Here is a 57,671-nt window from a genome sequence, read left to right on the forward strand (position 1 = left end):
AAAAGGCCCGGAGAAGGGGGTAGTGGCTTTTTGGGCGGGTTTTCTTCTGTCACAGAACCTTCTGAATCCCCCTTGTTGTAAGTAGAACAGGGGTTTCTTCTCCATTCCCCTTGTTCCTTAGGTAGGACTGGACGGGTGTTTCTCTTGCTCATATCACCATAGGCGTCCCATTCTCAGTTCAAGTCTGAGCAGTTCACTACGGCTCACAAAGTCGTTCTTTCAATACACTCCATTCTCCAACCAAGACTTTCGGGTCTTGGCTAGGACGTATAGCTCAGAGGAAGAGCATTGCGTTTACACCGCAAGTGTCAGGGGTTCGATTCCCTTTACGTCTACTTGATGAGTCACCTCCCAACGACACATCACAGCCTCAGTCGCCTAACTGAGGCTTTAGCTTCTTGCATTCACTTTTCGGCCGGGTTATGGATGCAAGGTAATCAACAAACCGGGAAACAGCTAAGGATGATGAAGACAATGGCACGAATCGTTATTAACGGAGAAGATGTAACCCCAAAGGCTAAGGCGCCTAAGTTCACCTTCTCGATGAAGGAAGTAACTGAGATGTTTGATAGGGCAGAAGCCCTACAGAACACAGCTAAGACTCTTAAGGGCCTACAGGCTCTTGATGAGGATGCTCTAGAACTTTTGTACGCAGCAACAAAGGCAGAGCGTAGAGCACGCGAGAAGGCTACTCTTAATAAGAGGGTTGCTGCGGTATTGGCAAAGCGCTTTGGTGATGGGCTTTGGGACAAGCCAACTGATGAGCTTAGCCGGATTGAGAATGAAGTTCGTTCAGAGCTAAAGATTCAGGATGCCGGTAACAGCAGTGTGGTTAAGTGGACCGAAGAGGGTGAAGCTGTTATCCAGCCGGGTATGCAAGCAGTTAGCGTCACTTTTGCCGGTCCTCAGACACCAGAGGATGTTAAGGCCCTAAAGGACCTTGGTCTAACCCTGTCCAAGGAGAAGCCGGACGCTGACATTGAGCACATGCATGTTCTTGAGGATGGAGACATTGAGGTTACGTTTGCTGATGGCTACGTAGTCACGTTCAGGCAGGACTAAGACTTAGGGAGACCAGTAATCAGGCTGGCTTAGAGGTTCAATGCCTCTTCCTCCCACCAAACCGGCGGGTTTTACAACGGGGTTCTCTCGCACGGTTCAATACTGAAACCCCGCAACGTTAAGGATAAGAAAATGACATACAAGGATTATGACTCGGACATCATCTTCTCAAGAGGTGAGGCAACGACTAATGCAGCAAAGATGCTTGCGGGTATTCACGCTCTAGACGATGAGGTTCTAGAGGTTGTGTACTCACGCACTAAGGCGGAGCGTAGAGAGCGTGGAAAGGGCTCAGATGATGACGACTCTATGGTTTGGGCACACACTGGCCCATACTCAGATGAGAATGAGCTTGTTGAGGGATGTCTTTACGTCTATGCAGCAGGACGCATTGCAGTCTTGAATCCTCGCCACTTGGTGAACAGCACTTCTCGAATTGCAGAGATGGTCTTTGAGGGCAATGCAGAGATTACCTATGCGGCGGCTCTCTCGCTCAGAGAGAAGGTCGAGAAGGCCATTGGTGAGGCTCTAGGGCGAGAAGGAACAATCTCTTGACTGAACTAGAGCGAATCATTTGGAACTACTGGCGGAAGTCAGGTACGGATGCCAACTCCCTTGCCAGAAGCCTTGAGCGCATTGCTAAGGACATCCGTAAGGCGGAGAAGGATATTCAGAAGAAGCGTTAGAGAGACCAGCAGACGCCAGGGTGCAAGTCCCTGGCTCTCACTAGGAAGACTCTCACCTTTACACAGGTGTGATTCAAAGCGCACGAGAGTCTTCCCGTAAACCTGCCTCATTAGAGGCGAACGCTGCCTTTAGGTGGCTGAAGTAAGCACTCTTTCCCGGGCCCTTCTTGACCGTGCAAAAACAACGTGGCTCGTTGCGGAAGAGTGCCCTTTTCTATTTGGAGACCTAATGAAGCAATGCAACAAGTGTGAAGGGCTTAAGACTCTTGAGTCGTTCCGTAAGTGCCAGCGTTCTAGTGATGGAGTTGACTGGTGGTGTCGGAACTGTAGAAGCGACTATGAGACAGAACGGCGGGGTTCTCTTAGACGAAACTTCCGTAAGAACCATGACGTAGAACCAGAACCCCCAAGCCTTAGTGACCTCCTTGAAGGGATGAGAGCAGCATGAAGACATTCTTCTTCTGCAAGAGCTGTCTCCTAGGACTCTTCTCAGAGAGTGAGTCTCTGGCCTGTCCAGAGTGCTCTAAGCCAATGGCAGTCTCAGGCTGGTCCTCAGAAGAGCCCCATGAAGGGCCTTGAGTGGCCTTCTAACGGCCTAGCAGGCTGAGCGGGTATCTCTGGACCCCGGAACCCTTAGAAGGGCTTACAGGGCTTCTCTGGAAGTTTGTAGCAAGGATTGTAGCAAGGCATCCAGGCCGGCGGTTAGAGGTTGGTACAAAGAGTGGTACAAAAGTGCCGGCCCGCATGGCATGGTACAAACAGTGATACAAAGCCTGTGTCGGCAAGGAGCCGTAGGAGCGTCCGCCAGGAGGTGACTGACCTTCTGGTGCCCAGACATGCAGAGAGCCCCTGAGAGCGAGTCTCAGAGGCTTCATGGGGGTATCGGGCGGGGTTGGTCAGACGACCCTCACAGACTTCACAGTGAGAGAAAGCCCCTTCTTGGCAATGAGGCTTTCAACCTTCTGCTTAGCAGCAACCTCACTCGTAGCCATCGGGTAAACGATGGTCTCGTTAGAGAGAGTCACCGCGTACTTCTTGAGCCTCATTGGCTTTCCCCTTTCCCGTTAAGAAGAGACTAGCAGTCTCTAAGCTAACGACAAAGCCCCCAACTCCTTTCGGAGTCAGGGGCTAAGTCCTATGCCTTGAGAAGGTCAGTCCTTCTTGTGGGCCTTCTCGTACTCATCGATGAAGGACTGGGGCACTCGGCCCTTCTCGTTGATGGGCTTGCCGTCGACCTTGATGTCATTGGCCACCGCCCACCGCCGGACGGCAGCCGTGTCCACCCCGGCCGGAAGGGTCTGAGGCTGGTAGCCACGGGAGGCAGGAGCGGCAACCTCACGCGCGTTCTTGAGGAACGGAGCAAGAGCCTTCTCAAGCTTCTCGCGGCTGGTGGCACCCATGTCCAGCTCGTAGTGAACCGTCTTGAAGAAGGTCTCAGTCGTGAGCTTGGTGGAGCCATCCTCGTTCTTGACCGGGTCGCCCTCAGCGTCAAGAACCTCCACCTCCTCTTCGTCCTGAACCGGCACGGAGAGCTTGAGGGTCTGCACGTCATCGGTGGTCTTGCCGTCAACGTCATCGGTCATGGAGACCTTGACGTAGATGGTCATGTTGCCGACACCAGGCACGTTGGTGACGACTTCCTTGACACCCTCTTCGTCCTTCTTGGACGCGTCGACCGGAACCGCAGTAGTAGCCACTTGGGTTACCCCCTTGTTGACCAGGGCGTTTGCCCTAGTGCCTGACTGAGTGGGGCGACTCTATCAGTCCCTAAGCCTTCTGTCATCTCTCTTGAACCTTACCCCTAGGCTTTAGGTCTAAAGTCTTGACAAGTCAATGTCACAGATTCGCGCGGGTCCCCCTTGTTGTATGTAGAGAAGCATTTAGAACTTAAGGAGGTAGAGCCGTGAAGGCTGAGTATGAAACAGCTTCCTGTGATTGCGGCTGGTTCTGCCTAGTCCTTAAGGAAGCAAAGACGACGGTTTACCACTGTGGCGAAGAGCTACAGAAAACGGCCGATGGAAAGGAGTAGCAATGAACAAAGAAGAAGCAAAGAAGAACTTCAACGAGTCACAGAAGTTGATGTATGGCCTTGTTGAGTCAACAATTGGTAACTGCTACATCAGTGGTGCCGACAGTTACGACATTCTTGATGTGCTAGCAATCCTTCATGACGAGTGGATTGATGTCATCAATAAGGAGGAAGAAGGGCTTGTTTGAGTACAGCATTGTTCTAATTCCGCGCGGCGGAATGACGATGACAGAAGAAAGGCTTAACGAACTAGGCAAGGAAGGATATGAGCTTGTCTATGTGAACACTCCTGGAACTCAGTGGGTTTTCAAGAAGCCCCTGAAGGCTACTCGCACTACCGCTAAGAAGGCGGTGGCTAAGTGAGCAGGAGCATCACAAACGTAAAGAAGTATCAGCCTCTCAATCAGTACCTCGAAAGAATCCGAGAAGGTGAAACCATCTGGAGGATTCAGGGTGACAGAGGTCTAAGACCAGTCATCGCAGACACAAAGGAAGAGGCTATTGAGAAGTACCTTGCCATCCCAAGGAAGAACTACTAGCACCCTAGATGGCTTGTAGAAAACGGCCCGGCGGTGAAAGAAGGTGTAACCAATGGCAAAAGACAAGAGAAGAGACCTACAGGCATACAGAAGCAAGGTAAAGACAGAGAAGGCTAAGGCTATGAGAAGCATCAAGCCCATCATCTGTTCCCTTTGTGGAGAGCCTATTGATATGACCCTTCCCTATTACGACAAGATGGCATGGACCCTTGAACATGTAACCCCCCTAGGGGCGGGTGGTCATGTGATGGGAAGAACTCTTCCAGCCCATAGAAGCTGTAACTCTAAGAAGGGTGACGGCAAGAACAACAAGAATGACCACCTCAAGGCATCAGTGCCTAAGTGGTGGTAATCGGCGGGGTTTGCATGAACAACAAAAACAAAAGGACAAAGACAATGACATACTACGTAAGGATTGAGTATGGCAACGAGAAGGCTATTGAAGCTGAAGGGGAAACCCTTGAACAGCTCGTTGACTCAGCCAATCTAGGCATCAAGATTCTCTGGGGTTCAAAGAAGTTCGGTCAGAATGCAGTCACTCTAGATGAGATGGACACATGGCTTGGACAATCAATGAGAGCGACCGTAAAGATTCATGAGCCCTCAGAAGACTGAAGTGACCATCATCAAGATTGGTGACGGTAAGGTAACAGTCTTTGAATGGACAGAAGAACTGAACAATGAGTTCGTTGAATACCTAGAAGAAGTGGAACTTAAAGACCTCTGAATGGCTGGCTGGTTCGCTGGCTCAGCCGACCAGGGGGTAGCCCCCACCCCGGGGAGCCTTCCCACACCCATGCGGCATAGAGGCAATCCCCCCGCGCTGCTGAGGGCCCAAGGGCCCCGGGGAGGCACCAGACAACACATAAGGCATGTCAAAGCCCTAGCTGATGATTCAGCCGGGGCTTTTCTTATGCCACAACACAGACTTGAAAGGAGGTCCCTTAGATGGGAGACCTAATCAATGCAGCTCTCTCAGGAGATAAGCGAGCGACGCTCATTGCTCTGAGGGACCGACTTGCTGAAGAGCTTGAGAACGCAAGCGCTAGAGACTTTGCACCACTTTCCCGACAGTTCATGGAGGTTCTAAGGGCTCTAGATGAATCGCCGGATGAGAAGGAGGTGAGCCCTGCTGATGACATTGCTGCTAGAAGAGAAGCTAGAAGAAAGCAGAGGCAGTCAGACACCAAGACTCAGCCTGATTCCTAAGAGTCATTTCAATGACGCTTGGCGAGACGCAACAGAACTTGCCTTCCGATACGGACTATGCCTAGACGAGTGGCAGCAGAACGTCCTTAAGGGATGGCTAGGTGAGACTGTAGAAGACAAGTGGACCTGTTCCCTTTGCGGCCTCTCTGTACCGCGTCAGAACGGCAAGGGTGGCGTTCTGGAGGCACGTGAGCTTTACGGCTTGCTGATGCTGGATGAGCGCATCCTTCACACCGCCCACGAATTGAGGACAGCCAAAGAGCACTTCACCAGAATGAAGGGCTACTTTGAGAACCCTCTTTATCCAGACCTTCAGAAGAAGGTCAAACGAATCGTCAACACCAATGGTGAAGAAGCAATCATTCTTCATAGCGGTGCCTGGATTCGCTTTGGTTCACGCTCCAAGAACTCAGGTAGAGGCTTCACCGCAGACTTGCTTGTCTGTGATGAGGCTCAGCATCTCAGTGATGGCGAGTATGAGGCTCTAAGCCCAACGCTCTCCACTTCTAAGAAGCCTCAGAGGCTTCTTGTAGGAACACCACCTTCAGCGCTTATGAATGGTGAGGTTTTCACGCGGGTTAGAAGGCAAGCCATTGACGATACATCAGAGAAAATCTGCTGGCTCGAATGGTCTGCTGACAAAGATGACCCTATTGACTCTCACGAGACTTGGGCTAAGGCGAATCCTGCATTCGGTTATCGAATGGATGTTGAGAAGACTCAAGACGACTTCTCCTTGATGACTGAGGAAGGCTTCTCAAGAGAGAAGCTAGGTATGTGGGCTAGTGGAACGACCAACTCAGTCTTTGACCTAGATGTATGGGACTCGCTTGAAGTGCCTAGTGACCCTTCAGGCCCATACGCCTTGTCTATTGATGTATCCCCAATGATGGATAGAGCTTCTGTGGCTGTAGCCGCTTACGACGGTTTGAATGTACGGGTTGCTGTCATTGATAACCGGCGGGGTACGGGATGGATTCCCGACCTTGTTGCCGACTGGCAGAAGAACAAGCGTCCTTTCCTAGGTGTGTTCATTGACAAGCAGTCTGCTGCTGCCTCTTTGCTGACTGAACTGAGAGCTAAGCGCGTAAAGGTTGTTTCTATTGGTACTCAAGACATCACGCAAGCCTGCGGAATGTTCATTAACCGAGTGAATAACGGCACTTTGACTCATGCGGGTCAGGCCGCTCTTGATGATGCTGTAGCCAATGCGAGAAAGCGCCCGGTGGGAGATGCGTTCGCTTGGCAGAAGAAGAACATTGAAGTGGATATCACCCCACTCGTTGCCGCTACTAATGCGGCTTACGGACTCACCTTGAAGCGTCGACCAAAGACAGAGACGGAAGAGTCTGAAGCAACAAAGACTAAGCCCAAGAACAGGGCGATATTTTACTAAGGAGGAAAGATGGCAACAGCTATCGACCTCCCTACCCTAACGAATGTTGAAATTGCTCAGGTTGAGTTCATGCTTAAGAAGCTTGACCACTTCCGATTCAAGAACAAGGTAGCGGAGGATTATTACGAGGGCCGTAACAAGCTGAAGAACCTGAACATCACTATTCCAGACACGTTCAGGAACCTTCAGACTGTTGTTGGTTGGGCCGGTACTGCCGTAGACGTTCTAGATGAGCGTCTTGAATGGCAAGGCTGGACAAGCATTGACGGTAATGACTTGGGCCTTACTCAGATTTACAACCAGAACGGACTAGACGTTGATTCTGGTCTAGGTCACCTAGACGCACTCATCTACGGAACGTCTTTCGTGGTTGTTGGTGCAGCCGATGAAGGAGAGCCTTCACCGCTAATCACCATTGAGTCAGCTAAGAACATGACGGGTATTTGGAATGCACGTACCCGCAGACTTGATGCGGCTCTAGGAGTCAACTCCTGGTGTGATGAGGGAGCGGAACAGCTAACTCTGTATCTGCCTTACGCCAACATCACTCTCTTTAAGATGGGCTCTTCTTGGCGGGTTGTCGATAGAGACGACCACAACCTAGGAAGAGTGATGGTTGCCCAGATGTGGAACCGTCCAAGAGGCTCAAGGCTAGGACGTTCTGAAATCACTAAGGCCATTAGGTCTTATGTGGATGAGGGTATGAGAACGATGCTCGGAATGACAGTTAACCGAGAGTTCTACACAGTCCCTCAGAGGTACATCCTTGGTGCCGACCAGAGCATGTTCGTTGATGCCAACGGAAACCCTAACGGTTCATGGTCAATGATTGCCGGTCGAATGACTGCCCTTCCTGACCCTGTGAGAGATGGTGAGGAAGACCCTGACCCAACGGGCCGACCAACCATTGGTCAGTTCTCTGCGGCTTCTCCTGCACCTTATCTAGAACAGCTCAAGGGCTTGTCTGTGATGGTTGCTGGTGAGGCTGCTTTGCCTGCTAGCTACTTTGGCTTTGTGACAGCTAACCCTTCTTCTGCGGACGCTATCCGCCAGGAAGAGGCAAGGCTTATCAAGCGTGCTGAGCGTCGACAGTTGATGTTCGGTAGAGCATGGCTAGAAGTAGGAAGGCTTGCCCTTCTTGTGAGAGATGGTTCTGAGGCTGACCTATCAGCCTTTGAGAACATCTCCGTTAAGTGGCGTGATGCTGCAACTCCTACTCGCTCTGCTGCTGCTGATGAGGCTACAAAGCTCATCTCCTCTGGTGTTCTGACTCCTGATTCAACAGTGACTTACGACCGTATCGGTTTGAGTCCTCAGGAACAGAAGCAGCTAACCAGCGATAAGCGAAAGAACCAGGCAACTCAGCGAATGGCTGACATTGCTGCTGCCATTGCATCCACTAAGACCAACGCTCCTGCTGTTGAAGCGGCGGTAGAGGTTGAAGAGGAGTAACCATGGCGAGCGCGATTGAAGTTACTGAGTTCCGAATTGCTCAAGCAGGAATCGTGCTATTGGCTCAAGAGGAACTTAACGCGTTCCTCTTGAGTCTCGACTATGAGAACCCGACTGCTGTCATCAATGCCCTTCTTCTCTACATGCCTGAACTGGTTTCAGAGTATGGAGAAATCGGGGCGGCGGTAGCAGTGGACTATTACGACGAACTAAGAGAACAAAGCTCAGCAGATACAGACTACGGAGCCACTATGGCGACTCTCCCTCTTGCTGCTGCTGTTCAGGGTTCTGTTAGGTGGGCTGCTGGTCCTCTCTTTCTAGATGAGCCGGACCCTATCCAGCTTGCTAAGAACCTGAATCAGATTAATGACAGGTTCGTCAAGATGGCTGCTAGAGACACCATCTCTCTAAGTGCCGCTAAGGACCCCTCTAAGGCTCGATACGCCAGGGTTCCTAGTGGAGGCACAACCTGTAAGTACTGCTTGATGCTTGCGTCACGCGGTGCTGTCTATGCCGACTCAAAGAAGGCTGCTGAGGCAAACAAGTTCCATGGGAACTGCGATTGCCAAATGGTGCCAATGTGGGACGGAGACGATTACCCAAGGGGTTATAGCCCTGAAGAGCTGTACGACCAGTACAAGGCTCTTGAGGATGCTGAGAAGGCATCCAAGACATAGACCAACGAGAAGGGACCGGAAAGGACCCAATCAAGCGCCGGAAAGGCAGAAAGGAAACGACTATGTCAGACGCAAAGGCAGAAGCCATTGAGGCTCTAGGAACCCTGTTCCCTGATGCTGAAACAAGAACTGAAGAGACTGAGCCAAAGGAAGACACGACTACTGAGGAGAAGGTCACCGACGATTCCGAAAAGGAGAAGGAGACCAACACTGAGAAGTCTGATGCCGACCATTGGAAGGCTGAGGCTCGTAAGTGGGAGGCACGTGCTAAGGACAACGGCACTGCAACCGCTGAACTAACAAAGACCACTGAAAAGCTTGAGAAGGTGAGTAAGGAACTAGCCGAACAGAAGAAGGCTACCGAGACCGCTCAAGCCGCTCTGACGAGATACAAGGTTGCCTCTAAGTACGGTATCTCAGATGAGCTAACGGAACTCTTCCTTACAGGTTCCGATGAAGAGACTTTGGAGAAGCAGGCAAGTGCTCTAGCTGAGCGCTCTGTAAGGACTCCAAAGCCAGACCGTGCCCAGGGCAATCGCAACGGTTCTGGTGCAGTTACCAAGGTTGAGCAGTTTACTGACGTAATGACCTCCTTGGGATTCTGAGCGCTTACGCGCTAACCAAATAAATCAAATAGCCGGTCAGACAAGGGCTACTGCCAATTAAGGCGGTGGCCCTTTTTGTATGCCCTGGCACATATGAAGGGATTCAAAACTAATGGTAGATATTTCACGCGGCTCCTCAGGTGTCGCACTTCCACTAGAGCTTTCTAACGAGATTTGGCAGAAGGCTCGCCAGTCAAGCGCAGTAATGCAGCTTGCACGCAAGATTCCTCTTGCTGGTTCGGGTGTATCCGTTCCGATGATTACGGGTGACCCTGTAGCTCAGTACGTAGGTGAGACCGGTACTAAGCCTGTTTCTCGCTCTACTCTGTCTAACAAGACGGTCACTCCTTACAAGATTGCTGTCATTCAGCCTTTCTCTAACGAGTTTGCGCGTGACATGGAGGCTCTTTACGAGACCATCGTTGAGCGTATGCCTGAGGCTATTGCTACAGCATTCGACAAGGAGGTCTTCCACTCAACAACTGTTCGTACTGGAATGGACCGCCTTTCTACCGCCAATGACCTTGTTCTTGACGGTACTAACACCTACGCAGACCTTGTAGCGGTTGACACTGCTATTGCCTCTGCCAATGGAACTCTTAATGGATGGGTGTTCTCTCCTAAGGGTCGCGGTGTCCTTCTTGGCGCTTCTGACTCTACCGGTCGCCCACTCTTCCTTAACAACCTTCAGACTGAGGGTGGCATTGGTTCACTTCTTGGTTCTCCAGTTGTACTCAACACCAACGTTTACAAGGCTGATGCCGCTTCTGACGATGGTGAGGTTATCGGTTACGCCGGTGACTGGAGTTCTGCTGTTTACGGAACCGTAGAGGGCATCAAGCTCCGTACTTCTACGGAGGCGACTCTTACTGATGGTGGAGGTTCAATCAACCTCTTTGAGCAGAACATGTTCGCTGTTCTTGCTGAGATTGAGATTGGTTTTGCCGTTAAGGACATCAACCACTTCGTCAAGATTACTTCTGGCGTTAACTCAGTAACCTGATGAATGACGTGATTTTGGGGCGGGTTTCTGACCCGCCCCTTTCACAACTAAATACTAAGGAGGTTTCAGAATGACTTACGCCGATTACACAGACGTAGTCAATAGATGGACAGACTCTTCTGACCTTCCAGCAACTCAGCCTCAGGTTGAAACCCTTCTCTCTGATGCTGAAGCAATCCTCTTGCGTGAGTTCCCTAATCTTGTTGCTGATGTGACTGCCGGAACCATTCCAGAAAGCCTAGTCGTGATGGTTGAAGTCAACATGGTTACTAGGCGCCTTAGGAATCCGGCGGGTGTTAGAAGCATTCAGGAAGGTGCTGGACCATACCAGCAGACCATTACTCATGGCGGTGATGACCCTGGAAGCCTTTACCTAACGGATGAAGAGAGAAGGCTTCTGTCAAGCAATACATACAAGAACAAGGCTTTCAGCATTGATACAACTCCAAGCTTTTGGCGTTCTCCATCTGAAAGTTGTGAAGTGTGGTGGACGGTATGACTCTTACGGCCAAGCATCAGGTAGGCATCAAGAGGTACCAAGAAGGGGCTACAGACGCCCATGGGAACCCCGTGGAGTCCTGGTCTGCCCCTGAGGCCATCGACGTGTTCGCGGTGGCTCCTACGTCCTCCTCAGAGCCTTCAGCATCCGGCCGTGAGGCTGTCATTACCGGCCTGTCTGTGCTGGCTCCTGTGTCCGTCCTTGTGGCTCCTAGAGACCGCATTGTGTGGCGCAACGAGGAGTACTCCATTGAAGGAGAGCTAGCCGACTGGACTACAGGTCCTTTTAGCTTTACACCAGGCATTCAGTTCACCTTGAAGAAGGTGGATGGCTAATGGCTCAGGTATCGCGCATCAAATGGCGCATGAAGGGCTTCAAGGAGGTTCGAACCTCTCCAGAGATGGAGGCGGTTCTTCAAGAAGTCGTTGACGAAATGCTTGCTGAACTAGGTGAAGGCTATGAAGGCAACGTTCAAGCAGGTTCTAGACGTTCACGCGGTGGTGTTGTAACCGCTAGCGAAGAAGCAGCTAGAGAGAACAGTAGAGACAACACTCTTCTGAGGGCTCTAGCCAATGCGAAGAGAGGTGACTGATGGCAGGAGAAGTTATTGCTTTTCCGGACGCTGAGGCTTTGGTGATTGCCTATCTAAAGACCAAAATCAGTGGCGTAACCATCGCTACAAAGGTCCCTAATCCTCGCCCGGCAAACGGAAAGCTCATCAAGGTAACAAGAGTAGGTGGCTCAAAGCTCAGGCTTAATGCTGACTCTCCTGTTCTTGCCTTTGAGTGCTGGGGATTGACTTCAATTGAAGCCTCTGACCTATGCAGAACCGCAAGAGCATACGTAAACGCCATGCCCGGAGAAACGGTTAATGGAACGTGGGTCTTCAGAGTGAGAGAAGTTGGCGGACCAGTCTTCTTCCCTGACCTAGACACTGACATTCCGAGATACCAGTTTTCGGCGGCTATCGACATGAAGGGAGTAGTGCTTTGAGACTACAAAACCCAAACGTTCCTGACTGGGTCATTGAACTAGATGACAAAGACAAGGAAGCAATCAAGGCTCACATTGCTGCTGGTTGGCAAGAGCTTAACAAGCGTCGTTCTACCAAGAAGGTAAGCAACGTGACTGCTGAAAAGACAGCAAGCGAAACATCCTCAGTCACCGAAACTGAGGAGATTACTAAAACTTAAGGAGGTCATGTTAAACATGGCAACAAATTCTGCAAACGTTCTGGCTGGTAAGCCTCTAGCGACTGGTGGTGTCCTTGTAGCTCCTGTTGGTTCTACGGCTCCTACCAATGCAACTACGGCCCTAGATGCTGCATTCAAGGCTCTTGGCTACGTAGGTGAGGATGGTCTTACTGAGGCTGCTGAGCGTTCTACTGACAAGATTAAGGCTTGGGGTGGAGACGTCGTTAAGGTCGTTCAGACTGACTACGCGGTTACCTACTCCCTCACTCTTATTGAGACTCTGAATGCAGACGTTCTCAAGACTGTTCACGGTTCAGGAAACGTAACTACAACTGCGGCAACGGTATCTAGCGGTACTCTCCACGCGGTAAAGCTGAACAGTGACACTCTTCCTCGACAGGCATTCGTCTTTGAGGTTAAGGACGGTGACGCACGCATTCGTATTTACGTCCCTCAGGGTCAGATTACAGAGGTTGGTGAAGTCACCTACTCAGATGAGGACGTTGTTTCTTACGAAGTAACCGTTGAAGCATTCCGTGACTCTGCTCTTGGCGCTAACGCAATCAAGTACATTGACGATGGTGTCTTTGACGCCTAAGAGTTAGGCGAACAAGTACATATTGAAACCCCTCTCCACTACCAAAAGGGCCCGGTGGAGAGGGGTTCTTTGCTAAAGGGCCCAATCAACTATCAGAAGAAAGAGGAACAAACAACATGACTACAAAGACTTTTACATTCGAGCACAAGGGTGAGCAGGTCTCCTTTGAGAAGGACTTCTCAGGAGTTGCAACCCCTCGTTGGCTACGTCAGAACCGAAACAGGGATGACCTTGACCAGCTCTTCACCCTTATTGAGGAGTTCGGTGGGGAGGCTGCCGTTACCGCTGTTGATGACATGGATGCTTCTGAGTTCGCTGCCTTCTCTGCTGAGCTTGGTAAGGAACTTCAGAAGGCCATGAAGGACTTTGGCGATAAGGCTGCTGCTGCGGCTAAGTAATTAGCTGACAGGGGAGGAGCCGTGAGACTAGTAAGCAATGCGGACTCCCTTCTCACTGCTGACTTCTTCAGGTCCATTCGTCAAGACAGGATGGACTTCCTTGAATACCTCACTCTCTTTGAGTGCCTTCTAACGCCAGAGTCTCTAGAAGAGCTAGACGTTATGAGCGCTGAGGAATTTGGGCGGGCTATCCGTTGGATTGAGGAAGAAGTCAAAAGATTGAAGGGAGCGACCTATGCAGAGATTCGCTACCTCCTTGACCTTATTGGCAAGTATGAAGAACCACTTGCTTATGACTGCCTTGCTCTAGGTCTCAGACTCCGAAATGTTGGAAGAACAGATGACTTTACATGGGGTGACTTGCTGGCAATCGTTCGGCAGTCACCCCGTTCTTCTGCGTTTTATAGGGCTACAAACCCTGATGAAGCGTCGGGTTGGGGATTGCAAGAGCACTTGCTTGCTTGGGTTGCAGACCTAATCGCAGTTAGCAACTGGCAGAGAGGTCAAGGAAAGAAGAAGGATTATCCAAAGCCAATTCCACGTCCTGGTGTAGAAACGCCAGACAAGAAGTTCGGACAGGAAGCTATCCCAATGGATGACATGAAGGCATGGCTTGGATGGTGACACAACAATAATTTAAGGAGGCGTAAAGCCGTGGCGAACATTGAGCTTGGTACTGCGTATATCTCAGTGCTGCCAAGCACTAACCAATTGGTGCAGGGCATTAGAGATGCCCTAAGGCAAGGAACTAGAGATGCCCAGACTGCTGGTAATCAGATGGGCGACAACCTTGCTAGCGGTATTACCTCTAGTCTTGGTGACGTAGGACAGGAGATTAGAGAAGCCCTTAATGAGGGCGCATCTGCTGCTAGAACGGCCGGTAGCGATGCAGGAGATGACTTCTCAAGTCAGTTTGAGAGTGGTCTCAGAGGAGTAGGACAGCGTTTCAGGTCTCTCTTCAATGGTGCCGTTCAGGATGCCGACAACGCTGGTGCTGAGGCTGGACAGAGATTCCATACAGCCTTCTCTAACGGCATGGAGAGGGTCAAGCAGTCTATGACGACTGCTCTTGCTGCTGGTGGTCTAGCCGCCGGTGGAGCAGCCGCAGCAGGTCTTCTAGAAGGAATGAGCCAGGAAGCGGCTAGTGACAAGCTAGCGGCCTCCATGGGCCTTACTGGAGACCAGCAGAAGAAGTTCGGAAACATCGCCGGAGACCTTTACAAGAAGGGCTTTGGTGAGTCGGTAGGAGATAACCAGCTAACAGTTCAGGCTGTTCTTGCTGGTCTTCCTGACCTCAAGAGCGCTTCAAAGCAGGCAGTAAAGGATGTCGCTACTGATGTTTCGACCATTGCTGACCTAACTGGTGAAGAGGCAACCACTGTAGTCAATGCGGCTAAGCAGATGGTTGTTTCTGGTCTTGCTAAGAATCACCAGGAAGCAATGGACATGATTATGAAGGGTAACCAGCTAGGTCTGAACTCTTCTCAGGACATGCTTGATACCTTCACTGAGTACAGCCCTTACTTCGCTGAGCTTGGCCTAACTGGTCAGCAGACTCTTGGAGTTCTTCAGCAGGGCCTTGCTGGTGGAGCCAGAAACCTTGACGTTCTTGGTGACTCCTTCAAGGAGTTCAGCATCATTTCTAAGGATGGTTCTGATACAGCCAAGGAAGGATTCAAGGCCATTGGCATTAATGCTGAAGAAGCGTCTAAGGCAATGGGTAAGGGTGGTCCTGCTGCTGCGGCTATGACTGGAAAGGTCATTGAGGGTCTTAAGGCAATCAAGGACCCATTGAAGCAGGAGGCTGCTGGTGTAGCCCTCTTTGGAACCATGTGGGAAGACAACAGTCAGGCAATCCTTGCTACTGACTTGTCTGGTGCCGCTAAGCAGATTGGCGACATCTCAGGAACGGTAGATAAGGCCGGTAAGACGGCTCACGATAACGCCAAGGGAAACTTTGAGACGTTCTATCGCACCCTGAAGCAGAACTTTGTTGAGTACATCGGCAACAAGGTCATTCCTATGGTCATGAGTCTAGGTCAGTTCATCAAGGAGAACGCAACAGCGTTCAAGATTCTCGGTGGAGCAATCGCCGGAATTATTGCGACTGCCTACGCTTACCGGGCGGCTCTATGGGCAATCAAGATTGCTCAAGACGCTATGGCACTAGCTAAGTTCATCTCCAACATCCAGATTGCTGCGGCACGACAGAAGATTGTGGCTGCTGCAACTAAGGCTTGGGCTTTCGCTCAGAGAATCCTTAACGCAGTACTGAGAGCCAATCCAATTGGTCTCATCATCACTGGTCTTACCTTGCTTGTCGGTGGACTCATCCTTGCTTATAAGAAGAGTGAGACCTTCCGAAACATCGTCAATGGAGTCTGGAACAGCATCAAGACGGCTATCTCTACAGCTTGGGAAGGCTACATCAAGCCTGCCCTTACAGCCTTCTGGAGCTTCATCAAGGACACTCTATGGCCAATGATTCAGAACTTCTGGACTGGAGTTGTCCAGCCTGTCTTTAAGGCTATTGGTGACTTCATCAAGTCTGTTTGGGATGGCATCAAGCTAGTCTTTGACGGTTGGGTCTATGTTCTGACTCAGGTTCTATGGCCTGCTCTTCAGAGCATCTGGGACTTTGTAAAGCTAGTCTTTGAGGGAATCTGGACCTCTATTCAGTTCTACTGGGGACTCATTAAGGGTGTCTGGGAAGGCATGAAGTGGGTCATTGACAACGTCTTGAGACCTGCTTTCCAGTTCATTTGGGACTTCATCAAGATGGTCTTTGAGGGCATCTGGAGTGCCATCAAGTTTTATTGGGGTCTCATCAAGGGCGTCTTTGATGGAATCAAGTGGGTCATCAATAACGTTGTGGTCCCTGCCTTCAAGTGGGTATGGGAGAAGGTCTCTCAGTACTTCGGAATGATGAAGGACGCCATTGTCAATGTCTGGGAGAGAGGCATCAAGCCTGTCTTCAACTTCCTCAAGAACTTCATCACTGACACAGTAGTGCCGGGGTTCAAGAAGGGTATTGACAAGATTGGTGAAATCTGGAATGGGCTCAAGTCCCTAGCAGCCAAGCCAATCAACTTCCTCATTGAGTGGGTCTACAACAAGGGTATCCGTCGCATGATTAATGCGATTCCTGGCGTGGATGACCTAGCTGAGGTCTCACCAATTAAGTTCGCTCGCGGTGGTTCTGTAACTGGAGGCACCAGAGGTAAGGACTCAGTCAATGCAATGCTCATGCCTGGTGAACACGTCTGGACAACCAAGGAAGTCCGTGCAATGGGTGGTCAGAAGAACATGTATGCACTACGTGCGGCTGTTCGTAATGGCACTTTCTCAATGGGTGAAGCACAGCATTACGCAAAGGGTGGAGCCGTTAAGAATCCATCTGAGCGAGTCTATTGGGATGGTGAGCCAATCACCCGCATCACTGCGGCTCAGCTAGCTCTTGCTCAGGAACTCTCTGGTTCTCGAATCAGGGTTATGCAGGGTTCATGGCAGCCAAGAACGTCTTACTCAGGTACCTCTCACGGTGGTCCTGGAGTTGTAGACACTTCTCCTGGCTCTTTTGACCAGCAGTATTACCTACGTCGTGTCGGTTTTGCTGCTTGGGCTAGAAACATTGCAGGAGCGGCTACGGCCGGTTCTGGTGCCCACGTTCACTCAGTATCAAGGCTTGACCCTGGTGCTAAGGGACATGGACAGCTAGCAGCCTTTAACAGCGGTGGTAATGGTCTAGGTGGTCGTGACTACGGTCCTAACCCTGCCCTTCTTCCTGGTCTTCTAGACAGGCTTGGAGACTTTGGGAACCTCTCTGTTTATGGCGGTAGCTCTAGCGAAAACAGCTCATGGCTAAAGCTAGTAAGCACCATCAAGGACGTCATTGAGAACGTTCGTAAGGTAACCAGCGGTGGTTTCGACAAGTTCGGGGCTTGGGGCGGAATGGCTTTCGATGCTGCTAAGGCAGTAGGAGCCAACGTTGTTCAGTGGATTAACGACAAGATTCCTAACCGATTCCTACCTGACAATCCAATTCCAAGCATCTTTGACCAGGGTGGAGTTCTTCAGCCCGGACAGCTTGCTTACAACGCTTCAAGAAGGCCAGAGGCAGTCTTCAACCACAGTCAGTTCAAGTCATTTGCTGAGTCTGCTGGTTCTAGCAACACGGGTCAGATGACTTATGAAATGACAGTGACTAACTGGGATAAGGGAACTGGCTACATTCGCGCGGTGGCGAGAGATGAAGTCGACTCCGCCGAACAGTTCAATACATACAGAAGGAGGATGAACTAATTGAGTTCAACCCTAGTAAGAGTAACGAATGCTACTGATACTTACGTAGCGCAAGACAGGGCGAGCACAACGTATTACGGCTCAGACATGATTGAGACCGCAAACATTAGCGGTAAGGGCAGATACGCCTACATCTACTTTGCTCGCCCATTCCCTCTAGGAGTAACGGTCCTTAGTGCCAAGCTAAGGCTTACTCAGCGCTTTGCTGAGACTGACACTAGGACTGCCACTCTTAAGAGGATTTCAAGCACGTGGACCAATCGCAGCATCACTTGGAATAACCGGCCGGGTGTCTCTGAGTCTGGTCCTGTTGCTGTAACCAAGGGAACGGCTCCTCAGTACACAGTCTGGGAGTTCAACGTACAGCCTCATATGCAGCTTATTGCTAACGGCACCGCTTGGTACGGGTGGCGTGTTCAGATTGATGAGGCTGACTATAACCAGTGGTATTCAGCGAATGCCTCTGTCTCTGGCAGACAGGTAAAGCCAACCCTTGAGGTTACTTATATCGAGAAGCCAAGTAAGCCAACGTGGATGAGTCCAGCGGCGGGAAGAATCACTTCTCTCGCCAAGCCTGTTCTCCGCTTTGACTTCACTGACAGGCAGGGTTCTACAACCATGAGAGCCTTTCAGGTTCAGATGAACTCAACCAACAGCTTCACTTCTCCTTCCTTTGATACAGGAGAGTACCTAGCTGATGAACCTCAGCTAGACCTGAGCACAACTGCTTTTGCTGGTCTAGCTGATGGAGAACTCATCTATTGGAGAGTCAGGGTTCAGGACGATTCAAGCCTTTGGTCTGACTGGTCTGACGTGTCTACGTTCTGGAGACAGGACAAGGTAACTGTCAACATTCTCAATCCTCCTGGTGCTGAAGTTGATGAGCCGACTCCTCCAATCCTTTGGGAAGTCACTGGTGGAACTCAGTCTTCATGGCAGGTTCTTGTTAGGAACGGCTATGGAGCATGGATTCACAGTTCAGGAAAGCGCACTAACTCTGATACCTCCTACACCATTCCGGCCGGGGTTATCACTCAAGACGGAGTTCAGTACATCTTTGAAGTCCGTATTTGGGATACGTATGCGCGTGAGGCAACTCCTGGTGACACCTCTTATGCAGAAGCCGAGAGAACGACTACATACACCTATGACCCAACGACTGACCCTGTTACTGACCTAGTGGCAGAAGTCCAGCTTCCTACTCCGGTAGTCAAGCTGACTTGGGAAAGAGCTACGGCTCCTGACTCATTCGTTGTTCGTAGGGATGGAGTCATTATCAAGGCTGTCCTTCTTCCGTTGGACGCCTTGGTCTCAGGTACCTCATATCAGTTCATTGACTATGAGGCTTCTCCTGGAAAGGCTCAGACGTACTCAGTACATGCCGTAGTGAACGGTAAGACCTCATCTCCAAACCCAGAAGAGACCATCACTCCTGAGTCTGTAGGCATCTGGCTTATGGACCCTTCAGAAGACCTCTACGTTCAGCTCTTGGACGTTGATGAGGGGTCTTGGTCTATGGGTGAGGATGCGGGCATGTACGCCCCTCTAGGAGCCTCTAAGCAGGTACGAGTAACCCAAGCCCTTAGAGGTCATGAAGGCTCTCTGTCCGGAATCATGGCGGAGAACCCTAACAACCCGAAATCTATTCAAGAACAGGTGGAAGATATGTACGCACTTAAGTCACGTCCTGGTAAGACATACACCCTGGCTTTGTCAGACATGTCTATTCCAGTAGTGATTGGAAACGTTGTGGTAGCCCCTATGCCACAGAAAGAAAGAATGAAGAGGGTGTCTTTTGAGTTCTGGTCTCAGAAGGTCCCTTTTGAGGTTGAGTTGTGATTCCTCTTGGACTCACTTGGGAACAGCAAGGGTGGCTAAACACCACCCTTGCTGGCTCTCATTCAATCCGCATCGTTGTTCAGCTATGCACACTCTCAGGGGCGAGAGTGTCTGACCTTTCCGACAGACTCATTGCCGGACAGGTGAACGTAGATGCATCGGCTGACATTAGCCGCAACTGCACAATGCAGCTTCTAGACCCTAATAGAACCCTTACGTTTGAGACTGACTCTCCTGATGATGCGGCTATTTACATGGACCGAATGATTAGGGTCATCTACTCAGTCAAGGTTCCTCAGATGAATGCATGGGTTGATATCCCTGTCTTTTGTGGCCCGGTGGTCAGCATGGACAGAGATGACGACATCATCAACATTGAGGCACAAGGCAAAGAGGTTCTAGCCAAGGGTGCTGCTTGGAGAACCTTCACTAGGAAGAAGAACACCAACAAGGTCAACCTTGTAAGAGACATCCTCAAAGAGCTATCCGGAGAGGATAAGTTTGACTTTGCTGAACTGGCCTACAAGATTCCTGCCGATTATTCACTAGGCAGAGAAAGCATCCCTTGGGATACAGCTAAGAGCCTGACTCAGAGCATGGCTCGACAGTTGTTCTATGACGGTAGAGGCTATTGCCGAATGAGGTCTCTTCCAGGAACACCAGTCTTCACCTTCAGTAGTGGAGATGGTGGAACGGTCCTTACAAGCCCAAAGGTGAGCTATGACAGCTCGGAGGCTAAGAACACCATCCTGGTCAAGGGTGGAGTCCCTAAGGGCGCTAAGAGCCCTGTCTCTGCCTCTGTCTCGGCTGCTTTCACGCATCCTCTTAGCCCGTTCCGTCTTGGGCGTAACGGTGTCCCTAGGTACCTCCTGGAGGTCATTCAGGATGACGCTATTAGAACAGTCAGTGAGGCTCAGGCTCTTGCCGACAAGCGTCTAGAGGAGAACCTTCTTCAAACAGTAGAAGTCTCCTTTGATGTGATGCCGATTCCTTACCTTGAGCCAGAAGACTTGGTGAGAATCAATACAGAGGAGTTCAGCGCAACCTTCCGACTAAGGGAGTTCACCATTCCTCTCATTGCCGGTGAAGCAATGAGCGTCAATTACACAAAGAGGACGTCTCTAGGAAGGGCCCGTTTCCCTGTTATCAAAGCGAATGGTCCAACAAGAACTGCTGTTTCTGCTTCTCGCAGAGTCCCTAGGGCGGTAATCCAGAACCCATCACTACCAAGAAGATAAGGAGTAATAACCAATGAACGAAGAAGGGTACGTTCATGACGTACGACTAGTTGCCCTAGGAGGATTCCTAGAAGGCGACCACCTAGCAGGAGTCTCAACCCTGCAACTTATGGATGCCTCTGATTTCAATGCAGAGGGAGGCTCATTCATTCTCAATGGCGTAACCATTGTCTACACAGCCGCCGATGCAGACATTGACACAGTGACTCTGTCGGCTCCTCTTGCTTCTGACGCTCTCAATGGTGACCGATTGGAGGTCTACCCTCAGTCAGTCGAGAAGCAGGCCGTAGTGGTCGTTGATGGCTTTGATGAGGCCATTACAGCCATCGTTCCTCATAGCCTTCATGACAGGCTTGCTGATGGCATCAGAGAGGACTTCAACCGAGAGTCTGTGACTGTCTCTCTTCAAAACAACATCTGGTTTGTTGAGAACGTCTTTGGTATTGCTCCCATCATTGATGGTCAGTACCTAGAGAACGTTGTAGCCGATGACATCATTGATGGAATCGTCACTGAGGTAAAGCTAGCCAATGAGGCTGTGACGGGTGCAAAGATTGCCGCTAACGCTGTAACCGAGACAAAGATTGCTAACGACTCTGTAAGCACTCCTAAGCTCATTGCTGGTTCTGTCGTTGCCGACAAGCTAGCGGCTGACTCTGTTACCGCAGCAAAGATTGTTGCTGGTGCAGTAACTACGGCAAAGCTAGATGCTCTAGCAGTCACGTCAGACAAGATTGCTGCCAACGCCATTACAGCTTCAAAGATTGACGCAGGAGCCATCACAGCCGACAAGCTAGATGCTGCTGCCATCACTGGTAAGACCATCACTGGTGGAACCATTACTGGTGCCTTGATTAGGACTGCTGCATCTGGCGAGCGAATCGTTATCGACAGCTCTACCAACACCATGTCTGTCTTTGACGTTGACGGAAACAACATGGTCATCACTGAGGGAACGCTTGTAGCCAATGACTCAGACGGAGATGAAATCCTAAGGCTGAACAATGAGGGATTGAAGCTCTACAACCACACTGGCTTTGGTGGTGGAGGAACCATTGAGTTTGTTCCTGACGGCTATGACGCTCCTGGAATGGTTGACTTTGATGCTCATGGCTTGGGTAACTTCTCCCGAATCGGCCTAAGGACTGGTGAGTACAACTCCACTGACGGAATGCTTTGGATGGACCTTCTTGCCTACAATCCAACGCAGAACACTGACCCTGAGTTCACTGTTTATTCAACCCAGGACAGAGAGGCTGTCTTTACCCTTAACAGTAGAGACCAAGGAAGGGGTGTTCTTTCCTATGTTAACTCTCAGGCAAACAGTGGAACCGCAACAACTACTGAAATGGTTCATGTAACGACGCCAACCATTGTTTTCCAGCCTGGTAGGGCTTACAGGATTACCTATCACTACCAGGGTCAAAGCACTGTTGGTGGTGACACTCTTGGCTTCCGAATCAGGAAGTCCAATACCTCTGGAAACAGCCTTTTCGATAGCCTAAGAAGTCACAAGGGGACGAATGCCAATGACATTGTCAACGGGGAGTCTTCTCAGATTATCTATAACAGCTCTGGTTCAAATGTCTCCTCAACCATTGTTGGAACGGTTTACCGCTCTCTTGGTACAGGAACCATCAACGGCTTTGCCAATGCCGCCAACCCTGTCTGGTTGATGGTTGAAGACATCGGTGTCTCAAGCGACTTCCCCGGAATCAAGGCTCTTTAAGAATCACCACTACATTCAGAAAGGAGGTGGAAACATGCCTTGGAGTACACCAGTGCCAGACGTCAGTGACTACTTCACTTACCAAGTCAGCTATGACTTCCCTGGAAACAACATCATCGTGACCTTCTACGGAAACGTTGACTTTGGAGATGCTGAGTTCACTAGCTACATCGATGCTTTGGCGTCGTTGCCGTTCATCAGCAACCTCTCTGCGATTAAGTACGACACTGAAAGCACTACTGAAGTGAGTCAGTACATGCCTTAATAAATCCGGCCGGGGTTTCGAAAGAAACCCCGGCTTTATCTATGACTAAACGAAGGAGCATCATGCTAGTCCTAATCCAGGAGAGTCCCGTTCTCTTTACCTTCTTGGGTATCTTGTTCGGCTCCTCTCTACCCCCAATCATTACGTGGCTTACCAACCGCAAGAAGAACCAGACTGACTCAGAGACTCAACTACGCTCAGAGATGTGGGCTGAACTTAAAGAGCTAAGGCAGCGCATTGACCATCTAGAAGCACAGAATGAAGTATGGCGTGACCGTACCTATAAAGCTGAGGACTCTCTTGCTCTCATTCGTCAGAAGATTCTCACCAAGGGATGCGACAAGTGCATCGGCCTTTTGGAGCTTCAGTAAGACACAGGAAACCCCCGACCTATCTTTACGATAGAATCGGGGGCTTTTTTGCGTTGGGCTTAGTTCTTACCCTTCCTCTTCTCCATCTCCTTGAGTTTCTTCTCAATGCTGTCAGCCTTCTTTCTCACGTCATCAAACTTCTTCTTGTGAGGGTTAACAGGCTTCTTCTCTTCTGCCATTCCTTTGCTCACCTCCTTTCAAGCGAGCCCTTCTAGCATATCTCTTTTGGCGATAGAACCGCCTCAAGCCTCTGTGAAGGCTCTGTGAGGCTTTCTAAGCTTCTCCGGGTACAAAGAGACCCCCTCCAAGAGTTAGGCTCTCAGAAGGGGTCTCAGGGGCTTTCTAGGGCTACTCCATGCCCTGTTCCTTCAGCCACTTCTTGAACATGGCTTCAAGGTCTGCCTTCTTCTTGTTCTTCTTACCCTTCTTGGCTTTCTTCTTGGGCTCGTTTCCGGCCGGTTCGGCAGGAGAGCCAAAGTGGTCATTGACTGCTGCGTCAATGTCTGACTTCTCCACCTGAGCGTAGTAGCCAAGGGTTGTCTTGAGGTCAGAGTGCCTGAGCTGTTGGCGGCTAATCTCAGGATTAACCTTGTTCTTCACCAGTCGAGTTGCATACCAGTGTCGGAAGAGATGCGGGTTTACGTGAGTCTCTTGCTTCTGTGCGTAACGCCAGAGGGATTCCCTTACCGCACCAGGAGTGACCACCTTTGCCACGTGCTTCTTGATTTCCACGGCAAGCCAGTCAGGAACGATGACTTCTCCCTGAGTCTTAGCCAAGACGAGAGTTCCGTCTTCATCCCTTTGCCTGTGAACCTTAAGGACGTTCCCCTTGATGTCCTTTGAGGTGACTGCACACGCTTCGCCAACCCTTAGTCCAGCAAACATCATGAGGAGTCCGTAGAAGCGATAGGGAGACGCTTCAATGACGGAGCGCATGACTTCTTCGGTCGGGAAGTCATAGACGCGAGGAACGCTCTTCCCAATCTTGAGTTCCTTGATGTTGGGAAGGTAGTCCCTGAAGATGCTCCTAAGAGCAACAGTGTGCTTTCGCTTAGTGTTTACGTTGGTGACAGTCAGCAGACGCTCATGAAGGAAGCGAAGAGAAACGTCCTCCATAGGGGTCTCATCCATCCCCAGATGACGAATCGTCTGCATGTAGCTGTCGGCGGTAGACTTCCTCAGCAGCCTCTCACTGAGAGTGATGGTGGCGAACTGACGGACAGTCTGACCAGAAGGAACCGACATGACGGAACTCCCACGCTCGTACCGTGTCGAGACCTACGGTTGCCAGATGAACGTCCACGACTCCGAGCGGCTCTCGGGTCTGCTGGAGGGCGCGGGATACGTCCGCGCCCCCGAAGGCTCCGACGGCGACGCCGACGTCGTCGTCTTCAACACCTGCGCGGTCCGTGAGAACGCCGACAACAAGCTCTACGGCAACCTCGGCCGGCTCGCCCCCCGCAAGGCCGGGCGCCCCGGGATGCAGATCGCCGTCGGCGGCTGTCTGGCCCAGAAGGACCGCGACACCATCGTGCGCCGGGCCCCCTGGGTGGACGTCGTCTTCGGTACGCACAACATCGGCAAGCTGCCCGTCCTGCTGGAGCGTGCCCGGGTGCGGGAGGAGGCGCAGGTCGAGATCGCGGAATCGCTGGAGGCGTTCCCCTCGACGCTGCCCACCCGCCGCGAATCCGCCTACGCTGCCTGGGTCTCCATCTCCGTCGGCTGCAACAACACCTGCACCTTCTGTATCGTCCCGGCCCTGCGCGGCAAGGAGAAGGACCGCAGGCCGGGCGACATCCTCGCGGAGATCGAGGCCCTGGTCGCCGAGGGCGTATCGGAGATCACCCTGCTCGGCCAGAACGTCAACGCCTACGGCTCCGACATCGGCGACCGCGAGGCGTTCAGCAAGCTGCTGCGGGCCTGCGGCCGGGTGGACGGCCTGGAGCGCGTCCGGTTCACCTCCCCGCACCCCCGCGACTTCACCGACGACGTCATCGCCGCCATGGCCGAGACGCCCAATGTGATGCCCCAGCTCCACATGCCGCTCCAGTCCGGCTCGGACACGGTCCTGCGCGCGATGCGCCGCTCGTACCGTCAGGAGCGCTTCCTCGGGATCATCGAGAAGGTGCGCGCCGCGATCCCGCACGCCGCCATCTCGACCGACATCATCGTCGGCTTCCCCGGCGAGACCGAGGAGGACTTCGAGCAGACGCTGCACACGGTCCGCGAGGCACGTTTCGCCAACGCCTTCACGTTCCAGTACTCCAAGCGCCCCGGCACCCCCGCCGCCACCATGGACGGCCAGATCCCCAAGAAGGTCGTCCAGGAGCGGTACGAACGCCTGGTCGCCCTCCAGGAGGAGATCTCCTGGGCGGAGAACAAGAAGCAGGTCGGCCGGACCCTCGACGTGATGGTCGCCGAGGGCGAGGGCCGCAAGGACGGCGCGACCCGCCGCCTCTCCGGCCGCGCCCCCGACAACCGCCTCGTCCACTTCACCCAGCCCGAGGGGGAGGTGCGGCCGGGCGACGTGGTCACCGTCGAGATCACCTACGCCGCCCCGCACCATCTGCTCGCCGAGGGCGCGGTGTCCGCGGTCCGCCGGACGCGGGCCGGTGACGCCTGGCAGAAGCGGCAGGAAGCGGCGGCCCCGAAGCCCGCGGGCGTGATGCTGGGCCTGCCGTCGGTCGGCGTTCCGGCGCCCCTGCCCGCCCCGGCCGTGCCCGGCTGCGCGCTCTGATCCGTACCCCTCGGTCCGTACGCCCCCCGGGGCGCCGGCCGCCGCCCGGGCCCCGCGACAGGGGCCCGGGGCCGGGCGCTCCGGTACGCACTAGGCTGCCGATCATGCTTGTCGCCGCCGCCGTGTGCCCGTGTCCGCCGCTGCTCGTCCCCGAGGTGGCCACCGGCGCCGCCCCCGAACTCGACTCCGTACGAGCCGCCTGCCTCGACGCCGTCGGGGTCCTGGCGGCGGCCCGCCCCGACCTGCTCGTGGTGGTCGGCCCGGCGGAGCCCGACGCGGCCGGACCGTACCCCTCCGGTGCCACCGGGGACTTCCGGGGCTTCGGCGTCGACACCGAGGTCCGGCTCGGCCCGGGAGAGCCGGGCGCACGCCCGTTGCCGTATCCGCTCGCCGTCGGCGCCTGGCTGCTCGCCCGCGTGGGATGGTCGTCCGCACCCGTGGAGGGGCTCGCGGTGGACGAGCGGCTCGCGCCCGGGGCGTGCGCCGCCGAGGGCCGGAAGACGGCGGCACGGGCCGGGCGGGTGGCCCTGCTGGTCATGGGGGACGGCAGCGCCTGCCGTACGGTGAAGGCGCCGGGCTATCTCGACGACCGGGCGACCGCCTTCGACGAGAGCGTCGCCCGGGCGCTCGCCGCCGCCGACACCGGGGCGCTGGCCGCACTCGATCCCGTACTGGCGGAAGAGCTGAAGGCCGCGGGCCGGGCGCCCTGGCAGGTCCTGGCCGGGGCCGCGGACGGCACCGTGCCGACCGGGACGCTGCTCGCCGACGAGGCCCCGTACGGCGTCGGCTATCTCGTCGCCACCTGGACCTGACGGACCGCGCGGAGTACCGGCAGCCCGCGCCGGGCCGCCTGGAGACGCCCCGCGCCCCTGATACCGATCCGGCCGGAACGATCCGACCGGGCCCACGCCGAACCGAGGGCCGCGGAGCGGACGGCTCCGCGGCCCTCGGCCGTGGGGAGAAAGCGCTCGACCGCCGCTCAGGCGGCCGGCGGGGGCGACGCGGGCGGCGGGGGAGTGCCGCCGTCGTCGTCCTTGTGGGCGATCCGGCCCAGGGCCTCCTTGGCCTTGCCGGTCCCCGTCTCGATCTTGCCGCTGTACTTGCCCTTGGTCCGCGAGTCGACCGCCTTGGCGGCCTTGTCCAGACCGTGCTCGATCTTGTCCCCGTGCTGCTGCGCGAGGTCGGAGACCTTCTCCTTGGCCGGGGCGAGCTTGGCCTTCAGCGTGTCCATGAGACCCATGGGCCACCTTCCCTCGTGAGCGATTGGTGACATCCAGTGTGACAAACCGGCGGCGGTTTCGCGTTTGCGGTGATCCGTCCGGTGTGCACCCCTACTGGCGCGCGCTCTCGCCCGCCTCGCTGCCCTCGACATCGCCCGCCGACTGCTGACGCGGGATCCCCACCCCCGCCCCGACGGCGCTCTCCGCGGCCGCGGCCGGGCACCCTGCCGTCTCCTCGCCCTTCTCGCCACCGACGGTGTCCGCCGGGATCGCCTCCCCGCCCGGCGTGTCACCGGAGGCGGCCGCCTCCGTCCCCGTCTCCGGTTCCGCCGCCGCGGGCTCCCCGGTCCCGGCCGCCGCCTTCTTCTTCCGTCCGAACCATGACCACACGCTCATGAGCCCTCCATACGTCCTCGTTGCGCGCCGCGCCCCGTGGCCCCGGGCCTCCGGCTCGTACCGCCGGCCCGGAGCCGCGAACCGGTGCCCGCGCCTCCGCAACAGGAACGAAGTCCCCGCCGCCCCGTCACCTCGCCCGATCGGGGACACCTCCCGCGGGTTTGGGAGACTGGGACGGTGAGTAGTGCAGCCCCCGCGCCGCGGGTCATCGCCGTCGTCGGTCCCACCGCGGCCGGAAAGTCCGATCTGGGTGTCTTCCTCGCCCGCGAGCTGGGCGGTGAGGTCGTCAACGCCGACTCCATGCAGCTCTACCGGGGGATGGACATCGGCACCGCCAAGCTGACGGTCGAGGAACGCGGCGGCGTCCCCCACCGGCTCCTCGACATCTGGGACGTCACCGAGGCCGCCAGCGTCGCCGAGTACCAGCGGCGCGCCCGGGCCGAGATCGACCGGCTGCTCGCCGAAGGCCGTACGCCCGTCCTCGTCGGCGGCTCCGGACTCTATGTACGCGGCGCCGTCGACGCCCTGGAGTTCCCCGGTACGGACCCGGAGATCCGGGCCCGGCTGGAAGGCGAGCTGGAGCTCTCGGGCCCCGGCGTACTGCACGCCAGGCTCGCCGCCGCCGACCCCGAGGCGGCCCGGGCGATCCTCCCCGGCAACGGCCGCCGGATCGTCCGCGCCCTCGAAGTGATCGAGATCACGGGACGGCCCTTCACGGCCAATCTCCCCGGCCACGAGTCGGTCTACGACACCGTGCAGATCGGGGTCGACGTCGCCCGGCCGGAGCTGAACGAGCGCATCGCCCGGCGGGTCGACGTGATGTGGGAGGCCGGATTCGTCGACGAGGTACGCGAACTGGAGGGGCGGGGGTTGCGGGAGGGACTGACCGCCTCCCGCGCCCTCGGCTACCAGCAGATCCTCGCCGCCCTGGCCGGGGAGTGCACCGAGCAGGAGGCGCGCGACGAGACCGTACGCGCCACCAAACGCTTCGCGCGCCGTCAGGATTCCTGGTTCAGGAAGGACCCCCGGGTGCATTGGCTCAGTGGGGCCGCGGCGGACCGGGGGGAACTTCCGCGGCAGGCGCTGGCGTTGATCGAACGAGCGGTCACAGCCTGATCACGTGATGGCATCGGGACGCCACGCCCGTCATCCAGACACCTCAGGCCGTGCCATCATCGAGCATCGATCGACGTGGAGTCCGAGTTGGGAGGGCGCGTGGCGATGGAGGCCGGCCCTCACGACACCGAGCAGCAGCCACGTGATGTCGTCGACGGCGCGCCCGGGCTCAGCCCCGACGGCCCGGACGACCAGGAGATCGTCACGGACGAGGTCGAGGTCGAGCTGCGCCCCGCCCGCAAGCTGCGGATCTGGCAGCTCGCGCCCATCGTCGTCCTCGCCGCCGTCGGCTCCCTGATGTTCGCCTTCCCGCTCGCCTTCGGCACCGGCGAGGCGGGCGCCGTCGTCGCCATGCTGGGTCTGCTGCTCAGCTGCTGCGCCGCCGGATGGGGTGTGATGGCGGCCCGCCGGGTGGGGTACACCTGGCCCGGACTGCCGTCCCGGGGCTCGGGCGAGCGACCGGACTGGCGAGTGCTCGCGCTCTATGTCGGGGTGGCCGCCGTCGCTGTCGCCCTGGCCGTCTGGCGGGTCGCCCGGCTGCGCTAGCCGGTCCCCGGCCGTCCCGGCCATGGCCTCCGGCGCGTGCGCCGGGCATACGGGCGCAGCCCCGGGCGCGGCGGTGCCCCTTGGCATCGCCGGAGTCCTCCGAAGACATCCCGCACGGCAATGACAGCCCCGCCCCGGGGCCCCACCGCCCCGTGCCCGCGGCCGTACCGCCACGGGACCAGGGGCCTCCGGGCCCGTCCGGGGCCCGTGTGCCGGTCGTCCTCGTACGATGGACGGCGTGAGCACCGCAGAGCCTTCGCGCCCCCCGTACGAGACCGCACCTCCGGCCGGGCCGGTCGCCTTCCTCAAGGGGCACGGCACGGAGAACGACTTCGTCATCGTCCCGGACCCGGAGAACGACCTCGACCTCTCCCCGGCGGCCGTGGCCCGGCTCTGCGACCGGCGGGCCGGGATCGGCGGCGACGGCGTGCTGCACGTGGTCCGCTCCGCCGCCCACCCCGAGGCGCGCCACCTCGCGGACGAGGCTGAGTGGTTCATGGACTACCGCAACGCCGACGGCTCGGTCGCCGAGATGTGCGGCAACGGCGTACGCGTCTTCGCCCGCTACCTCCAGTACGCGGGCCGCGCCGGGGCCGGAGAGCTGGCCGTGGCCACCCGGGGCGGCGTCAAGAAGGTCCATATCGCCAAGGGCCCCGCGGGCGACCCCGACGGCGGGGAGATCACCGTCCGGATGGGGCGCGCGGTACTCCCCGGCCAGGACGTCACCGTCACCGTCGGCGAGCTGAGCTGGCCCGCCCGCCAGGTCGATATGGGCAATCCGCACGCCGTCGCCTTCGTGGCCGATCTCGACCAGGCGGGCGAACTGCGCACCGCGCCGGAGTACGCCCCCGCCGAGGTCTATCCGCAAGGGGTGAACGTGGAGTTCGTCGTCGACCGTGGGGAGCGCCACGTCGCCATGCGGGTCCACGAGCGGGGCTCCGGGGAGACCCGCTCCTGCGGTACCGGTGCCTGCGCCGTCGCCGTGGCGGCGGCCCGCCGGGACGGCGCCGACCCGGCGCTGACCGGGGTCCCCGCCACGTACACCGTCGATCTGCCGGGCGGACGGCTGGTGATCACGGAGCGGCCGGACGGGGAGGTCGAGATGACGGGCCCCGCCACGATCGTCGCTGAGGGTCACATCCGGCCTGCCCTCTTCGTACGCTCCGAAACCGCCGACGCATAGAGCTTCGCTCGAACGGGTGATCCGGTTCACGCTCGGCGAGAGCCGGACTGCTCCACGTGGTGGGCTCGGTAGCATCAAGCACCGGCCCCGGGGGCACGAACGCTCCGCCAACCGCCGGGCGTTGCGTATCGAATCCGCGCGGAGGTGCCCCATGAGTGCAGAGGCCGCCAACCCTGGTGCCCACAGCCGTCGACGCGGCCGGTCGCGGATCGACCTCCGCCGGCTGGGCCGCGCGGCACTGCTGGGGCCCGCCGCCCGGCACCGGCTGCCCGACGCCATCGGACATGTGGCGGACGTCCACCGGGCCCACCACCCGGACGCCGATCTCGCGCCGCTGCACCGGGCGTACGTCCTCGCCGAGTCGTCCCACCGGGGACAGTTCCGCAAGAGCGGCGAGCCGTACATCACCCATCCGCTGGCCGTCACCCTGATCCTGGCCGAACTCGGCGCCGAGACCACGACCCTGACGGCGTCTCTGCTCCACGACACCGTTGAGGACACCGATGTGACGCTCGAACAGGTCGAGCGGGAGTTCGGTGCCGAGGTGGCCTATCTCGTCGACGGGGTCACCAAACTGGAGAAGGTCGACTACGGCGCCGCCGCCGAGCCCGAGACCTTCCGGAAGATGCTCGTCGCCACCGGCGACGACGTCCGGGTGATGTCCATCAAACTCGCCGACCGGCTGCACAACATGCGGACTCTCGGGGTGATGCGACCCGAGAAGCAGGTCAGGATCGCCAAGGTCACCCTGGACGTCCTGATCCCCCTCGCCGAACGGCTCGGGGTCCAGGCGCTCAAGACGGAGCTGGAGGACCTGGTCTTCGCGATCCTCCACCCCGCCGAGTACGAGCGGACCAGAGCCCTGATCGCGGAGAACTCCACCGCCCGGGCCGTACTCGACACCGTGGCCGAACGTTTCCGCACCGTACTGCGGGACTCCGGTATCGCCGCCGAGGTCCATATCCGGCCCCGCCACTTCGTCTCCGTCCACCGGGTGGCCGGGAAACGGGGCGAGCTGCGCGGCACGGACTTCGGCCGGCTGCTCGTCCTGGTCGGCGAGGACGCCGACTGCTACGGCGTCCTCGGTGAACTGCACACCTGTTTCACGCCGGTGGTCTCCGAGTTCAAGGACTTCATCGCCGCCCCCAAGTTCAACCTCTACCAGTCGCTGCACACCGCCGTCGCGGGCCCGGACGGCGCCGTCGCCGAAGTCCTCATCCGTACGCACCAGATGCACCGGGTGGCCGAGGCCGGGGTGATCGCCCTCGGCAATCCGTACGCCACGGCCGAGACCGGTGCCGCGGACCCCGACCCGGCGGCCCCCGGCGAGACCGCCGACGGCGAGCGGGCCGACCCCACCCGCCCCGGCTGGCTCTCCCGCCTCCTCGCCTGGCAGGAGGCCACCCCGGACTCCGACGCCTTCTGGACCTCCTTGCGCGCCGACCTCGCCCAGGACCGGGAGATCGCGGTCTTCCGCGCCGACGGCGGCACCCTCGGTCTGCCCGCCGGAGCGACCTGTGTGGACGCCGCCTACGCCCAGTACGGGCAGCGGGCCCACTCCTGTATCGGCACCCGGGTCAACGGCCGCCTCGCCGCCCTGGGGACCGTCCTCAAGGACGGCGACACCGTACAGCTGCTGCTCGCCGACGAGGGGGCCAGGGGCGCGTCCCGGGAGACCGGTTCCGGGCCCTCCCCCGACTGGCTCGACCACGCCCGGACACCCGCCGCCCGGATCGCCATCGGCGCCTGGCTCGACAGTCATCCGGAAGACGCCGCTCCGCCCGCCGCCGCCCCTCGCAGACCGCTGCCCGTGGCCCCGGACCGTCCGGAGGGCGCGAACGCGCTGATCGACCTCCCCGAGGCGGACCCGGACGCCGAGCCGATGACCGTACGGCTGGCCGGCTGCTGTACGCCCGTCCCGCCCGACGCCGTCACGGGCTTCCCCGTCCGCGGCGGCGTGATCACCGTCCACCGCGAAAAATGCCCCGCCGTTTCGCGGATGCGGTCCCTCGACCGGCAGCCGGTGCCGGTCCGCTGGGGCGAGGCCACGGACTGCCGGGTCACCCTGGTCGCCGAGTCCTTCGGCCGCTCCCGGCTGCTGGCCGATCTGACCGAGGCCATCGCCGCCGAGGGCGCGGCCATCGTCTCCGCCACCGTGGAACCCCCCAGCGAGCAGCGCGTCCGGCACACGTACACCCTGAGCCTGCCCGACGCGGCCCGGCTGCCGTCGCTGATGCGGGCGATGCGAGGGGTCGCCGGGGTCTACGACGTCAGCCGCACCCAGCATCCGGCGGCCACCGCCTGACCCGTTCGGGGGAACCGACGCGCGCCGCCGCCCGCGCGCGGCGGCGCGCTGGTAGCCGTAGCACATGCCGCCCACCACAGCCCGGCCCGTCTCCCGGCGCTTCAGGGTCCCCGGGCCCGTCCGCAGACCGCTGCGGGCCGCCGTCCTCGGGGCCGCGTGCGCCGCTCTGGTCGCCGCCGTACTGCCACCGCCCTCCCCGGTCGCCCTGGGGATCGGCGACCCCCTCTTCCCGACGCTCGGCAACCCCGGCTACGACGTGATCGCCTACGACATCGGCCTGACCTACCGGGGCGCCAACACCGAGCCGCTGGACGCCGTCACCGTCCTCGACGTCCGGCTCACCGACCGGCTGGAGCGTCTCAACCTGGACTTCACCCACGGGACCGTCGGCTCCGTCGAGGTCGACGGTTCGCCCGCCGGATTCGCCACCGTCGAGGAGGATCTGGTCGTCCAGCCCGAGCGGCCCCTCGACCGGGGCAGCCTGGCGCGGATCACCGTCCGGCACACCAGCGACCCGCGCGGCCCCCGCAACGCCGGGGGATGGATCCGTACCGGCGACGGACTGGCCATGGCGAACCAGGCCGACGCGGGCCACCGGGTCTTCCCTTCCAACGACCACCCCGCGGACAAGGCGTACTTCACCTTCCGGATCACCGCCCCCGACGAACTGACCGCGGTCGCCAACGGGGTTCGCAAACGGCGCACCGACAACGGCACCACCACCACCTGGGTCTACCGCACCCGCCACCCCATGGCGACCGAGCTGGCCCAGGTCTCCATCGGACGGTCCGCCGTCCCGACCCGCGAAGGGCCCCGAGGGGTGCCGATCCGCGACGTCGTCCCCGCCGCGGACCAAGAGGAGCTGGAGCCCTGGCTGCGGAAGACACCCGCCCAGATGGAGTGGCTGGAGAGCCGAGTCGGCCGGTACCCCTTCGAGACGTACGGCGTCCTGATCGCCGACGCGAATACCGGCTTCGAGCTGGAGACGCAGACCCTCTCGCTGTTCGAGCGGGCCCTGTTCGGTCCGGCCTATCCCGAGTGGTACGTCGACTCGATCATGGTGCACGAACTGGCGCATCAGTGGTTCGGCGACAGCGTCACTCCCCGCGAGTGGTCGGATCTGTGGCTGAACGAGGGCCACGCCACCTGGTACGAGTCGCTCTACGCCGAGGAGGGCGGCGGCTACACCCTGGAGTACCGGATGCGCGAGGCGTACCGCCGCTCCGACCAGTGGCGGGCGGACGGCGGCCCTCCGGCGGCCCCCCGGCCCCCGACCCCGGGCCGGAAGATCAGCCTCTTCCGGCCCGTCGTGTACGACGGCGGCGCCCTGGTCCTCTACGCGCTGCGGCAGACGATCGGTACGGACGCCTTCGAGCGGCTGGAACGGGCGTGGGTGCGCGAGTTCCGGGACGGCACGGCGGGCAGCGCCGACTTCGCCCGGCTGGCGTCCCGGATCGCCGGACGCGATCTGAACGCCTTCTTCCGGTCGTGGCTGTACGAGGAGCGGACCCCGCCCATGCCCGGGCACCCGGAGTGGCGGAGCACGCCTCCGCAGACCGCCTCGCCCGCCCCGCAGCCACCCGCCGCCGGGCCCGGGACCGCGGCGAAACCGGGGTGACGGGCCCGAGCACGGCATGCGACCATCGACCTGTCGCCGACGCCGCGCCGTCCCGACGGCCCGGAGAGGCATCCGGACCGGCGGACCGGGGAATCATCCGGGAGCGTCACGCGTTGTGATCGACGAAGGCCGTACCGGAGGAGCCGTGGCGGGCTCCGGCCGGGACGACCGGGCCGCTCCGACGAAGAGCGCAAGTTCCTCTCCCATCGACGTAAGGATCCAATGACCTCCTCTTCATCCCCTTCCCAGGACCAGCAGAGCTCCGCTCAGACGCGCACGGAGAGCCTTCGGGCCGATGCCCTGATGGAAGAGGACGTCGCCTGGAGCCACGAGATCGACGGAGACCGGGACGGCGACCAGTTCGACCGCTCCGAGCGTGCGGCGCTGCGGCGCGTGGCGGGACTCTCCACCGAGCTCGAGGACGTCACCGAGGTCGAGTACCGCCAGCTGCGGCTCGAACGAGTCGTGCTGGTAGGTGTCTGGACCTCGGGCACCGTGCGGGACGCCGAGAACTCCCTCGCGGAGCTGGCCGCGCTGGCCGAGACGGCGGGCGCGCAGGTGCTCGACGGAGTGATCCAGCGCCGGGACAAGCCCGACCCGGCCACCTACATCGGCTCGGGCAAGGCCCAGGAGCTGCGGGACATCGTCCTCGATTCCGGCGCGGACACGGTGGTCTGCGACGGTGAGCTGAGCCCCGGCCAGCTGATCCACCTGGAAGACGTCGTCAAGGTCAAGGTCGTCGACCGTACGGCCCTGATCCTCGACATCTTCGCCCAGCACGCCAAGTCGCGGGAGGGCAAGGCGCAGGTCGCGCTCGCCCAGATGCAGTACATGCTGCCGAGGCTGCGTGGCTGGGGCCAGTCGCTCTCCCGGCAGATGGGCGGCGGCGGGGGCGGCGGTATGGCCACCCGGGGCCCCGGTGAGACCAAGATCGAGACGGACCGTCGCCGGATCCGCGAGAAGATGGCGAAGATGCGCCGTGAGATCGCGGACATGAAGACCGGCCGTGAGATCAAGCGGCAGGAGCGCCGACGCCACAAGGTGCCGTCGGTGGCGATCGCCGGATACACCAACGCCGGAAAGTCGTCCCTGCTCAACCGGCTCACGGGCGCCGGAGTCCTGGTGGAGAACGCGCTGTTCGCCACCCTGGACCCCACGGTCCGCCGGGCCGAGACCCCGAGCGGGCGGCTCTACACCCTCGCCGACACGGTCGGATTCGTCCGCCATCTTCCGCACCATCTGGTGGAGGCGTTCCGCTCCACGATGGAGGAGGTCGGTGACGCCGATCTGATCCTCCATGTGGTGGACGGATCGCATCCGGTGCCGGAGGAGCAGCTGGCCGCCGTACGTGAGGTGATCCGCGAGGTGGGCGCGGTCGACGTGCCCGAGATTGTGGTGATCAACAAGGCGGACGCGGCCGATCCGCTGGTGCTCCAGCGGCTGCTGAGGATCGAGCGGCGGGCGATCGCCGTATCGGCCCGCAGCGGCCAGGGCATCGAGGAGCTGCTCGGTCTGATCGACCTCGAACTGCCCAGGCCGGAGGTGGAGGTCGAGGCGCTCGTGCCGTACACCGAGGGCGGCCTGGTCTCCCGGGTCCATGTGGACGGCGAGATCCTCTCCGAGGAGCACACCTCGGAAGGCACGCTGCTCAAGGCCCGGGTCCATGAGGAGCTGGCCTCGGCTCTCGCTCCGTACGCCCTGGTCGGCAGCTAGCCTTTCGCCCCCGGGGCCGCCTAAAGAACATCGCGCCCGTTTCCCCGCCGTTCGCGCGGCGGGGAAACGGGCGCGTTCGCCGTCTCAGGCCCGTTTCAGGCCCGGCTCAGGGCGCCGCGGGCGTCGCCGGGACGCTCATGGCCGGGGTGCTCATGGAGGCGAGGATCCGCTCGGCGTCCTTCCCCAGCCGGGGTCCGGCCAGCCAGATCGGGTCGGCCGGGCCGATGGAGGTGTTGGAGACGAGTACGGGCGTACCGGCCCGGTCGGTGAACCAGCCCCCGCCCGATGAGCCGCCGGTCATGGTGCAGCCCATCCGCCACATCACCGGTTCACCGCTCTCGAAGGCGAACCGGCCGGGGCGGCCCGTGCAGGAGTGCATCAGCGCGCCGTTGAACGGGCGGGCCGCGGGATAACCCCGGATGGCGAGGGACGCCACCTCGTTCGGCGCGGGCGCCGCGAAGTCGATGCCTAGGGCGCCGCCGACGGTCTCCTCCAGCGAGGCGGCCCCCGGCTCGGGCTTCACCCGGACGACCGCGTAGTCATGGGAGGCGCCGGTGCCGTCCGACGCGTCGCCGGTCCGGATCCACCGGTCGGAGGTGGCCACGCCGTCCGCCCAGTACGAGCCGAACGGCGCGACGTCTTCCGGAGCGGCGGACGTCAGCTCGCGCGCGGGGAGCGCCCGGGAGTTGTAGGCCGGGACGAAGACGATATTGCGGTACCAGCCGCCCCGGCCGCCCGCGTGGACACAGTGCCCGGCGGTCCACACCAGATTGGACCTGCCCGGGTTCGCGGGGTCCTTCACCACGGTTCCCGAGCAGACCATCGTGCCCTCGGGGGCGTCGAAGAAGACCTTGCCCGAGGTCGCCGCGTACTGCCGGTACGGTGTCCGTTCCGCCCGGGCCCGGACGGCCGACGGCTCCGGGTCCGAGCCGTCCTCCTCGACGGTCCCGGTACCCGTGTCGGGGCCGCCGCCCGGATCGACGGTCCGGTCCGGCGGCTCGGCGTCGACCATCCGGTCGGGCACCCAGTGGTCCTCGATCACCGGATTGACGAACTCGTCCGGCTCCCGCGGCCACTTCTTCCGGTCCCAGTCCCGCCAGCCGCCTTCGCGCCACTTCTTCTCGTCCACGGTGCCGCGCCCGGAACCCCGGCGCTCGGCGGCCGGGCCGCCGGAGGAGGCGGAGGGGCGGTCGGCGTCGTCCGCCGCCGGACTCGGTGCCTTCGTGGCCGACGGCGACGCGGACGGCGACGGGGACGAACCGCCCGCACCGACACCGGGTCCCGGGGCGGGGGCGGACGCGCGGGGCTCGTCGGACGCGCGGTCGTCGCTCTGCCCGCAGGCCGTGGTCAGGACCAGTGCCGAGGCCAGACCGACGGCGGTCAGCAGCGGGCGTATCGGGCGCATGGGAAACGGATCTCCTGGATCGTGCGGAAGGGCGTCCCCGGGCCCGGCGGGGCGGGGGAGTGAGGAGAGAGGGACGGGAGAGAACGGAGGGTCCCGTGCCTCGGCGCGGCACGGGACCCGACCGGATCCGGAGGGCGGGGGCGGATGGCGTGATCACCCGTACGATCGCCGGCCCCGGCGCCGCTACCGTCCGGCGAACTTCTTGCTGACGGCCTCGTAGACGCCCTTGGCCTCGGCGCCCAGCCGGGGACCGGCCAGCCAGCCCGCCGACACCGGTCCGATGGACGTATTGGAGACCAGGGCGGGCTTGCCGTCGGCGCCCTCGGCGATCCAGCCGCCGCCGGACGAACCGGCGGTCATGGTGCAGCCGATCCGGTACATCGTCGGCTGGTCGGCCTTGACGGAGAGCCGGCCGGGCCGGTCCGCGCACTGGAACATCCGCTGGCCGTCGAAGGGCGGCCCCGCCGGGTAGCCGGTGGCCCGCAGCCGGTCGATCTTCGCGGCGGCCGGGGCGTCGAAGTCGACCTCCAGCGCCGAACCGACCGTCTCCTCAAGAGACTTGCCCGTGCCGCCCTTCTCCGGGGTGACATGGACGACGGCGAAGTCGTAGGGCGCTCCCCGGCCGCCGGACGTGGCGCCCTGCGCGATCCACTGGTCGGAGGTCTGTGCCCAGTCGGCCCACCACACACCGTGCGGGGCGACCTGCTCCTTGGGGGTGCTCTCCAGCGCCCCGGAGGGCCTGGCGCCGTCGTTGTAGGAGGGGACGAAGGCGATGTTGCGGTACCAGCCGCCCTTGCTGCCCGCGTGGACGCAGTGCCCGGCGGTCCACACCAGATTGGACTTGCCCGGGTTCGCCGGGTCCTTCACCACGGTCGCGGAGCAGACCATGGAACCCTTCGGCCCGTCGAAGAAGACCTTGCCCGCCTCGGGCGCGCTGGACCGGTACGGGGGGCTGACGGGCCGCGCCGACACCCGGGCCGGAGTGGGATCGGTGACTCCCTGGTCGCCCGAGATGTCATTGTCCGTCGGCTGCTCGGGCTTCTCGGCGTCCCGCATCCGGTCCGGGTTCCACAGCCCCTCGATGATGGGGTTGATGTAGTCGCGGGCCTCGCGGAGCCAGGTCTCCCTGTCCCAGTTCTTCCACTCGCCGTCGCGCCACTTGTCCAGGTCGATCCCGTGCTCCTTGAGACGGTCCTTGAGATCGTCCGGGATCAGGCCGTCGGTGGGCAGGCTCGTGGGCAGCTTCGGACCGTCGGCTGCGGTCTTCTCGTCGCCGCCGCAGGCGGTGGCCGTGAGCGCGAGGGCGACGGCTATCGAGGCCGCCGCCAGCGTCGGGCGCATGCGTCGCATGTCTGATATCCCCCTGAACATCGGTAATTCGGTGCTGCCGGGCCGATCCGCGTCCCGGGCCCGGACGGGCCCGGGAGCCGCGGCGGCCGGCCGCCGCGACTCGACGGAGCCGCCGCGAACCTTACAAGGTCGCCGCCCACCAGGGGCGCCGGGGCCGTGGCGGGGCCTCCGGCGCCGGGCCGGTGGCGTGCCGTCGGCATGTACGGGACACGGAGCCGCGGGGGCCAGTGTTCAGCTCCGCCGGGTGCCGTGGGGGAGCCGTACCCGAGGTGCGACGGAGCTGTTACAGAGTGGCGACGGCACAGCGGCGCCCGTACCGGGACCGCCCCTACGGCGGCCGGGGGGCGGCCTCCGTGGGCGGCCCGCCCACCCCTGCGGGTGGATCCGGCCGGATCCCGGCCCGCTGTCAGTGGTGGCACGTAGGGTGGGCGGCCTATGACGAAGCCATCCCTCCCCGAACTCCTCCATGCCGCCGTGACCGCCGTCGGCGGTACGGAACGCCCCGGTCAGATGCAGATGGCCGAGGCCGTCGCCGAAGCCGTGGAGGCCGGCACCCATCTCCTCGTCCAGGCCGGGACGGGCACCGGGAAGTCCCTCGGGTATCTGGTTCCGTCGCTGGCCCACGGGGAACGGGTCGTCATCGCCACCGCGACCCTGGCCCTCCAGCGCCAGCTGGTCGAGCGCGACCTGCCGCGTACGGTCGACGCACTCCATCCGCTGCTGCGCCGGCGCCCGGAGTTCGCCATGCTCAAGGGCCGGTCGAACTACCTCTGCCTCCACCGGCTGCACGAAGGCGTCCCGCAGGACGACGAGGAGGGGCTCTTCGACCCCTTCGAGGCCGCGGCGCCCACCAGCAAGCTCGGCCAGGACCTGATCCGGCTGCGGGACTGGGCCGACGAGACCGAGACCGGGGACCGCGACGCGCTGACCCCCGGCGTTTCGGACCGGGCCTGGGGCCAGGTGTCCGTGTCGTCCCGGGAGTGCCTGGGCGCGAGCAAGTGCGCGTACGGCGCCGAGTGCTTCGCCGAGATGGCCCGGGAGCGGGCGAAGCTCTCCGAGATCGTCGTCACCAACCACGCCCTGCTCGCCATCGACGCCATCGAGGGCGCCCCGGTCCTGCCGCCGCACGAGGTGCTGATCATCGACGAGGCCCATGAGCTGGTCTCCCGGGTGACCGGCGCCGCCACCGGCGAGCTGACCCCCGGGCAGGTCAACCGGGCCGTGCGCCGGGCGGCCAAGCTGGTGAACGAGAAGGCGGCCGACGCCCTGCAGACCGCCGCCGAGACCTTCGAACGGGTCATGGAGGTGGCCCTGCCCGGACGGCTGGAGGAGATCCCCGAGGATCTGGGGTACGCGCTGCTGTCCCTGCGCGACGCGGCCCGTACGGTGATCTCGGCGCTGGGCGCCACCCGTGACAAGTCCGTCCAGGACGAGGACGCCGTACGGAAGCAGGCCCTCGCCTCCGTCGAGAGTGTGCACGGCGTCGCCGAGCGGATCACCCAGGGCTCCGAGTACGACGTCGTCTGGTACGAGCGGCACGACCGCTTCGGCGCGTCTTTGCGTGTCGCGCCGATGAAGGTCTCCGGTCTGCTGCGCGAGAAGCTCTTCACCGACCGCTCGGTGGTTCTGACCTCCGCGACCCTCAAGCTGGGGGGCGATTTCAACGGGGTCGGCGCGTCCCTGGGCCTGCCGCCGGAGGGTACGGAGGGGGACGACGCGCCTCGGTGGAAGGGGCTCGACGTCGGCTCGCCGTTCGACTACCCCAAGCAGGGAATCCTGTACGTCGCCCGCCATCTGGCGACCCCGGGCCGGGAAGGCTCGCGCGGCGACATGATGGACGAACTGGCCGAGCTGGTCGAGGCGGCGGGCGGCCGGACCCTGGGGCTGTTCTCCTCCATGCGGGCCGCGCAGGCGGCGGCCGAGGAACTGAGGGGGCGGCTCGACCATCCGATTCTGCTCCAGGGCGAGGAGACCCTCGGCGAGCTGATCAAGAACTTCGCGGCGGACCCCGGGACCTGCCTCTTCGGCACGCTCTCCCTCTGGCAGGGCGTGGATGTGCCGGGACCGAGCTGCCAGCTGGTGATCATGGACCGGATTCCGTTCCCCCGGCCCGACGATCCGCTGATGAGCGCCCGGCAGAAGGCCGTCGAGGAGGATGGCGGAAACGGCTTCATGGCCGTCGCGGCCACCCACGCGGCGCTGCTGATGGCCCAGGGAGCGGGACGGCTGGTACGGGCGACGGGGGATCGGGGTGTGGTCGCGGTGCTCGACCCCCGGCTGGCCACCGCGCGGTACGGCAGCTTCCTCAAGGCGTCCCTGCCGGACTTCTGGTACACCACCGACCGTAACCAGGTCCGGCGGTCCCTGTCCGCGATCGACGCCACCGCGAAGGCCGACGGAGCCTAGGGAGGCGGTTCTTGCGCCCGCCCCACCGGGCCGCCGAACGGCGGCCCGGTGGGGCGGCAGGGAAGAAGGAGGAGCCACAGGGCCCCGGGACCGGCGCAGTGGGTCCCGGGGCCGGTCTGGATCGGCCGGGGTCTCAGACCCGCCGCAGTACGGCGACGACCTTGCCGAGGATGGTGGCCTCGTCACCCGGGATCGGCTGGTAGGCGGCATTGTGGGGGAGAAGCCAGACATGGCCGTTCTCCCGCTTGAACCGCTTGACCGTGGCCTCGCCGTCCAGCATCGCGGCCACGATGTCACCGTTCTCCGCGACCGGCTGACGGCGAACGGTCACCCAGTCGCCGTCACAGATCGCGGCCTCGATCATGGAGTCGCCGACGACCTTCAGTACGAACAGCTCACCGTCGCCGACGAGCTGCCGGGGGAGCGGGAAGACGTCCTCGACGGACTCCTCGGCCAGGATGGGGCCACCGGCGGCGATCCGGCCCACCAGCGGGACGTAGGACGCGGCGGGCTTGCCCGTGGTGTCGGCGGGCTGCGCGCTGGGCTGGTCGGAGCCGCGGACCTCGTACGCCCGGGGACGGTGCGGATCGCGGCGGAGGAAGCCCTTACGCTCCAGGGCCATCAGCTGATGGGCGACGGAGGAGGTGCTGGACAGGCCGACCGCCTGGCCGATCTCGCGCATCGACGGCGGGTAGCCCCGGCGCTGCACGGAGTCGCGGATGACCTCGATGACACGCCGCTGCCGGTCGGTGAGTCCGCTGCTGTCCGCCCTGATACCTGGAGGTCGGCCGGGCAACGCGCGAGTGGGCCGGGCGGGCTCGGCGCCCTCCGGGCCCGTTTCCTTCACGGCGTGCACCGGTTCGAATCGGCCCTGGGGCCGGTCATGGGCGGTGATGATGGCACTGTCTGCGGTGGTGGTCACGTCGGCCCCTCTCGAATGGTCTCCCTGGCTGAACAACGGTAGTAGGTTTCGAAAGGTTGCGCCAAACACACGTTCGAGTGAAAAAACGCTGATTGACTTACGTGGACATGCGTTTGGGTGTAGGAGTCGAGGGTCTCGATAGGGCGTGGTCCGGATCCCGGGCGGCGGTACCGGTATCCCTATTCGAGGAGCCCTTTTCGCCCCGCTCGCCGACGGGTATCGAGGGCCTTCCGGACCTTCCCGCCGCCTTCGGCGGACATTCCCGTCCGCGATTCCCGTCCGGATTCCGGCCCGGCCAGGGGTAATCGCGGGTTTCCGCCCCGGAGGGCCGGGCCGATCCGGTTCGCCGGCGGAAGCGGAGCCGTACCGCGGCTGAATCTTCTGGAGCCGCCGGACCCGCCGGGCCCGGGTGCCATCAGCTCCAGTCTCGCATCCCGCGCCCCGGAATTCGGCGACGCCGCGCGCGTCCCGTAGGCTCGTCACCGGATCCCCGTCGTCACTCCGGGTCCGCGCGCGCGGAAGGCGTGCCGGGCTCCGCGATGCCGTGTCCGGCCCGCCCGGCGAGCCTCCGCCACCCCGGCCCCGCCCGGCGATTCGATGGCGGGCGGCGCCGTCGCGGCGTATCCCGATGCCATGGAGTCACCGGCCGTACGCCGTCCGCGACACCTCGCGGTCCGGGCGACACGCGCTTGGGGAAATCAACGAGCAAACCCCAGATGTAGTGGTTGGATTGGGGGCACGGCCCACAAGTTGTGGTCCCCGGTGCTTCAAGGCCGGGACCATCGCCTATGCTTGGGCTTGCTCCGAAGGGCTTCGGCAGGTGTGCCGGGGCTGTTCAGTCGTGCCGTGAGGGAGGGTTGGGAACCATGCACTGCCCCTTCTGCAGGCACCCCGACAGCCGGGTCGTCGACAGTCGGACCACCGATGACGGGACGTCGATCCGACGCCGTCGGCAGTGCCCCGACTGCTCCCGTCGCTTCACGACGGTGGAGACCGCGTCACTCATGGTGATCAAGCGCAGTGGAGTGACCGAGCCCTTCAGCCGTACCAAGGTCATTTCCGGAGTGCGCAAGGCGTGCCAGGGGCGACCTGTCACCGAGGACGCCCTCGCGCAGCTCGGCCAGCGGGTCGAGGAGGCGGTGCGCGCCACCGGCAGTGCCGAGCTGACCACCCACGACGTGGGTCTGGCCATACTCGGCCCCCTGCAGGAACTCGACCTCGTCGCGTACCTGCGGTTCGCATCCGTCTACCGGGCGTTCGACTCGCTCGAGGACTTCGAGGCCGCGATCGCGGAGCTGCGGGTGCAGCGGCCACCCACCGCGGGAGACGGCACCGCAGAGGTGCCCGTGCCCGCCGGGGCCGCCGACTGATCGACCGCGTGAACCGCGGTCCGGGCCCGGCCCGCCGGAGTCCCGGCGAGTCGTGGGCGGCGATGACATCAGCCATGGGCGTTTGAAGCGCCCGCGGCATCACAGACAGACAGTGCCACGGGAAGATCTGGGCACTTCAGGGCGTTTTTGCCCGTAAATGGGAGGCGGCATGACAGAGACGACGAGCGGTCCGGCACGAGGGTCCCGAGCCAAGGGGGCCAAGGTCGCCAAGGGCCTGCGGATCGAGCGCGTCCACACCACCCCCGGCGTGCATCCGTACGACGAGGTGGTCTGGGAGCGCCGTGACGTCGTCATGACGAACTGGCGCGACGGCTCGATCAACTTCGAGCAGCGCGGCGTCGAGTTCCCCGACTTCTGGTCGGTGAACGCGGTCAACATCGTCACCAGCAAGTACTTCCGCGGCGCCGTCGGCACGCCCCAGCGCGAGACCGGCCTCAAGCAGCTGATCGACCGGATCGTGAAGACCTACCGGAAGGCCGGTGAGGACTACAAGTACTTTGCCTCGCCCGCCGACGCCGAGATCTTCGAGCACGAGCTGGCGTATGCCCTGCTGCACCAGATCTTCAGCTTCAACTCGCCGGTGTGGTTCAACGTCGGTACCCCTCAGCCGCAGCAGGTCTCCGCCTGCTTCATCCTCTCCGTCGACGACTCCATGGAGTCGATCCTCGACTGGTACAAGGAAGAGGGAATGATCTTCAAGGGGGGGTCGGGCGCCGGTCTGAACCTCTCCCGGATCCGTTCCTCCAAGGAACTGCTCTCCTCCGGCGGCAACGCCTCCGGCCCGGTCTCCTTTATGCGCGGAGCTGACGCCTCCGCCGGGACCATCAAGTCCGGCGGGGCCACCCGCCGGGCGGCCAAGATGGTCATCCTCGATGTCGATCACCCCGATATCGAGGGCTTCATCGAGACCAAGGTCAAGGAAGAGGAGAAGATCCGCGCCCTGCGGGACGCGGGCTTCGACATGGACCTGGGCGGGGACGACATCACGTCCGTCCAGTACCAGAACGCCAATAACTCGGTCCGGGTGAACGACGAGTTCATGAAGGCCGTGGAGTCGGGCGGCTCCTTCGGACTGCGGGCCCGGATGACCGGCGAGGTCATCGAGGAGGTCGACGCCAAGTCCCTCTTCCGCAAGATGGCCGAGGCGGCCTGGGCCTGTGCCGACCCCGGCATCCAGTACGACGACACCATCAACCACTGGCACACCTGCCCCGAGTCCGGCCGGATCAACGGCTCGAACCCGTGCAGCGAGTACATGCACCTGGACAACACGTCCTGCAACCTCGCGTCGCTGAACCTGATGAAGTTCCTCAAGGACGACGGCGAGGGCCACCAGTCCTTCGACGTCGAGCGCTTCGCCAAGGTCGTCGAGCTGGTCATCACGGCGATGGACATCTCCATCTGCTTCGCCGACTTCCCGACCCAGAAGATCGGCGAGAACACCCGCGCCTTCCGCCAGCTGGGCATCGGCTACGCCAACCTGGGCGCCCTGCTCATGGCGACCGGCCACGCCTACGACAGCGACGGCGGCCGGGCCCTGGCCGGTGCCATCACCTCGTTGATGACGGGTACGTCGTACCGCCGCTCCGCCGAGCTGGCCGCCGTCGTCGGCCCGTACGACGGCTACGCCCGGAACGCCCAGCCGCACAACCGCGTCATGCGGCAGCACGCCGACGCCAACACCTCGGCCAAGCGGATGGACGACCTGGACGCCCCGATCTGGGCCGCCGCGACCGAAGCCTGGCAGGACGTGATCCGGCTCGGCGAGAAGAACGGCTTCCGCAACGCCCAGGCGTCGGTGATCGCCCCGACCGGCACCATCGGTCTGGCGATGTCCTGCGACACCACCGGCCTGGAGCCGGACCTCGCCCTGGTCAAGTTCAAGAAGCTCGTCGGCGGCGGCTCGATGCAGATCGTCAACGGCACCGTGCCGCAGGCGCTGCGCCGACTCGGCTACCAGGCCGAGCAGATCGAGGCGATCGTGGCCCACATCGCCGACCACGGCAATGTGGTCGACGCACCCGGCCTGAAGACCGAGCACTACGAGGTCTTCGACTGCGCCATGGGTGAGCGGTCGATTTCCGCCATGGGTCATGTCCGGATGATGGCCGCGATCCAGCCCTGGATCTCCGGCGCGCTCTCCAAGACGGTCAACATGCCGGAGTCGGCGACCGTCGAGGAGGTCGAGGAGATCTACTTCGAGGCGTGGAAGATGGGCGTCAAGGCGCTCGCGATCTACCGCGACAACTGCAAGGTCGGCCAGCCCCTCTCCGCCAAGACCAAGGAGAAGGAGAAGGCGGAGATCACCGAGAAGACCGAGGAGACCATCCGGGCCGCGGTCGAGAAGGTCGTCGAGTACCGCCCGGTCCGCAAGCGGCTGCCCAAGGGCCGCCCGGGGATCACCACCTCCTTCACGGTCGGCGGCGCCGAAGGCTATATGACCGCCAACTCCTACCCGGACGACGGTCTGGGCGAGGTGTTCCTGAAGATGTCCAAGCAGGGCTCCACCCTCGCGGGCATGATGGACGCCTTCTCCATCGCCGTCTCCGTCGGTCTGCAGTACGGGGTGCCGCTGGAGACCTATGTCTCCAAGTTCACCAATATGCGATTCGAGCCGGCCGGTATGACGGACGACCCGGATGTGCGGATGGCGCAGTCGATCGTCGACTACATCTTCCGCCGCCTGGCGCTCGACTTCCTGCCCTTCGAGACCCGCTCGGCGCTCGGCATCCACTCCGCCGAGGAGCGCCAGCGCCACCTGGAGACCGGCTCCTACGAGCCGTCCATCGAGGACGACGAGGTCGACGTGGAGGGGCTGGCGCAGTCCGCGCCGCGCCGACAGGACATCGTGCCGGTCCCGGCGCCGAAGGCGGCCGCCCCCGCCCCGCAGCAGGCGCACACCTCGGCCGAGCTGGTCGAGATGCAGCTGGGCATCAGCGCCGACGCCCCGCTCTGCTTCTCCTGCGGAACCAAGATGCAGCGGGCCGGTTCCTGCTACATCTGCGAGGGCTGCGGCTCCACCAGCGGCTGCAGCTGACCGTGTGCGGGGCGTCGACCGGGTGACCGGTCGGCGCCCCGCCGCCGTCGCCGGAGCGCCCCGCCGGGCCTTCTCGGCCCCGGTGGATCAGCCCCGGCCCATCACCGAGACAAAGGACTCCGGGTCGGTCTCGAAACCGCGTACAGCGTCTCTGAAGGACCAGGCGCCCGTGTCGGCGCGGACGAATTCCGCTATCACCGCCGCCGTGGCGCCGGAGACGGCCGAGAAGTCATGGCCCGCCAGCTCGGTATACCCCTCGGTCACTTCCACCCGGGTGTTCGCCACATCGCCGAAGGCGAGCCGGCCGTCCCGCTGCTGGATCACCACCCCCACCACGACCCGCCCGTAATCCGCCGCCAGCCGCTCCAGCTCCAGCTTCATCACCTCGTCGGAGCCGAACCCCTGACCGGTGCGGCTGTCCCGGGTCAGAGTGATGGTGCCGTCGGGCGAGCGGCTGTCGAAATGCACGACATATGCCGGATCCCCCTGCGGCGCGTCCTTGCGGTAGGTCGCCGCGACGATGTCGAGATCGTGGGGTGCCCCGCCGATCGGACTCGGATCCCAGCGCAGGGCCACCTCGACCGTGCGGACGCCTTTGTTCGGGCTGCTCACCACAAATCCTCTCCCCATAACTGCCGGTGACTCTCCCTCCGTTGACCGTAGCCGCTGACGGGGGTGCGGGGCGAGGAAATGGCAGGTGTACGCCAGCGGCCCGGGTCGATGCCGGGCCTTCCCGCGGCCGTACACGCTTCGCCCCTCCGTTCGCCCCATCCCGGAGAACCGAACAGCCGCGACCCGCGTCCCGTCCCGGGCCGTACGATGGCGCGGTGCTGGTCAAGTGGATTCGCTGCTCCGTGGTCGACCGACGTGGCTTCGAACGGGGGCAGCGGAAATGGGCGGGGCTGCTCGGCGAGCCGGGATTCCGGGGCCAGGGCGGGGGCTGGAGCAGGGGGCGGCCCCATGTCGCCCATGTCTTTGCGTTCTGGGAGAGCCGGACCTTCTACGACTCGTTCATGGCCCGCTCCCACGACCGGCTGGCGGCCGGTCAGACAGGTACGTACCGGGAACCCCAGGTCAGGCTGTTCGACCACCGATTCGATGTGAAGACGGGCTTCGAGCCGCGGTTCGGGGACGTCGACGTCGTTCGGGTCGCCCACTGCAAGGTGCGGGAGGAGCGGGTCGAGCACTACGCGCTGATGCAGGAGAAGGTCTGGAATCCGGCGATGGCCGGATCGCCCGGCATGGTGCGAGGCCTCTTCGGGGAAGCGCCCGGGAACGAGTTCCTGGTGATGTCGATGTGGCAGTCCGAGGCCGAGCACGGGAAGTACCGCAGGGAACGGGTGGAGCGGCTGCTGCTGCGGGCGCAGACGGAGGCGGACGTCGCGGCCCTCAGCGGCGACGTGGTCGAGCTGGAACCGTCCTGGACGGTCTGAGCTCGGCCTTTGACGACATCGCAGCTCAGAGCCTTGCGCCGAGGCATGTCCACCGGATGGTCCGTCCCGGCCGCCCGGCCCGGCCGGGTCCGATCTAGGGTCGTGGCATGGTACGACCGCGACGCATCGTCCTCGTCCGGCACGGCGAATCGGAGGGAAACGTCGACGACACCGTGTACGAGCGCGAGCCCGACCACGCGCTGAGACTGACCGCCACCGGCCGTGCCCAGGCCGAGGCGACCGGCGCCCGGCTGCGCGAGCTGTTCGGCCCGGAACGGATCAGTGTCTATGTCTCGCCCTACCGGCGCACCCATGAGACCTTCCGGGCCTTCGGCCTCGACCCGGCCGGGGTCCGGGTACGCGAGGAGCCCCGGCTGCGGGAACAGGACTGGGGCAACTGGCAGGACCGGGACGACGTACGCCTCCAGAAGGCGTACCGCGACGCCTACGGCCACTTCTTCTACCGCTTCGCCCAGGGCGAGTCCGGCGCGGATGTCTACGACCGGGTGGGCGCTTTCCTGGAGAGTCTGCACCGCAGCTTCGAGGCGCCGGACCATCCGCCGAACGTCCTGCTGGTGACGCACGGGCTGACGATGCGCCTGTTCTGCATGCGCTGGTTCCACTGGAGCGTCGCGGAATTCGAGTCGCTCTCCAATCCGGGCAACGGCGAGACCCGGATACTCCAGCTCGGCCCGAACGGGCGCTACACCCTCGACCGGCCCTTCGCACGGTGGCGTACCCCCGAGCCGTACGGCGTCACCGGTTAGAGTGGCGGGAAGATGACCGCTGACTCCGATCGCGACCGGCGCCTCGAACGCGCCCTGGACAGCCTGCGCGGACTGTCCGTGGGAGACGCCCTCGGCTCCCAGTTCTTCGTACCGACCCATCACCCCCTGCTCAAGCGGCGCGCCCAGCCGCCGGGCTCCTGGCAGTGGACCGACGACACCGAGATGGCCTGCTCGGTGGTGGCCGTCCTGGCCCGGCACGCCCGGGTGGACCAGGACGCGCTGGCCCGCTCCTTCGCCGAACGCCATGACTTCGACCGCGGCTACGGCCCCGCCGTCAACCGTATGCTCCGGCTGGTCCGCGAGGGCGGCGACTGGCGAGAACTCGCCGCAGGTCTTTTCAACGGCCAGGGTTCGTGGGGCAATGGATCCGCGATGCGGGTCGCGCCGCTGGGGGCGTGGTACGCGGACGACCCCGAGCAGGCCACCCACCAGGCCGAGATCTCCTCCTACACCACCCATCAGCACCGTGAGGCCGTCGTCGGGGCGATGGCCGTGGCGGCTGCGGCGGCGCTCGTCGCCGACCCGGCCGGTACCCCCGAGCCGGGGGATCTGCTGGACGGGGTCATCGCCCTGGTACCGCGCAGCGCCGTCGCCCAGGGGCTCCGCCGGGCCCGCGACATGCTCGACTACGGGGACGCGGCGACCGTCGCCGCGGTCCTGGGCCGGGGGCGGCGGACCAGCGCGCACGACACCGTGCCGTTCGCGCTCTGGTCGGCGGCCCGGTCGCTGGGCGACTACGAGGAGGCGTTCTGGACCACCGCCCAGGTGGGCGGGGACGTGGACACGACCTGCGCGATCGTCGGAGGGGTGGTCGCCGCCGGTGCCGCCGGACGGCCGCCCGGCGAGTGGCTGGAGCGCACGGAGCCGCTGCCGTCCTGGGTGCCGACGGACAGGTCTGCGGGCTGAGCGGAATCGCCACCCGGGAGACGCAGCCGGGTCCTGACCGGAAGTCGCGGGTTCCGTCCGCCTGCCGGGGTGGCCCCGGCGACCGTTCGCATCTGTGACGGCGCCACCGTCGAAAACGGTCACGCGGTGATCGCGGACCAGGCCGTCGCATCGGCCGTGCGGCTCCCGGAAGGTGTTCCGGAGGCCGGACGGCCCGGCCCGGCGCGTCCGGGCCGATGCGTGGCGGCGATGCCGTACGGGACGAGCCGCGGGTCGCCGAGCTGGCGCGCGGGGCTGTACGGAAGCGAATGAGATACCGCCGGATCCAGTGGGTCCGGTCGGCCGGGGGCCCGGTGGAACCTGCCGCCCACCACCTCCGGGCCGGGCCCCGGGGGCCGGTGGAACAGAGCCTTCCGGGCCGCGGCGGAACCGTGATGGGAATCCGGTTGTCCCCGGTGGGTGCGGGCGGCGTAACCTTGCTGGCGCCATGCCGTACGAACCACCTACTCACAGAGTCGAACGCTCGATCCGGGCCACCACCGGCGCCAGGATCATCGCCGGTGTCGACGAGGTCGGACGCGGGGCGTGGGCCGGGCCTGTCACCGTGTGCGCCGCGGTCACCGGACTGCGTCGGCCCCCCGAGGGACTGACCGACTCCAAGCTGCTCTCGCCCAAGCGCCGGGAGGCACTCGCCGCCGAACTGGAATGCTGGGTGACCGCCCACGCCCTGGGGCACGCCTCGCCGGAGGAGATCGACGAACTGGGTATGACCGCCGCCCTGCGACTGGCCGCGTGCCGGGCGCTGGAGGCGCTGCCGGAACGCCCGGACGCCGTGATCCTGGACGGGAAGCACGACTATCTCGGCGCCCCCTGGCAGGTGCGTACGGTGATCAAGGGGGACCAGTCGTGTGTGGCGGTGGCGGCGGCATCCGTGATCGCCAAGGTGCGCCGCGACGCCATGATGGCCGAACTTCCCGGTGATGTGGCCGATTTCGCCTTCGCGGCCAATGCCGGCTACCCCTCACCGACCCACAAGGCGGCCCTCGCGGAGCTGGGGCCCACCCCGTACCACCGGCTGTCCTGGGCCTATCTGGACGCGCTGCCCCGCTGGCGGCATCTGAAGAAGGTCCGGACCCTGCCGGAGGAGAACACACCGGAGAGCGGGGGCCAGCTCGGCTTCGACTTCTGAACTGCCCCGCCACCAGGTGAATCGTACGTACGTGCCCACCCGCTGATGCCATTCGAACCGGCATTTGATAGACATCCACCCATGCCTCTCCTTCCCGAGGAGCCTCAGATTCACGAGAGTGCCCAGGGTCCCCGCGCCACTCCGGCCACCGGCCGCCCCGCGCCGACCCCTCGCCCCGTACCCGGTCCGCGTTCCACCGCGTCTCCCCGTCCGGGGAGCCCCGGCCCGGCCCGGCCGGGCCCCCCGGTCCGCAAGAACGCCTCCGCCGAGCCGTCCGCGGCCTCGCCGGAGAATCGTTCCAAGCCGCAGATTCAGCTGATCCCCGCTTCGCCGGACGGCGCGCTCGACGCGGCCGACGAGACCGTAGACCTGCTGCTCGACACCGGCCGGGCCCCCAGTGACGTCCTGGTGCTGACCGCCACCGGTCTCCACCCGCTGGCGGCACACGAGCTGAGCTTCGGCGAGGCCGCGTACTGGGCCCAGCAGGACGCCGCCGAAGACGTCTTCTACGCCGAGGCCGCCGCCGTCGGCCGAGCCGCGAACCGGGCTGTCGTCGTGGTGGCGCTCAACGGCGGTACGGAGGCGGACGCCGCCCGGATCCTGCCCGCCGCGCTGACGAAGGCGACGGCGCTGTTGATCGTGTGCGGGGACCCCGAGCGGGTCAACGCCGCGCTCGGCGTGTCCGTCTGACCGGCGGAACGGGCGTCGCCGGATCCCGGCCGCGGTCCGGGTGACCGCGGTGCGCGATAGCTCCGGCTGTCCCTCGGGGACAGCCGGAGATCGGCATGTCCGGGCCGGAACCGCCCGCGCCGGATCAGCCCGTGCGCCCGGCCGGGGCCGACCACTTACGGCGCCGACCCGCTGAAGCAGCCGGTCGGCCGCGGGGCGTGTGGACACAGCCGCCGGCCTCCGGGAGCCGACGGGCATCCGGAGGCCGACGGGGGTCGTCTCAGCGTGCGGCGGTACGCCGCAGTACTTCCGATGAGCCGCCGGCGGTACGCAGCTCATGGGGCTCCGACGCCAGGGACTCGGCGAGGTCCCCCGGGGTCGAGGTCGAACTCGGCCGACGCCCTCCCCGGCCCTCGCCGAATACCTGCCAGCCGCCGCGTGTCAGCGTGATGTACGCACCACAGCGCAGGCCGTGCAGGGTGCAGGCGTCGCGCAGCCCCCACATCCACGCCCCGTCCTCCTCGGTCCATCGTTCGTCGCCCTCCCGGCAGTAGAGGAGGACGGCGGTACGGACCGGGGTACGGCGCCGGAGGTCGTGCGGGATCACCCGGCGGAGGTGGGCCAGCAGGGCGTTACGGAACTCCCAGCCGTCCACCGGCGCCGAGCGCCGGGCGAACGAGGCGCTCGCGGCCAGCCGTTCCTCGGGGTCGAGAACGGCGACGACCGCCGTCGAAGGTGTCGGCCGGTGGCGGGTATGGAGTCCACTGACCACTTCCCGGGGATTGCGCAGCAGCGGGATCCCGGCCGCCGTCCACTCGGAGGGCTGGAGCATTCGGGCGAGGCGGCTCGCGGAGCCGTTCGTCGAAGTGGCTGCGGACGAAGCGAATCCGAAGGTCACGGTCCTCCCTTCGCATACGCGCCCACAGTGCGGGCAGGGTCGGGTGAGGGCGCACCGCGGCACAGCCCTCGCGGACCGCGAAGGGGCAGTGCGGGGAGCAGTTCAATTCTTCCTGGCGCTTCCGGATGCGGCAACGAGCAAATCGAAGGCGCTGGCAGGAATGAGGGGGTATGCCGCGGATATCCCTGCCCGCAGAGTTCCCTGTGACTCCTATCGTGCCCATCAGAGTCATCCCTGAACCGCGAGGACCAGCGGGAACACCCCCTTCGCGCCCGAAGTCCGCAGCAATCGGGCCGCGACGGCCAGCGTCCATCCGGTGTCCGAGAAGTCGTCCACCAGGAGGACCGGGCCGTCCGCGGCGGCCAGGGCGGCGGCGAGCGGCGCCGGAACCACGAACGCGTCGTGCAGCGCCCGGACCCGCTGGGCGCTGTTGGTCCGGGAGGGCCGGACCTCCGATCCCTCACCCGCGTACTCCACCGAACCCAGCAGCGGCATCCGCCCGATCCCGGCGATCCGGGCGCCGAGCGACTCGATCAGCACGGGCCTGGAACGGGACGCGACGGTGACCACGCCGACCGGCCGCGGGGGCGCGTCCGGCGCCCCCGACGCCCAGCCGCCCCCGCCTCTGGCCCAGTCGGCGAGCACCGTCACCACGGCGTCCGCGACATCCGCGGGCACGGGCCCGTCGGGTGCCTGCGGCGCCAGCATGGGGCGGAGGCGATTGCCCCAGCCGATGTCGGAGAGGCGTCCCAGCGCCCGCCCGGGCAGTGCCTGCTCCCCCTCGGGGATCCGGCCTTTGAGGGCGACACCCACCGAGGCCAGCCCGGTCGGCCACATCCGGCGCTGCTCCACCTCGACCCCGGGCCGCCCCAGCTCGCCCCGGGCCGCGTCCAGCGCCGAGGTGGAGACCTTGTCGCTGAAGCGGCCGCCCGCGCAGTTGTCGCACCGGCCGCAGGGCGCCGCGTCCGCGTCGTCCAGCTGGCGGCGCAGGAACTCCATCCGGCAGCCGGTGGACGACGCGTACTCCCGCATGGCCTGCTGTTCGAGCTCACGTTGCCGGGCCACCCTCGCGTACCGCTCGGTGTCGTACGACCAAGGGCGGCCGGTGGCGGTCCAGCCCCCCTTCACGCGGTGCACGGCCCCGTCCACGTCGAGGACCTTGAGCATGGTCTCCAGCCGGGCCCGCCGCAGCTCGACGAGGGGCTCCAGGGCGGGCAGGGACAGCGGCCTGCCGGCCTCCGCCAGGACGTCGAGGGTGCGGCGCACCAACTGCTCCGAGGGGAAGCCGACCGAGGCGAAGTACTGCCAGATGGCCTCGTCCTCGCGGCCGGGGAGCAGCAGCACCTCCGCGTGGGCCACCCCGCGCCCGGCCCGGCCCACCTGCTGGTAGTAGGCGATGGGGGAGGACGGCGAGCCGAGGTGGACGACGAAGCCGAGGTCCGGCTTGTCGAAGCCCATACCGAGAGCCGAGGTGGCGACGAGCGCCTTCACCCGGTTCGCCAGCAGATCCTCCTCGGCCTGCTGCCGGTCGGCGTTCTCGGTGCGGCCCGTGTACGAGGCGACCGTATGGCCGCAGCGGCGCAGATAGGCGGTGACCTCCTCGGCCGCGGCGACCGTGAGTGTGTACACGATGCCGGACCCCGGCAGCTCGTGGAGATGGTCGGCGAGCCAGGCCAGCCGGGTCGCGGCATCGGGCAGCCGGAGCACACCGAGGCTCAGGCTCTCCCGGTCGAGCGGACCGCGCAGCACCAGCGCGTCGGTGCCCGCCCCCGTACCGAGCTGCTCGGCGACGTCGGCCGTGACCCGGGCGTTGGCCGTAGCGGTAGTGGCCAGCACCGGGACGTCGGCGGGCAGCTCCGCCAGCATCGTGCGCAGTCGGCGGTAGTCCGGCCGGAAGTCATGGCCCCAGTCGGAGATGCAGTGCGCCTCGTCCACCACGAGCAGCCCCGTGGCGGCCGAAAGCTCCGGCAGTACCTGGTCGCGGAAGTCGGGATTGTTCAACCGCTCGGGGCTGACCAGCAGCACATCCACCTCGCCCGAGGCGATCTCCGCCTTGACGGTGTCCCACTCCTCGGGGTTGGCGGAATTGATGGTCCGAGCACGGATCCCGGCCCGGGCCGCGGCCTCCACCTGATTGCGCATCAGGGCGAGCAGCGGGGAGACGATCACGGTGGGTCCCGCTCCCCGGGCGCGCAGCAGGGACGTCGCGACGAAATACACCGCGGACTTGCCCCAGCCGGTGCGCTGGACGACCAGCGCCCGGCGCTTGTGGGCGACCAGTGCCTCGATCGCCCGCCACTGGTCCTCGCGCAGGCGCGCGACGCCGGTGTCGTCGGAGACGAGTCGGGAGAGCACGGCATCGGCCGCCGCTCTGAGGTCCGCGGGATCCGCGAGGTCTGCGTGGGTCATGCCCCCATGCAACCCGATGGCACCGACAGGAGGCGAATGAGGCCGCCGGCCTGTGGATAACGTTATCCACAGGGGTCGCGGAGATCGCGTGGTCACTGCGAACGTCGACGCCATGAACGAGCACCGAGACTCTCAGGACAACGCGAGCGGCGCACGGGACGGCGACGGGACGGGCGCGGCGGTTCCCGCCGGTTCCGCGCACCTGCCGGACGGCGCGGGCCGGATGGCCTCCCCCGACGAACAGATCACCCTCCGCGGTCCGGCCGAGCTGGCCGACTCCCTCCCCTATCTGCTGGGGTACCACCCCTTCGACTCCGTCGTCCTCGTGGCGCTGCACGGGCCCGGCGGCCGCTTCGGCGGACGGGTGAAGCTGGGCATTCCCGGCTCGCCGGGGGAGTGGGGCGGGACGGCGCGGCAGCTCGCCGAATGCCTGATCGAGGGGAGCCGCCGGAGGGACGCGTGTCCCGACGGCATCGTCCTCTTCCTCTGCCGGGAACCGGGCGCGGACCAGGACGGCCGGGCGGTGATGGAGTGGCTGCGGCCCTTCGCCCAGGAGCTGCGTACCGCGTGCGGCGCGCTGGACGTCCCGGTGTACGAAGCGCTCTGTATCTCCGGCGGCCGTCTGTGGTCCTACTGCTGCCCGGACGAGCGGTGCTGCCCGCCGGACGGTGCCGTGCTGGTCCCGCCCGGGACCTCGGTCCTCGCGGCGGCCGCCGCCTACGCGGGTGTGCGGCTGCGCGGCACCCAGCAGGAGATGGAGGCGAGGCTGGCGCCGTTGCCGGAGCCGTGGGCCGGGCCGCAGTGCCGTGCCCTGGACGACGCGGCGGTCGAGCTCGTCGAGCGCGTCGTGGTCGGCGGAATGGCGGCCAGGCGGCTCGGGGACGACACGATCGCTCTGGCCGGGATGCTGATGGACCGGCTCGCCGGGGCCGGGTCCGTCGGGAGTCCGGCCGCGGCCGACGCGGCGGACGACCGGCTGATCAGCCCGGACGAGGCGGCGTTCGTGATTCTCGGACTCCAGGACCGGGAGACCCGTGACCGGGCCGCCGCGTGGATGGAGGGGCCGGAGGCGGAGCCCGCCGCGCGGCTGTGGCGGGCGCTGGCCAGGCGCTGCGTCCCGCCGTACAGCGAGTACGCGGCGGCGCCGCTCGCCCTGGCGGGCTGGGTCGCCTGGGCCGGAGGCGACGAACCGGCCGCGCGGATCGCCCTCGGCGCGGCGCTGCGCAAGGACGCCGACTATGTTTTCGCGGTCCTGTTGCACCAGGCGTGCAACGAGGCCGTGGATCCGGAGCCGATCCGGGAGTGGTTCCGGCGGGGCGGGGCCGAGCCCGGGAAGGGGACGGCGATCGAGGGGGTGCCGCGGCCCCGGGGTGCCGGTACGGCGGGGCGCCGGGCCGTCCGGGGTCCGGGGCGGACGGCGGGCGGCCGGGCACGTCCGGCGGCCGGACGGCCGTCCGGCCGGGCCGAGCACTCGGGACGCCGGCGCGGAGCGGCCGGGAGGACGGACCGGGGTGCGGGCGGGACGGGCGGCCCGGGCAGCGGCCCGGCCAGGGAGACGGAGAGCGACGGCTGACGGGGCGGCGGTCTCCGGGCCGCGCCCGGATACGCGGGGGCGGGGCCGCCGGGCTTCCTGGTCGGCGCCCCGCGAACCCGCCGCCGGAGGACCGGCCGAGCGGCGCGTGGACCCTGGAGAACGGCGGTACGGGGAGCGGCGGCAGGTCGGTGGCGGCGACGATACGGAGGAAGTCCGCCCCGTGTGCGCGGGGGTGTTTCCGAAGCCGAAAGGAGTGTTTATCGTCAGGCAGACGACTATGATCACGGGCATGTCTCCCTACGACCCGTCGGCCTTTCCGCCCTTTGCCGTCACCGTCGATCTGGTCGTGCTCACCGTGCGCCGACACCAGCTGTGCGCCCTGGTGGTGCGCCGGGGCGAGGCGCCGTTCCAGGGGCGGTGGGCGCTGCCCGGCGGCTTCGTACGGGGAGACGAGGACCTGGCGGCGGCAGCGGCGCGCGAGCTGGGCGAGGAGACCGGGTTGTGCGCCCACGACCCCGGGTCGCCGGTGCCGGACGGCGGGGCCCATCTGGAACAGCTCGCCACCTACGGCGACCCCGGACGCGACCCCAGGATGCGCGTGGTGAGCGTCGCCCATCTGGTGCTGGCACCCGATCTGCCCGCGCCCAGGCCCGGGGGTGACGCGCACGGCGCGCGCTGGGCGGCCGTCGGCGATCTGCTCGACGGGGATCCCGCCGGAGTCGTCGGGGCCCCGGGGGACGACGACCAGGCCCTGGCGTTCGACCACGCGCGGATTCTGGCGGACGGGGTGGAGCGGGCCCGCTCCAAGATCGAGTACTCGTCACTGGCGACCGCTTTCTGCCCGCCGGAGTTCACGGTCGGCGAGCTGCGACGGGTGTACGAAGCGGTCTGGGGAGTGGCCCTGGATCCCCGGAACTTCCACCGGAAGGTCACCGGTACTCCCGGGTTCCTGGTTCCGGCGGGCGGGACCACCACCCGGCAGGGCGGCCGGCCGGCGCAGTTGTTCCGGGCCGGTGGCGCCACCCTGCTCAATCCGCCCATGCTGCGCCCCGAGGTCTGACCGGCCGGGTCGGTGCCGCGCACTGCCCCGGCGCCCCGCGCGCCCTCTGCGAAATGTCCGAAATGTCAAGTTATCGTGCTGGGGCCCGCATGCCGCCGGGCGGCCCCCGCTCCTCCGTGGGAGACGCGATGCTCCAGGCCATCGGATTGACCAGCACTCCCCGGAAGAAGCCGTCCCCGGCGGTCGACGACCTCACCTTCGATGCCGCCCCCGGTGCCATCACGGCCCTGCTGGGGCCCGAAGGGGCGGGCAAGACGACCGCGTTGCGCCTGATGCTGGAGCTGGAGCCCGGCCAAGGGGTCACGTACTACCGGGGGAACCGGCTCGGCGACATCGCGCATCCGGCCCGCGAGGTGGGCGCCCTGCTCGGC

53 protein-coding genes and 1 tRNA gene (1 of these 54 only partly in view) are annotated in these 57,671 nt (G+C 63.2%); 43 read left to right on the forward strand and 11 right to left on the reverse strand.

The annotated features are described in order from the left end of the window. Positions 1-263 precede the first annotated feature (263 nt). From ABZ714_RS14280 to ABZ714_RS14290, 3 genes are all read left to right on the forward strand, one after another. Positions 264-335, forward strand: a tRNA-Val gene (locus ABZ714_RS14280). A 139-nt stretch (positions 336-474) separates the two neighbouring features. Further along, positions 475-1,062, forward strand: coding sequence for a hypothetical protein (locus tag ABZ714_RS14285; RefSeq protein ID WP_358825496.1), 588 nt, complete (start codon positions 475-477; stop codon positions 1,060-1,062). 132 nt (positions 1,063-1,194) lie between these two features. Beyond that, on the forward strand, positions 1,195-1,617 hold the full coding sequence (locus tag ABZ714_RS14290; protein ID WP_358825497.1) for a hypothetical protein: 423 nt from the start codon (positions 1,195-1,197) through the stop codon (positions 1,615-1,617). 1,027 nt (positions 1,618-2,644) lie between these two features. Here ABZ714_RS14290 and ABZ714_RS14295 read toward each other — a convergent pair. Continuing rightward, a complete protein-coding gene (locus tag ABZ714_RS14295; RefSeq protein ID WP_358825498.1) occupies positions 2,645-2,794 on the reverse strand; it encodes a hypothetical protein in 150 nt (49 codons plus the stop codon). Between the two features lie 105 nt (positions 2,795-2,899). Beyond that, positions 2,900-3,445, reverse strand: coding sequence for a histone-like nucleoid-structuring protein Lsr2 (locus ABZ714_RS14300; RefSeq protein ID WP_358825499.1), 546 nt, complete (start codon positions 3,443-3,445; stop codon positions 2,900-2,902). Between the two features lie 334 nt (positions 3,446-3,779). On the opposite strand from ABZ714_RS14300, the gene ABZ714_RS14305 reads away from it, so the two are divergent. From ABZ714_RS14305 to ABZ714_RS14405, 21 genes are all read left to right on the forward strand, one after another. Beyond that, positions 3,780-3,965, forward strand: coding sequence for a hypothetical protein (locus ABZ714_RS14305; RefSeq protein WP_358825500.1), 186 nt, complete (start codon positions 3,780-3,782; stop codon positions 3,963-3,965). A 171-nt stretch (positions 3,966-4,136) separates the two neighbouring features. Then, entirely contained in the window at positions 4,137-4,316 is a 180-nt protein-coding gene (locus ABZ714_RS14310; protein ID WP_358825501.1) for a hypothetical protein, read from the forward strand. Positions 4,317-4,368: 52 nt separating this feature from the next. Next, positions 4,369-4,668: a hypothetical protein gene (locus ABZ714_RS14315; RefSeq protein ID WP_358825502.1), complete on the forward strand. Its 300-nt coding sequence runs from the start codon at positions 4,369-4,371 to the stop codon at positions 4,666-4,668. A 44-nt stretch (positions 4,669-4,712) separates the two neighbouring features. Continuing rightward, positions 4,713-4,931 (forward strand): hypothetical protein, encoded by a 219-nt coding sequence (locus ABZ714_RS14320; RefSeq protein ID WP_358825503.1) that lies wholly within the window; start codon positions 4,713-4,715, stop codon positions 4,929-4,931. 333 nt (positions 4,932-5,264) lie between these two features. Beyond that, positions 5,265-5,525, forward strand: a complete 261-nt coding sequence (locus ABZ714_RS14325; protein ID WP_358825504.1) for a hypothetical protein — start codon at positions 5,265-5,267, stop codon at positions 5,523-5,525. A gap of 208 nt (positions 5,526-5,733) precedes the next feature. Next, positions 5,734-6,921: a hypothetical protein gene (locus ABZ714_RS14330; RefSeq protein WP_358825505.1), complete on the forward strand. Its 1,188-nt coding sequence runs from the start codon at positions 5,734-5,736 to the stop codon at positions 6,919-6,921. Positions 6,922-6,930: 9 nt separating this feature from the next. Then, on the forward strand, positions 6,931-8,373 hold the full coding sequence (locus ABZ714_RS14335; protein ID WP_358825506.1) for a phage portal protein: 1,443 nt from the start codon (positions 6,931-6,933) through the stop codon (positions 8,371-8,373). A gap of 2 nt (positions 8,374-8,375) precedes the next feature. After that, complete coding sequence (locus tag ABZ714_RS14340; protein WP_358825507.1) at positions 8,376-9,050, forward strand: hypothetical protein; 675 nt, start codon at positions 8,376-8,378, stop codon at positions 9,048-9,050. 62 nt (positions 9,051-9,112) lie between these two features. Next, positions 9,113-9,655 carry a hypothetical protein gene (locus tag ABZ714_RS14345; protein WP_358825508.1) on the forward strand — a complete coding sequence of 181 codons (543 nt, stop codon included), beginning with the start codon at positions 9,113-9,115 and terminating at the stop codon, positions 9,653-9,655. Positions 9,656-9,767: 112 nt separating this feature from the next. After that, on the forward strand, positions 9,768-10,658 hold the full coding sequence (locus ABZ714_RS14350; protein ID WP_358825509.1) for a phage major capsid protein: 891 nt from the start codon (positions 9,768-9,770) through the stop codon (positions 10,656-10,658). Between the two features lie 70 nt (positions 10,659-10,728). Continuing rightward, a complete protein-coding gene (locus ABZ714_RS14355; RefSeq protein ID WP_358825510.1) occupies positions 10,729-11,157 on the forward strand; it encodes a hypothetical protein in 429 nt (142 codons plus the stop codon). A 364-nt stretch (positions 11,158-11,521) separates the two neighbouring features. Then, on the forward strand, positions 11,522-11,749 hold the full coding sequence (locus tag ABZ714_RS14360; protein ID WP_358825511.1) for a hypothetical protein: 228 nt from the start codon (positions 11,522-11,524) through the stop codon (positions 11,747-11,749). After that, complete coding sequence (locus ABZ714_RS14365) at positions 11,749-12,150, forward strand: hypothetical protein (protein WP_358825512.1); 402 nt, start codon at positions 11,749-11,751, stop codon at positions 12,148-12,150. The genes ABZ714_RS14360 and ABZ714_RS14365 overlap by 1 nt, the downstream gene beginning before the upstream one ends. Before the next feature lie 207 nt (positions 12,151-12,357). Beyond that, complete coding sequence (locus ABZ714_RS14370; RefSeq protein WP_358825513.1) at positions 12,358-12,948, forward strand: hypothetical protein; 591 nt, start codon at positions 12,358-12,360, stop codon at positions 12,946-12,948. Positions 12,949-13,064: 116 nt separating this feature from the next. After that, positions 13,065-13,346, forward strand: a complete 282-nt coding sequence (locus ABZ714_RS14375) for a hypothetical protein (protein WP_358825514.1) — start codon at positions 13,065-13,067, stop codon at positions 13,344-13,346. Positions 13,347-13,367: 21 nt separating this feature from the next. Next, positions 13,368-13,970, forward strand: coding sequence for a hypothetical protein (locus tag ABZ714_RS14380; RefSeq protein ID WP_358825515.1), 603 nt, complete (start codon positions 13,368-13,370; stop codon positions 13,968-13,970). Between the two features lie 30 nt (positions 13,971-14,000). Continuing rightward, positions 14,001-17,648: a phage tail tape measure protein gene (locus ABZ714_RS14385; RefSeq protein WP_358825516.1), complete on the forward strand. Its 3,648-nt coding sequence runs from the start codon at positions 14,001-14,003 to the stop codon at positions 17,646-17,648. Beyond that, positions 17,649-19,487, forward strand: coding sequence for a DNRLRE domain-containing protein (locus ABZ714_RS14390; protein ID WP_358825517.1), 1,839 nt, complete (start codon positions 17,649-17,651; stop codon positions 19,485-19,487). It begins immediately after the preceding gene. 107 nt (positions 19,488-19,594) lie between these two features. Beyond that, positions 19,595-20,725: a hypothetical protein gene (locus ABZ714_RS14395; protein WP_358825518.1), complete on the forward strand. Its 1,131-nt coding sequence runs from the start codon at positions 19,595-19,597 to the stop codon at positions 20,723-20,725. A gap of 13 nt (positions 20,726-20,738) precedes the next feature. After that, a complete protein-coding gene (locus tag ABZ714_RS14400) occupies positions 20,739-22,454 on the forward strand; it encodes a hypothetical protein (RefSeq protein WP_358825519.1) in 1,716 nt (571 codons plus the stop codon). 52 nt (positions 22,455-22,506) lie between these two features. Then, on the forward strand, positions 22,507-22,719 hold the full coding sequence (locus ABZ714_RS14405) for a hypothetical protein (RefSeq protein WP_358825520.1): 213 nt from the start codon (positions 22,507-22,509) through the stop codon (positions 22,717-22,719). A 719-nt stretch (positions 22,720-23,438) separates the two neighbouring features. Here ABZ714_RS14405 and ABZ714_RS14410 read toward each other — a convergent pair. Beyond that, on the reverse strand, positions 23,439-24,335 hold the full coding sequence (locus ABZ714_RS14410; RefSeq protein WP_358825521.1) for a tyrosine-type recombinase/integrase: 897 nt from the start codon (positions 24,333-24,335) through the stop codon (positions 23,439-23,441). On the opposite strand from ABZ714_RS14410, the gene miaB reads away from it, so the two are divergent. Both miaB and ABZ714_RS14420 read left to right on the forward strand, forming a co-directional pair. Beyond that, positions 24,334-25,827, forward strand: a complete 1,494-nt coding sequence (gene miaB, locus ABZ714_RS14415; protein ID WP_358825522.1) for a tRNA (N6-isopentenyl adenosine(37)-C2)-methylthiotransferase MiaB — start codon at positions 24,334-24,336, stop codon at positions 25,825-25,827. The two genes, ABZ714_RS14410 and miaB, sit on opposite strands and share 2 nt — an antisense overlap. A gap of 104 nt (positions 25,828-25,931) precedes the next feature. Further along, positions 25,932-26,639, forward strand: a complete 708-nt coding sequence (locus tag ABZ714_RS14420) for a class III extradiol dioxygenase subunit B-like domain-containing protein (RefSeq protein WP_358825523.1) — start codon at positions 25,932-25,934, stop codon at positions 26,637-26,639. Positions 26,640-26,806: 167 nt separating this feature from the next. Here ABZ714_RS14420 and ABZ714_RS14425 read toward each other — a convergent pair whose 3' ends face one another. Next, positions 26,807-27,067 (reverse strand): antitoxin, encoded by a 261-nt coding sequence (locus ABZ714_RS14425; protein ID WP_358825524.1) that lies wholly within the window; start codon positions 27,065-27,067, stop codon positions 26,807-26,809. 91 nt (positions 27,068-27,158) lie between these two features. Continuing rightward, positions 27,159-27,443, reverse strand: a complete 285-nt coding sequence (locus ABZ714_RS14430) for a hypothetical protein (RefSeq protein ID WP_358825525.1) — start codon at positions 27,441-27,443, stop codon at positions 27,159-27,161. A gap of 177 nt (positions 27,444-27,620) precedes the next feature. On the opposite strand from ABZ714_RS14430, the gene miaA reads away from it, so the two are divergent. The 6 genes from miaA to hflX all read left to right on the forward strand — a co-directional run bounded on the left by miaA (position 27,621) and on the right by hflX (position 35,924). Next, a complete protein-coding gene (miaA, locus tag ABZ714_RS14435; RefSeq protein WP_358825526.1) occupies positions 27,621-28,559 on the forward strand; it encodes a tRNA (adenosine(37)-N6)-dimethylallyltransferase MiaA in 939 nt (312 codons plus the stop codon). A 105-nt stretch (positions 28,560-28,664) separates the two neighbouring features. Next, entirely contained in the window at positions 28,665-29,105 is a 441-nt protein-coding gene (locus tag ABZ714_RS14440) for a hypothetical protein (protein WP_358825560.1), read from the forward strand. Between the two features lie 229 nt (positions 29,106-29,334). Continuing rightward, positions 29,335-30,288, forward strand: coding sequence for a diaminopimelate epimerase (dapF, locus tag ABZ714_RS14445; protein WP_358825527.1), 954 nt, complete (start codon positions 29,335-29,337; stop codon positions 30,286-30,288). A 151-nt stretch (positions 30,289-30,439) separates the two neighbouring features. Next, on the forward strand, positions 30,440-32,593 hold the full coding sequence (locus tag ABZ714_RS14450) for an HD domain-containing protein (protein ID WP_358825528.1): 2,154 nt from the start codon (positions 30,440-30,442) through the stop codon (positions 32,591-32,593). 64 nt (positions 32,594-32,657) lie between these two features. Further along, entirely contained in the window at positions 32,658-34,211 is a 1,554-nt protein-coding gene (locus tag ABZ714_RS14455) for a M1 family metallopeptidase (protein ID WP_358825529.1), read from the forward strand. A gap of 222 nt (positions 34,212-34,433) precedes the next feature. Next, positions 34,434-35,924: a GTPase HflX gene (gene hflX / locus ABZ714_RS14460; RefSeq protein WP_358825530.1), complete on the forward strand. Its 1,491-nt coding sequence runs from the start codon at positions 34,434-34,436 to the stop codon at positions 35,922-35,924. A 106-nt stretch (positions 35,925-36,030) separates the two neighbouring features. Here hflX and ABZ714_RS14465 read toward each other — a convergent pair whose 3' ends face one another. Further along, complete coding sequence (locus tag ABZ714_RS14465; protein WP_358825531.1) at positions 36,031-37,329, reverse strand: hypothetical protein; 1,299 nt, start codon at positions 37,327-37,329, stop codon at positions 36,031-36,033. A gap of 183 nt (positions 37,330-37,512) precedes the next feature. Then, on the reverse strand, positions 37,513-38,679 hold the full coding sequence (locus ABZ714_RS14470; protein ID WP_358825532.1) for a hypothetical protein: 1,167 nt from the start codon (positions 38,677-38,679) through the stop codon (positions 37,513-37,515). 435 nt (positions 38,680-39,114) lie between these two features. Between ABZ714_RS14470 and ABZ714_RS14475 the strand changes: the two genes are divergently transcribed. Continuing rightward, positions 39,115-41,085 (forward strand): ATP-dependent DNA helicase, encoded by a 1,971-nt coding sequence (locus ABZ714_RS14475; protein WP_358825533.1) that lies wholly within the window; start codon positions 39,115-39,117, stop codon positions 41,083-41,085. Between the two features lie 133 nt (positions 41,086-41,218). On the opposite strand, the gene lexA is transcribed toward ABZ714_RS14475, so the two are convergent. Further along, positions 41,219-42,007: a transcriptional repressor LexA gene (lexA, locus tag ABZ714_RS14480; RefSeq protein ID WP_358825534.1), complete on the reverse strand. Its 789-nt coding sequence runs from the start codon at positions 42,005-42,007 to the stop codon at positions 41,219-41,221. An 866-nt stretch (positions 42,008-42,873) separates the two neighbouring features. Here lexA and nrdR point away from each other — a divergent pair. Both nrdR and ABZ714_RS14490 read left to right on the forward strand, forming a co-directional pair. Next, on the forward strand, positions 42,874-43,377 hold the full coding sequence (gene nrdR, locus ABZ714_RS14485) for a transcriptional regulator NrdR (protein WP_358825535.1): 504 nt from the start codon (positions 42,874-42,876) through the stop codon (positions 43,375-43,377). A 169-nt stretch (positions 43,378-43,546) separates the two neighbouring features. After that, positions 43,547-46,435: a vitamin B12-dependent ribonucleotide reductase gene (locus ABZ714_RS14490; protein ID WP_358825536.1), complete on the forward strand. Its 2,889-nt coding sequence runs from the start codon at positions 43,547-43,549 to the stop codon at positions 46,433-46,435. A gap of 87 nt (positions 46,436-46,522) precedes the next feature. On the opposite strand, the gene ABZ714_RS14495 is transcribed toward ABZ714_RS14490, so the two are convergent. Next, the gene (locus ABZ714_RS14495) at positions 46,523-47,047 is read right to left on the reverse strand and encodes a TerD family protein (protein WP_358825537.1); all 525 of its coding nucleotides are present in this window, start codon (positions 47,045-47,047) and stop codon (positions 46,523-46,525) included. A gap of 215 nt (positions 47,048-47,262) precedes the next feature. On the opposite strand from ABZ714_RS14495, the gene ABZ714_RS14500 reads away from it, so the two are divergent. The 5 genes from ABZ714_RS14500 to ABZ714_RS14520 all read left to right on the forward strand — a co-directional run bounded on the left by ABZ714_RS14500 (position 47,263) and on the right by ABZ714_RS14520 (position 51,420). After that, on the forward strand, positions 47,263-47,868 hold the full coding sequence (locus tag ABZ714_RS14500; protein ID WP_358825538.1) for a YdbC family protein: 606 nt from the start codon (positions 47,263-47,265) through the stop codon (positions 47,866-47,868). A gap of 107 nt (positions 47,869-47,975) precedes the next feature. Continuing rightward, positions 47,976-48,635, forward strand: a complete 660-nt coding sequence (locus ABZ714_RS14505) for a histidine phosphatase family protein (RefSeq protein WP_358825539.1) — start codon at positions 47,976-47,978, stop codon at positions 48,633-48,635. Positions 48,636-48,647: 12 nt separating this feature from the next. Further along, positions 48,648-49,562: an ADP-ribosylglycohydrolase family protein gene (locus tag ABZ714_RS14510; protein ID WP_358825540.1), complete on the forward strand. Its 915-nt coding sequence runs from the start codon at positions 48,648-48,650 to the stop codon at positions 49,560-49,562. 466 nt (positions 49,563-50,028) lie between these two features. Further along, positions 50,029-50,730 carry a ribonuclease HII gene (locus tag ABZ714_RS14515; RefSeq protein ID WP_358825541.1) on the forward strand — a complete coding sequence of 234 codons (702 nt, stop codon included), beginning with the start codon at positions 50,029-50,031 and terminating at the stop codon, positions 50,728-50,730. A gap of 81 nt (positions 50,731-50,811) precedes the next feature. Beyond that, positions 50,812-51,420, forward strand: a complete 609-nt coding sequence (locus tag ABZ714_RS14520; protein WP_358825542.1) for a hypothetical protein — start codon at positions 50,812-50,814, stop codon at positions 51,418-51,420. A 259-nt stretch (positions 51,421-51,679) separates the two neighbouring features. Here the strand turns inward: ABZ714_RS14520 and ABZ714_RS14525 are convergent, their stop codons facing one another. Further along, a complete protein-coding gene (locus tag ABZ714_RS14525; RefSeq protein WP_358825543.1) occupies positions 51,680-52,297 on the reverse strand; it encodes a hypothetical protein in 618 nt (205 codons plus the stop codon). A 228-nt stretch (positions 52,298-52,525) separates the two neighbouring features. Further along, on the reverse strand, positions 52,526-54,706 hold the full coding sequence (locus tag ABZ714_RS14530; RefSeq protein WP_358825544.1) for a RecQ family ATP-dependent DNA helicase: 2,181 nt from the start codon (positions 54,704-54,706) through the stop codon (positions 52,526-52,528). A 223-nt stretch (positions 54,707-54,929) separates the two neighbouring features. On the opposite strand from ABZ714_RS14530, the gene ABZ714_RS14535 reads away from it, so the two are divergent. The 3 genes from ABZ714_RS14535 to ABZ714_RS14545 all read left to right on the forward strand — a co-directional run. After that, positions 54,930-56,279 carry a DUF4192 domain-containing protein gene (locus ABZ714_RS14535; protein ID WP_358825561.1) on the forward strand — a complete coding sequence of 450 codons (1,350 nt, stop codon included), beginning with the start codon at positions 54,930-54,932 and terminating at the stop codon, positions 56,277-56,279. 250 nt (positions 56,280-56,529) lie between these two features. Then, complete coding sequence (locus ABZ714_RS14540; protein ID WP_358825545.1) at positions 56,530-57,300, forward strand: NUDIX domain-containing protein; 771 nt, start codon at positions 56,530-56,532, stop codon at positions 57,298-57,300. A 128-nt stretch (positions 57,301-57,428) separates the two neighbouring features. After that, positions 57,429-57,671, forward strand: partial view of an ATP-binding cassette domain-containing protein gene (locus tag ABZ714_RS14545; RefSeq protein WP_358825546.1) — the start only. Its footprint extends 1,521 nt past the window's final position; 243 of the gene's 1,764 nt are visible here — the first part of the coding sequence; it begins with the start codon at positions 57,429-57,431; its stop codon lies beyond the right edge, outside the window.

The organism is Streptomyces sp. NPDC006798 (assembly GCF_040635975.1).
Taxonomy (GTDB): domain Bacteria; phylum Actinomycetota; class Actinomycetes; order Streptomycetales; family Streptomycetaceae; genus Streptomyces.

Bases quoted from the DNA above. Each gene is read 5' to 3' on its own strand.
- ABZ714_RS14420 (WP_358825523.1), top strand. From the start codon at position 25,932: ATGCTTGTCGCCGCCGCCGTGTGCCCGTGTCCGCCGCTGCTCGTCCCC.
- ABZ714_RS14305 (WP_358825500.1), top strand. From the start codon at position 3,780: ATGAACAAAGAAGAAGCAAAGAAGAACTTCAACGAGTCACAGAAGTTG.
- ABZ714_RS14510 (WP_358825540.1), top strand. From the start codon at position 48,648: ATGACCGCTGACTCCGATCGCGACCGGCGCCTCGAACGCGCCCTGGAC.
- ABZ714_RS14320 (WP_358825503.1), top strand. From the start codon at position 4,713: ATGACATACTACGTAAGGATTGAGTATGGCAACGAGAAGGCTATTGAA.
- dapF (WP_358825527.1), top strand. From the start codon at position 29,335: ATGGACGGCGTGAGCACCGCAGAGCCTTCGCGCCCCCCGTACGAGACC.
- ABZ714_RS14400 (WP_358825519.1), top strand. From the start codon at position 20,739: ATGAACGAAGAAGGGTACGTTCATGACGTACGACTAGTTGCCCTAGGA.
- ABZ714_RS14475 (WP_358825533.1), top strand. From the start codon at position 39,115: ATGACGAAGCCATCCCTCCCCGAACTCCTCCATGCCGCCGTGACCGCC.
- ABZ714_RS14335 (WP_358825506.1), top strand. From the start codon at position 6,931: ATGGCAACAGCTATCGACCTCCCTACCCTAACGAATGTTGAAATTGCT.
- ABZ714_RS14350 (WP_358825509.1), top strand. From the start codon at position 9,768: ATGGTAGATATTTCACGCGGCTCCTCAGGTGTCGCACTTCCACTAGAG.
- ABZ714_RS14515 (WP_358825541.1), top strand. From the start codon at position 50,029: ATGCCGTACGAACCACCTACTCACAGAGTCGAACGCTCGATCCGGGCC.
- ABZ714_RS14355 (WP_358825510.1), top strand. From the start codon at position 10,729: ATGACTTACGCCGATTACACAGACGTAGTCAATAGATGGACAGACTCT.
- ABZ714_RS14470 (WP_358825532.1), bottom strand. From the start codon at position 38,679: ATGCGACGCATGCGCCCGACGCTGGCGGCGGCCTCGATAGCCGTCGCC.
- ABZ714_RS14535 (WP_358825561.1), top strand. From the start codon at position 54,930: ATGGCCTCCCCCGACGAACAGATCACCCTCCGCGGTCCGGCCGAGCTG.
- ABZ714_RS14455 (WP_358825529.1), top strand. From the start codon at position 32,658: ATGCCGCCCACCACAGCCCGGCCCGTCTCCCGGCGCTTCAGGGTCCCC.
- ABZ714_RS14345 (WP_358825508.1), top strand. From the start codon at position 9,113: ATGTCAGACGCAAAGGCAGAAGCCATTGAGGCTCTAGGAACCCTGTTC.
- ABZ714_RS14365 (WP_358825512.1), top strand. From the start codon at position 11,749: ATGGCAGGAGAAGTTATTGCTTTTCCGGACGCTGAGGCTTTGGTGATT.
- ABZ714_RS14450 (WP_358825528.1), top strand. From the start codon at position 30,440: ATGAGTGCAGAGGCCGCCAACCCTGGTGCCCACAGCCGTCGACGCGGC.
- ABZ714_RS14295 (WP_358825498.1), bottom strand. From the start codon at position 2,794: ATGAGGCTCAAGAAGTACGCGGTGACTCTCTCTAACGAGACCATCGTT.
- ABZ714_RS14370 (WP_358825513.1), top strand. From the start codon at position 12,358: ATGTTAAACATGGCAACAAATTCTGCAAACGTTCTGGCTGGTAAGCCT.
- ABZ714_RS14520 (WP_358825542.1), top strand. From the start codon at position 50,812: ATGCCTCTCCTTCCCGAGGAGCCTCAGATTCACGAGAGTGCCCAGGGT.
- ABZ714_RS14325 (WP_358825504.1), top strand. From the start codon at position 5,265: ATGGGAGACCTAATCAATGCAGCTCTCTCAGGAGATAAGCGAGCGACG.
- ABZ714_RS14340 (WP_358825507.1), top strand. From the start codon at position 8,376: ATGGCGAGCGCGATTGAAGTTACTGAGTTCCGAATTGCTCAAGCAGGA.
- ABZ714_RS14430 (WP_358825525.1), bottom strand. From the start codon at position 27,443: ATGAGCGTGTGGTCATGGTTCGGACGGAAGAAGAAGGCGGCGGCCGGG.
- ABZ714_RS14440 (WP_358825560.1), top strand. From the start codon at position 28,665: ATGGAGGCCGGCCCTCACGACACCGAGCAGCAGCCACGTGATGTCGTC.
- ABZ714_RS14425 (WP_358825524.1), bottom strand. From the start codon at position 27,067: ATGGGTCTCATGGACACGCTGAAGGCCAAGCTCGCCCCGGCCAAGGAG.
- ABZ714_RS14375 (WP_358825514.1), top strand. From the start codon at position 13,065: ATGACTACAAAGACTTTTACATTCGAGCACAAGGGTGAGCAGGTCTCC.
- ABZ714_RS14530 (WP_358825544.1), bottom strand. From the start codon at position 54,706: ATGACCCACGCAGACCTCGCGGATCCCGCGGACCTCAGAGCGGCGGCC.
- ABZ714_RS14315 (WP_358825502.1), top strand. From the start codon at position 4,369: ATGGCAAAAGACAAGAGAAGAGACCTACAGGCATACAGAAGCAAGGTA.
- ABZ714_RS14285 (WP_358825496.1), top strand. From the start codon at position 475: ATGGCACGAATCGTTATTAACGGAGAAGATGTAACCCCAAAGGCTAAG.
- ABZ714_RS14360 (WP_358825511.1), top strand. From the start codon at position 11,522: ATGAAGGGCTTCAAGGAGGTTCGAACCTCTCCAGAGATGGAGGCGGTT.
- ABZ714_RS14330 (WP_358825505.1), top strand. From the start codon at position 5,734: ATGCTGGATGAGCGCATCCTTCACACCGCCCACGAATTGAGGACAGCC.
- ABZ714_RS14505 (WP_358825539.1), top strand. From the start codon at position 47,976: ATGGTACGACCGCGACGCATCGTCCTCGTCCGGCACGGCGAATCGGAG.
- hflX (WP_358825530.1), top strand. From the start codon at position 34,434: ATGACCTCCTCTTCATCCCCTTCCCAGGACCAGCAGAGCTCCGCTCAG.
- ABZ714_RS14490 (WP_358825536.1), top strand. From the start codon at position 43,547: ATGACAGAGACGACGAGCGGTCCGGCACGAGGGTCCCGAGCCAAGGGG.
- nrdR (WP_358825535.1), top strand. From the start codon at position 42,874: ATGCACTGCCCCTTCTGCAGGCACCCCGACAGCCGGGTCGTCGACAGT.
- ABZ714_RS14465 (WP_358825531.1), bottom strand. From the start codon at position 37,329: ATGCGCCCGATACGCCCGCTGCTGACCGCCGTCGGTCTGGCCTCGGCA.
- ABZ714_RS14540 (WP_358825545.1), top strand. From the start codon at position 56,530: ATGTCTCCCTACGACCCGTCGGCCTTTCCGCCCTTTGCCGTCACCGTC.
- ABZ714_RS14290 (WP_358825497.1), top strand. From the start codon at position 1,195: ATGACATACAAGGATTATGACTCGGACATCATCTTCTCAAGAGGTGAG.
- miaB (WP_358825522.1), top strand. From the start codon at position 24,334: ATGACGGAACTCCCACGCTCGTACCGTGTCGAGACCTACGGTTGCCAG.
- ABZ714_RS14410 (WP_358825521.1), bottom strand. From the start codon at position 24,335: ATGTCGGTTCCTTCTGGTCAGACTGTCCGTCAGTTCGCCACCATCACT.